General features: G+C 51.0%; 57 protein-coding genes and 1 pseudogene (2 of these 58 only partly in view). 33 read left to right on the top strand and 25 right to left on the bottom strand.

Annotated elements, in window-relative coordinates; all coding sequences use genetic code 11:
• The 5 genes from eno to LCH85_11435 all read right to left on the bottom strand — a co-directional run.
• Positions 1–628: the start of a phosphopyruvate hydratase gene (gene eno, locus LCH85_11455; GenBank protein ID MCA0352600.1), read on the bottom strand. The gene continues 659 nt to the left of window position 1, outside the view; only the first 628 of its 1287 coding nucleotides appear in the window; the start codon lies at positions 626–628; its stop codon lies beyond the left edge, outside the window.
• A gap of 270 nt (positions 629–898) precedes the next feature.
• Positions 899–1585 carry a hypothetical protein gene (locus tag LCH85_11450; protein MCA0352599.1) on the bottom strand — a complete coding sequence of 229 codons (687 nt, stop codon included), beginning with the start codon at positions 1583–1585 and terminating at the stop codon, positions 899–901.
• Between the two features lie 86 nt (positions 1586–1671).
• Positions 1672–2580 (bottom strand): carbohydrate kinase family protein, encoded by a 909-nt coding sequence (locus LCH85_11445; protein MCA0352598.1) that lies wholly within the window; start codon positions 2578–2580, stop codon positions 1672–1674.
• 41 nt (positions 2581–2621) lie between these two features.
• A complete protein-coding gene (locus tag LCH85_11440; GenBank protein MCA0352597.1) occupies positions 2622–3137 on the bottom strand; it encodes an NUDIX hydrolase in 516 nt (171 codons plus the stop codon).
• A 19-nt stretch (positions 3138–3156) separates the two neighbouring features.
• A complete protein-coding gene (locus LCH85_11435; protein ID MCA0352596.1) occupies positions 3157–3831 on the bottom strand; it encodes an HNH endonuclease in 675 nt (224 codons plus the stop codon).
• A gap of 215 nt (positions 3832–4046) precedes the next feature.
• On the opposite strand from LCH85_11435, the gene lexA reads away from it, so the two are divergent.
• Positions 4047–4691, top strand: a complete 645-nt coding sequence (gene lexA, locus LCH85_11430) for a transcriptional repressor LexA (GenBank protein MCA0352595.1) — start codon at positions 4047–4049, stop codon at positions 4689–4691.
• Between the two features lie 36 nt (positions 4692–4727).
• On the opposite strand, the gene LCH85_11425 is transcribed toward lexA, so the two are convergent.
• Both LCH85_11425 and LCH85_11420 read right to left on the bottom strand, forming a co-directional pair.
• Entirely contained in the window at positions 4728–5024 is a 297-nt protein-coding gene (locus LCH85_11425; protein ID MCA0352594.1) for a hypothetical protein, read from the bottom strand.
• 92 nt (positions 5025–5116) lie between these two features.
• Positions 5117–6463 carry an Hsp70 family protein gene (locus LCH85_11420; GenBank protein MCA0352593.1) on the bottom strand — a complete coding sequence of 449 codons (1347 nt, stop codon included), beginning with the start codon at positions 6461–6463 and terminating at the stop codon, positions 5117–5119.
• Between the two features lie 258 nt (positions 6464–6721).
• On the opposite strand from LCH85_11420, the gene LCH85_11415 reads away from it, so the two are divergent.
• The 12 genes from LCH85_11415 (at position 6722) to LCH85_11360 (ending at position 19731) form a co-directional block, all read left to right on the top strand.
• Positions 6722–7759, top strand: coding sequence for a histone deacetylase (locus LCH85_11415; GenBank protein ID MCA0352592.1), 1038 nt, complete (start codon positions 6722–6724; stop codon positions 7757–7759).
• A gap of 179 nt (positions 7760–7938) precedes the next feature.
• On the top strand, positions 7939–8562 hold the full coding sequence (gene hisH, locus LCH85_11410) for an imidazole glycerol phosphate synthase subunit HisH (GenBank protein ID MCA0352591.1): 624 nt from the start codon (positions 7939–7941) through the stop codon (positions 8560–8562).
• Positions 8563–8659: 97 nt separating this feature from the next.
• Entirely contained in the window at positions 8660–9382 is a 723-nt protein-coding gene (gene hisA / locus LCH85_11405; GenBank protein MCA0352590.1) for a 1-(5-phosphoribosyl)-5-[(5-phosphoribosylamino)methylideneamino]imidazole-4-carboxamide isomerase, read from the top strand.
• A 2-nt stretch (positions 9383–9384) separates the two neighbouring features.
• The gene (locus tag LCH85_11400; protein ID MCA0352589.1) at positions 9385–10482 is read left to right on the top strand and encodes a hypothetical protein; all 1098 of its coding nucleotides are present in this window, start codon (positions 9385–9387) and stop codon (positions 10480–10482) included.
• A 2-nt stretch (positions 10483–10484) separates the two neighbouring features.
• On the top strand, positions 10485–11276 hold the full coding sequence (hisF, locus tag LCH85_11395) for an imidazole glycerol phosphate synthase subunit HisF (GenBank protein ID MCA0352588.1): 792 nt from the start codon (positions 10485–10487) through the stop codon (positions 11274–11276).
• Positions 11273–11512 (top strand): MoaD/ThiS family protein, encoded by a 240-nt coding sequence (locus LCH85_11390; protein MCA0352587.1) that lies wholly within the window; start codon positions 11273–11275, stop codon positions 11510–11512. Before hisF ends, LCH85_11390 begins: the two co-directional genes overlap by 4 nt.
• 1 nt (position 11513) lies before the next feature.
• Entirely contained in the window at positions 11514–11930 is a 417-nt protein-coding gene (locus tag LCH85_11385) for a molybdenum cofactor biosynthesis protein MoaE (GenBank protein ID MCA0352586.1), read from the top strand.
• A 16-nt stretch (positions 11931–11946) separates the two neighbouring features.
• On the top strand, positions 11947–16722 hold the full coding sequence (locus LCH85_11380) for an Ig-like domain-containing protein (protein MCA0352585.1): 4776 nt from the start codon (positions 11947–11949) through the stop codon (positions 16720–16722).
• Positions 16723–16766: 44 nt separating this feature from the next.
• Positions 16767–17576: a terpene cyclase/mutase family protein gene (locus tag LCH85_11375; protein MCA0352584.1), complete on the top strand. Its 810-nt coding sequence runs from the start codon at positions 16767–16769 to the stop codon at positions 17574–17576.
• A gap of 223 nt (positions 17577–17799) precedes the next feature.
• Positions 17800–18465, top strand: a complete 666-nt coding sequence (locus tag LCH85_11370; protein ID MCA0352583.1) for a sigma-70 family RNA polymerase sigma factor — start codon at positions 17800–17802, stop codon at positions 18463–18465.
• An 8-nt stretch (positions 18466–18473) separates the two neighbouring features.
• Positions 18474–19010 carry a DUF3379 domain-containing protein gene (locus tag LCH85_11365; GenBank protein ID MCA0352582.1) on the top strand — a complete coding sequence of 179 codons (537 nt, stop codon included), beginning with the start codon at positions 18474–18476 and terminating at the stop codon, positions 19008–19010.
• Positions 19011–19059: 49 nt separating this feature from the next.
• Positions 19060–19731, top strand: coding sequence for a ComF family protein (locus LCH85_11360; protein MCA0352581.1), 672 nt, complete (start codon positions 19060–19062; stop codon positions 19729–19731).
• On the opposite strand, the gene LCH85_11355 is transcribed toward LCH85_11360, so the two are convergent.
• Entirely contained in the window at positions 19697–20134 is a 438-nt protein-coding gene (locus LCH85_11355) for a DUF5946 family protein (GenBank protein MCA0352580.1), read from the bottom strand. The genes LCH85_11360 and LCH85_11355 overlap by 35 nt on opposite strands.
• Before the next feature lie 98 nt (positions 20135–20232).
• Between LCH85_11355 and LCH85_11350 the strand changes: the two genes are divergently transcribed.
• From LCH85_11350 to LCH85_11335, 4 genes are read left to right on the top strand one after another with little or no spacing between them, the layout of a single operon-like run.
• Positions 20233–20802: a hypothetical protein gene (locus LCH85_11350; protein MCA0352579.1), complete on the top strand. Its 570-nt coding sequence runs from the start codon at positions 20233–20235 to the stop codon at positions 20800–20802.
• Positions 20803–20810: 8 nt separating this feature from the next.
• Entirely contained in the window at positions 20811–21353 is a 543-nt protein-coding gene (locus LCH85_11345; protein MCA0352578.1) for a GNAT family N-acetyltransferase, read from the top strand.
• Positions 21354–21401: 48 nt separating this feature from the next.
• Entirely contained in the window at positions 21402–21800 is a 399-nt protein-coding gene (locus LCH85_11340) for a DUF4406 domain-containing protein (protein ID MCA0352577.1), read from the top strand.
• 12 nt (positions 21801–21812) lie between these two features.
• A complete protein-coding gene (locus tag LCH85_11335) occupies positions 21813–22619 on the top strand; it encodes a class I SAM-dependent methyltransferase (protein MCA0352576.1) in 807 nt (268 codons plus the stop codon).
• Positions 22620–22642: 23 nt separating this feature from the next.
• Here LCH85_11335 and LCH85_11330 read toward each other — a convergent pair whose 3' ends face one another.
• Positions 22643–23344, bottom strand: a complete 702-nt coding sequence (locus LCH85_11330; protein MCA0352575.1) for an HAD-IA family hydrolase — start codon at positions 23342–23344, stop codon at positions 22643–22645.
• Between the two features lie 81 nt (positions 23345–23425).
• A pseudogene (locus LCH85_11325) lies at positions 23426–23653 on the bottom strand (ferredoxin family protein).
• Positions 23654–24096: 443 nt separating this feature from the next.
• Between LCH85_11325 and LCH85_11320 the strand changes: the two are divergent.
• Both LCH85_11320 and LCH85_11315 read left to right on the top strand, forming a co-directional pair.
• Positions 24097–25467 (top strand): alpha/beta fold hydrolase, encoded by a 1371-nt coding sequence (locus LCH85_11320; GenBank protein ID MCA0352574.1) that lies wholly within the window; start codon positions 24097–24099, stop codon positions 25465–25467.
• A gap of 101 nt (positions 25468–25568) precedes the next feature.
• Positions 25569–27467, top strand: coding sequence for a hypothetical protein (locus LCH85_11315; protein ID MCA0352573.1), 1899 nt, complete (start codon positions 25569–25571; stop codon positions 27465–27467).
• Positions 27468–27504: 37 nt separating this feature from the next.
• On the opposite strand, the gene LCH85_11310 is transcribed toward LCH85_11315, so the two are convergent.
• Both LCH85_11310 and LCH85_11305 read right to left on the bottom strand, forming a co-directional pair.
• A complete protein-coding gene (locus LCH85_11310) occupies positions 27505–27792 on the bottom strand; it encodes a hypothetical protein (protein ID MCA0352572.1) in 288 nt (95 codons plus the stop codon).
• Between the two features lie 280 nt (positions 27793–28072).
• Positions 28073–28807, bottom strand: coding sequence for an isoprenyl transferase (locus LCH85_11305; protein ID MCA0352571.1), 735 nt, complete (start codon positions 28805–28807; stop codon positions 28073–28075).
• 143 nt (positions 28808–28950) lie between these two features.
• On the opposite strand from LCH85_11305, the gene LCH85_11300 reads away from it, so the two are divergent.
• Positions 28951–29544 (top strand): LysE family transporter, encoded by a 594-nt coding sequence (locus tag LCH85_11300; protein ID MCA0352570.1) that lies wholly within the window; start codon positions 28951–28953, stop codon positions 29542–29544.
• Between the two features lie 52 nt (positions 29545–29596).
• Here LCH85_11300 and LCH85_11295 read toward each other — a convergent pair whose 3' ends face one another.
• The 5 genes from LCH85_11295 to lipA all read right to left on the bottom strand — a co-directional run bounded on the left by LCH85_11295 (position 29597) and on the right by lipA (position 33675).
• Entirely contained in the window at positions 29597–30259 is a 663-nt protein-coding gene (locus LCH85_11295) for a PspA/IM30 family protein (GenBank protein MCA0352569.1), read from the bottom strand.
• Positions 30260–30357: 98 nt separating this feature from the next.
• Entirely contained in the window at positions 30358–31068 is a 711-nt protein-coding gene (gene rsmG, locus LCH85_11290) for a 16S rRNA (guanine(527)-N(7))-methyltransferase RsmG (GenBank protein MCA0352568.1), read from the bottom strand.
• On the bottom strand, positions 31065–31949 hold the full coding sequence (locus LCH85_11285) for a hypothetical protein (GenBank protein ID MCA0352567.1): 885 nt from the start codon (positions 31947–31949) through the stop codon (positions 31065–31067). Before LCH85_11285 ends, rsmG begins: the two co-directional genes overlap by 4 nt.
• 102 nt (positions 31950–32051) lie before the next feature.
• Positions 32052–32732 (bottom strand): hypothetical protein, encoded by a 681-nt coding sequence (locus tag LCH85_11280; GenBank protein MCA0352566.1) that lies wholly within the window; start codon positions 32730–32732, stop codon positions 32052–32054.
• 22 nt (positions 32733–32754) lie between these two features.
• Positions 32755–33675, bottom strand: coding sequence for a lipoyl synthase (gene lipA / locus LCH85_11275; protein MCA0352565.1), 921 nt, complete (start codon positions 33673–33675; stop codon positions 32755–32757).
• 327 nt (positions 33676–34002) lie between these two features.
• Here lipA and radA point away from each other — a divergent pair, with 327 nt between their 5' ends.
• From radA to LCH85_11210, 13 genes are all read left to right on the top strand, one after another.
• Positions 34003–35430 carry a DNA repair protein RadA gene (gene radA / locus LCH85_11270; protein MCA0352564.1) on the top strand — a complete coding sequence of 476 codons (1428 nt, stop codon included), beginning with the start codon at positions 34003–34005 and terminating at the stop codon, positions 35428–35430.
• 33 nt (positions 35431–35463) lie between these two features.
• Positions 35464–36621, top strand: a complete 1158-nt coding sequence (locus tag LCH85_11265; protein MCA0352563.1) for a TRAM domain-containing protein — start codon at positions 35464–35466, stop codon at positions 36619–36621.
• Positions 36593–37054: a D-tyrosyl-tRNA(Tyr) deacylase gene (dtd, locus tag LCH85_11260; GenBank protein MCA0352562.1), complete on the top strand. Its 462-nt coding sequence runs from the start codon at positions 36593–36595 to the stop codon at positions 37052–37054. The genes LCH85_11265 and dtd overlap by 29 nt, the downstream gene beginning before the upstream one ends.
• Positions 37041–37298: a hypothetical protein gene (locus LCH85_11255; GenBank protein ID MCA0352561.1), complete on the top strand. Its 258-nt coding sequence runs from the start codon at positions 37041–37043 to the stop codon at positions 37296–37298. Before dtd ends, LCH85_11255 begins: the two co-directional genes overlap by 14 nt.
• A 110-nt stretch (positions 37299–37408) precedes the next feature.
• Complete coding sequence (locus LCH85_11250; GenBank protein ID MCA0352560.1) at positions 37409–38179, top strand: hypothetical protein; 771 nt, start codon at positions 37409–37411, stop codon at positions 38177–38179.
• 12 nt (positions 38180–38191) lie between these two features.
• Positions 38192–38857 carry a hypothetical protein gene (locus LCH85_11245; protein ID MCA0352559.1) on the top strand — a complete coding sequence of 222 codons (666 nt, stop codon included), beginning with the start codon at positions 38192–38194 and terminating at the stop codon, positions 38855–38857.
• Positions 38858–38869: 12 nt separating this feature from the next.
• Positions 38870–42733, top strand: a complete 3864-nt coding sequence (locus LCH85_11240) for a hypothetical protein (GenBank protein ID MCA0352558.1) — start codon at positions 38870–38872, stop codon at positions 42731–42733.
• Complete coding sequence (locus tag LCH85_11235; protein ID MCA0352557.1) at positions 42733–43398, top strand: hypothetical protein; 666 nt, start codon at positions 42733–42735, stop codon at positions 43396–43398. The genes LCH85_11240 and LCH85_11235 overlap by 1 nt, the downstream gene beginning before the upstream one ends.
• Before the next feature lie 19 nt (positions 43399–43417).
• A complete protein-coding gene (locus tag LCH85_11230) occupies positions 43418–45595 on the top strand; it encodes a glutamate mutase L (protein ID MCA0352556.1) in 2178 nt (725 codons plus the stop codon).
• 257 nt (positions 45596–45852) lie between these two features.
• Complete coding sequence (locus LCH85_11225; protein ID MCA0352555.1) at positions 45853–46896, top strand: DUF11 domain-containing protein; 1044 nt, start codon at positions 45853–45855, stop codon at positions 46894–46896.
• Positions 46897–46899: 3 nt separating this feature from the next.
• A complete protein-coding gene (locus LCH85_11220) occupies positions 46900–48627 on the top strand; it encodes a polysaccharide biosynthesis tyrosine autokinase (GenBank protein ID MCA0352554.1) in 1728 nt (575 codons plus the stop codon).
• On the top strand, positions 48611–51439 hold the full coding sequence (locus LCH85_11215) for a DUF4012 domain-containing protein (GenBank protein ID MCA0352553.1): 2829 nt from the start codon (positions 48611–48613) through the stop codon (positions 51437–51439). Before LCH85_11220 ends, LCH85_11215 begins: the two co-directional genes overlap by 17 nt.
• Positions 51436–52851 carry a lipopolysaccharide biosynthesis protein gene (locus LCH85_11210; protein MCA0352552.1) on the top strand — a complete coding sequence of 472 codons (1416 nt, stop codon included), beginning with the start codon at positions 51436–51438 and terminating at the stop codon, positions 52849–52851. Before LCH85_11215 ends, LCH85_11210 begins: the two co-directional genes overlap by 4 nt.
• A 1-nt stretch (position 52852) precedes the next feature.
• Here LCH85_11210 and LCH85_11205 read toward each other — a convergent pair whose 3' ends face one another.
• The 8 genes from LCH85_11205 to LCH85_11170 all read right to left on the bottom strand — a co-directional run.
• The gene (locus LCH85_11205) at positions 52853–53203 is read right to left on the bottom strand and encodes an ASCH domain-containing protein (GenBank protein MCA0352551.1); all 351 of its coding nucleotides are present in this window, start codon (positions 53201–53203) and stop codon (positions 52853–52855) included.
• A gap of 90 nt (positions 53204–53293) precedes the next feature.
• Positions 53294–53791, bottom strand: a complete 498-nt coding sequence (locus tag LCH85_11200) for a hypothetical protein (GenBank protein MCA0352550.1) — start codon at positions 53789–53791, stop codon at positions 53294–53296.
• A 123-nt stretch (positions 53792–53914) separates the two neighbouring features.
• The gene (locus LCH85_11195) at positions 53915–54076 is read right to left on the bottom strand and encodes a hypothetical protein (protein MCA0352549.1); all 162 of its coding nucleotides are present in this window, start codon (positions 54074–54076) and stop codon (positions 53915–53917) included.
• Between the two features lie 77 nt (positions 54077–54153).
• The gene (locus LCH85_11190; GenBank protein MCA0352548.1) at positions 54154–54630 is read right to left on the bottom strand and encodes a hypothetical protein; all 477 of its coding nucleotides are present in this window, start codon (positions 54628–54630) and stop codon (positions 54154–54156) included.
• 328 nt (positions 54631–54958) lie between these two features.
• Entirely contained in the window at positions 54959–55288 is a 330-nt protein-coding gene (locus LCH85_11185) for an HNH endonuclease (protein MCA0352547.1), read from the bottom strand.
• Positions 55289–55365: 77 nt separating this feature from the next.
• The gene (locus LCH85_11180; protein ID MCA0352546.1) at positions 55366–56100 is read right to left on the bottom strand and encodes a DUF4386 domain-containing protein; all 735 of its coding nucleotides are present in this window, start codon (positions 56098–56100) and stop codon (positions 55366–55368) included.
• 11 nt (positions 56101–56111) lie between these two features.
• On the bottom strand, positions 56112–56687 hold the full coding sequence (locus LCH85_11175; GenBank protein ID MCA0352545.1) for a TetR/AcrR family transcriptional regulator: 576 nt from the start codon (positions 56685–56687) through the stop codon (positions 56112–56114).
• Between the two features lie 76 nt (positions 56688–56763).
• Positions 56764–57177 carry the 3' portion of an RtcB family protein gene (locus LCH85_11170; GenBank protein ID MCA0352544.1) on the bottom strand. The gene runs 909 nt beyond the window's last position, so the window shows 414 of its 1323 coding nt (coding positions 910–1323); its start codon lies off the right edge, out of view; the stop codon is at positions 56764–56766.

Here is a 57177-nt window from a genome sequence, read left to right as displayed (position 1 = left end):
GCGCAAAACCACCTTCATCGCCAGTATTGGTGGCCAAGCCACGGTCGTGTAGCACGTTTTTGAGCGTGTGGTAAATTTCTGCACCCCAGCGTAGAGCTTCGCGGAACGATGGAGCGCCGACTGGCATCACCATAAATTCTTGGAAGTCGGTGCTATCTTGGGCATGCTTGCCACCATTCAAGATGTTCATCATTGGGACTGGCAAGGTATGACCGAAGACCCCGCCAAGGTAGCGATAGAGTGGCAAACCGACTGACAATGCGCCAGCTTTGGCGGTGGCCAATGAAACCCCTAAGATTGCATTAGCGCCAAGTTTGCCTTTATTTTTAGTGCCATCAAGCTCAATCAAGGTCTTGTCAAGGGTAATTTGATCAAGTGCCTCTAAGCCTTCGATGGCTTCAGCAATATCTTCATTGACATGCTTTACAGCTTTGAGCACGCCTTTACCGCCGTAGCGGCTTTTGTCGCCGTCGCGCAGTTCGACTGCTTCGTGTGCGCCAGTTGAAGCGCCCGAAGGAACAATTGCGCGGGCAAGCGTGCCATCTTCCAAACCGATTTCAACTTCAACGGTCGGGTTACCTCGACTATCGAGAACTTCGCGACCGCGAACGTGCGTAATGAGTGCCATATTGAGAAGCCTCCTCAAGGGACACGAATGTTTATGCCCCATCATACCACGCTCTGTCCATTCGCTGGGTAGCGATTTCGCGACCTATCGAGAAAATATGAGGGATGAGGGATGAGGGATGAAGGCACTGTGCTAGCGCAACGTTTTGTAGGCTTGCAATAATTTCGATAGCCAATAGCCAAATCTTCGTGCCCTTCGTGTCCTTCGTGGATCAAAAAGTAAGCCTCATGTTCTTCGCGGTTTCGGTTATTCTGGCCCCTACCCCTCGCCCTAGGCTACAACGACGGTTTCAACCCCATCCAAAAAGCCATTGAGATCGGTGATGCGCACCCTCCCAACATGCGGAGCGGCCAATGAGGCTGCTTTGACAACCGAGGTATAGGTGGCATCGAATGCACCTTGTTTGATGTAGCGCTCACATTGTCGCCCTGAAATGCCACTAATCCGCCGCCCACTGGCATAAACCCCTGGCGTTTGCACAATATAGGTTAATTGATCAGCTGAAAGTGCCGAAGCGATCATTTGAGCTGCCGTGTCGGCGTTGAGCAATTTCACCGCGCCTGTGGCACTTTCCATCGCCAGCGGAGCTAAAACTGGCAACCAAGCCTGCTCTAGCAGATAGTGCAACACTTCAAAGCGCACGATTGGCTCATCGCTTTTGGGCAGCAAATACATCAATTCTAAATCCGAGCCACATAAGCCGATTGCCTGCAAATGATGTTGGGTTAGCGCGGCAACCAAACGCGGATTGATCCCGCCACGCAACGCCATTGCCGCAATTTCAGCCGCCGCCGGATGATTCGTGCCACCAATAGCATTTAAGACGCGCGGCAAAATGCTGCCACCACCATGAATTAAAACCACTTGATCGTCGATGCTGCTTAAGGCGCTAATTAATGTTTGCAGTGAATCAGCGTGATCCACTTCGTAGCCGCTAATTTTGATTACGTGCGTCATTGCTGTTGTCCCCATCTGTGTTGTGCTTAATTGTAACGAGGGGGGCTAGCAAACAATAGGATTAAAGATGACGAAGCGGTGACAGTTTATGTTGACAATTGCGCTAATGCTTGCAACACATGGGTTCGCTCCGGAAAGCCATTGGTTGAGCCTTTGATTGCGATTTTGCTAGCAGCTACATATTGCCCAAAACTCAGAGCTTGGCGTGGAGTTAAATTGCTGGCCAAACCGGCAATAAAGCCAGCACAAAACGCATCGCCTGCCCCCGTCTTGTCCACTACTGACCCAAGCTCAAAGGCTGGTTGATACTCGATTGTGTTGGTTGCTCGCACGCCGAGGGTTGCGCCATGATTGCCATGGGTTGCTACCACGATGTCAATCTCAAATTGTTGCCATAGGCGGCGCATAAATTCATGGCTATGCATGGCCAGTTGCTCGGTGCTAAGGATAACAATCGAAGCAGCTTGCAAAAAATCACGATGATATTCATCAATATCAACCAATGCTTGTACATCGACAATGACTGTGCTGCCTGCGTCGCGAGCGGCTTGGGCAACGTAACGACACCAATTTTGAGTTGAGCAATAGACCCATTGGCTTTGTTCAAATAGCGCGGGTAATGCCGCTTCGGGGTAACGATAACGATGCACCGCTTTGGGGTCGTTGATGCACTGGCGATTCCCAGCAGCATCAATTAATACGACTGTGCGCGAGGTTGTTTGCCAATCGGGGCGAATGTGGGTGGTGGCTAAACCTTTGGCTTGTGTTAGTTGCAGCACTAGCTCGGCCATGCGATCTTGACCAACCACACTGCCAAAATGAACCTGATGCCCAAGCGCAGTTAAGCCAACCGCAACATTGGCTGCTGCTCCGCCAATCGCATCGCTAATGCCATCGAAGCTGAACAGCGTATCGCCTCCATGCAGTGGAAATTGCCCAATCGAAACACTGGTATCGAGATTAAGATCGCCAAAAACAACAATCGATTGCTCCATTCTATGCTCCTCAAGCTCAATAGTTTAGTGGCTGTCTGGGGCTAGCGCGGGTGGGCGATAATCCATGGAGCTTCGTACCAACCGACTTCGTGGTTGGGTTGGTCGCGCCATTGCTGCAAAATATGCTGATGGAATGGGGCTAAAGCTGGGTATTGATCAGGCGCAAACCAGCCCATTTGATCAACCTCACGCGAGGCTTGGAATGTGCCACCAACCAGCTTGCCACATACCACAAACTCAAATTTGGGGCGATCGCGAGTAACGCCAATTAATGCCAAGCGTTCAGCACGGACTTGCAATCCCGATTCTTCGTGTACTTCGCGTTCGAGGGTTTCGAGTGGTGATTCACCTTTGCTCATCCAGCCGCCAGGCATGCCCCACGGATGCGAGCGACGATAGGTGTGATGGAACAATAATAAATGCCCCTGCTCGTCGGTGATAATACCCGCCACACCCAGCAAAAAGTGCGGGTTGATCAGATTGGCAGCAAGCCAGTGCAAGCGTGGTGGTAAGCGAAAGCGTTTTAATAATGGGAAAATAAAGCTTGGTAATTCCATAATTGCCTTTACTATAAATTTACGTAATTTGAGTATTGAATAGATTATTGTTATGATAATCGATACTTTCAGGATCGATTAGATGATTTGGATGGGAGCGTAATGTAGAAAAATCGATTCTGATTGCTCCATAATCTAATAAAGCATGGTGATTAGGGCAAACACATAATACATTTTCTACAATATCTTCGCCTTGATGAACTCCACCTAATGGCCGAATATGATGACATTCAGCATAAAATTTATCTTGACCAATTTGGAGTCTAATGCCACAGATTTGGCAAGCATAGTTATAAACATATTTTACCCACGAACTAACCTTGGTATCTCGCTGAATACGATCAATAGTATTAATTGTTCTGCGCGTTAACCGATTTCCTGCTGGCTTATTGTTAACTTTAATGCGGCTAATAGTTTCAATTGGTAAATTTTTACTTAACTTAATATATTGAGGGATAGACAAAATACCTTGAGGTACTCTAACATCTTTGCGTATACGAAGAAATGGCGAATTAAAAAATTCCTCATTTGTTTCAAAGAGAATATACCCATGGGCATCAAAAAGCACACCAGGAAATTTCTTAAGTTGATGATACCAATTTCCATCTTTATGATAGAGCGCATGCTCAGCCCCAATCCCCCAAAAAGTATTTAAAAAGCTTCCTGTAATCATTGTAAGTTTGTCTTTACTCATAGCCATCCTTCGAAGTAGCACCATAGGATTTATGAATTCTATAAATATACATTAAGATTTAACCCTAAAATAGCGAATATCATCCCTTAATTTGTAAAAAGTAGAACATCCTAGTTGACAGAACATATGTATTTTTCTATAATAAAGACTAGAACGTCTATTCGTGTATGGCTGAATACCCACAGCCTCGTCGGCCCTGAAAGGAAGGCGCTTCAATGAGCGGATTATCGCAACGCCAACAACGGATCTATGATTACATCAAGCAATTTATTCGCACAAATGGCTATGCTCCGGCGATTCGCGATATTCAACGCGAGTTAAGTATTTCATCAACCTCAGTGGTTGCTTATAACTTACGCGCCCTCGAAAGCAAAGGCCATATCCGCCGCGAAGGTAATATCTCGCGAGCTATCGAATTGATCAATGCTGAGCAACCGTTGCCAACCGTGCTTGGTGGCCAACGTGTGCCAGTGCTCGGCGTAATTGCCGCTGGTCAGCCCATTCCAGTTCCCAACGATTCGGCCAACTCCGACGATTCGGTGTTAGTGCCCGAAGAAATTGTTGGTAGCGATAAACTGGGCGATGTTTATGCCTTGCGGGTCAAAGGCTATTCAATGGTCGATGCCTTGATTGCCGATGGCGATATTGTCTTGTTGCGCTATCAGGCAACCGCTGAAAATGGCGAGATGGTCGCAGCCCGTATTCGCGATGAAAACGAAGTTACCTTGAAACGCATCTATTGGGAAGGCGACCGCGTGCGATTGCAACCCGCCAACGTTACCATGGATGCAATGTTCTATCCATCAACCAATGTGGAAGTGCAAGGCCGCGTGGTTGGGGTGATTCGTAACCTCGGCTAAAATCTCAATTTCACTTGATAAACCCAAGGGACGGAATTATTTCCGTCCCTTTTTGTTGCTGCGTTGATTGATCTTCTCTTGGGTTTCGATCAATTTGGCTTGTTGTTCTTGCAGTTTGTGCTGTTCTTGAGCCTTTTGCAACGCCGCCTCGCCTAATTTGATGCCAACGTTTTTCATCTCTTGGTCATAGGCGCGTTTGCCCCGCCACAACAAAAACGGAATCAACACAGGCCACCATGGCCGCAAATCTTGAAATTTTTGGCGATAATCCTCGACTTGGGCGCGAACTCTGGTGATATTGCTGAAGGTGGATAAGATTTTTTGTTTGACCATCACGCATACTCCCGACTAAAGCTAGTTGCATTATAGCTGAGATTTCCAAGGCTTGGCAGTTTTGATCCCAAGCCTTGAGCAACCACCACCATTTAACTAGCTTCGCCCAAGCCTTCGTAGGCAGCGACGGCTAAGCCAGCCCCGACGCTGGTAAAGGGATCTTGTTCGCGCAGCCGATCCTCGGTAAAGCGATCAGCTAATAATTTGATAAAACGCGGAATCCGCGAGGAGCCGCCGGTGCGCAACACTACATCAATTTGCTCGTGACTCAGGCCAGCCGCACGAACCGTGCGATCAACACAATCGCCAATCGCACGAGCTTCGGGGCCAACGAGGCGCTCAAATTCAAAGCGGGGCAGCAAATGATCAAAATCAATATCTTTAACATGCATACTAATTTCAACTTGGCGTTCGCTGGAAAGCCGCCGTTTAGCCTCTTCGGCATGCTCATACAGCACCAACCCATAATTCTCGCGGACTAATGAGCGCAAGGCTTTGAGTTCTTTGGGCTTATCACTGGTTCGCACTGATTCTTCGATGATGTCGAGCATTTTGGGTGTGTGCATTTCGAGAATATTTTGCCAATTGTCGAGGTGCTCCATCAAGGCAGCGGGCAAGGGCAATTTGCGGGGGCCAAGCTTTGCGCCATCACCAAAATATTGGCGCAAGGCTCCCGTAACGATTTTGCTATCGAGCACATCGCCGCCAATTGGCACGCCATCGGTCGCTAGCACTTGGCGCTTGGCTCCATCGATTGACATCACGGTTACGTCGAGCGTCCCGCCGCCAAAGTCGAATACGATAATATTGCGGCGTTCGCGTTGGCTGGCTGCAAAGGCATGGGCTGCCGCAACAGGCTCCGGCATAAAACTCACATTCGGCAAATCGGCCAATTCGCATGCCTCACGCATCCGGCGAATCGCCAACGCATCGCCTTCGAGTGTGCTGGCATAGTGCACAGGCCGCCCAACTGTAATCGCGCTAATTTTCTCGCCAGTGAAGCGTTCGATCTCGCGGCGAATTGCCCGTAGGATTTTGGCGATTAATTCTTCGAGGGTGGTTTCTTGGCCAAATACATTGGTTTTGATGTAGGATGGATCGCGCAGCATGGTTTTGATCGATTGAAACAAACGGCCTGGTGGATTGCTATCGACCAAGCCTTCGACGGCCTGCGTGATCGTGCCAACCCCTGCATAGGTGTTGGTAACTGTGCCAAGATAGCGTCGCTCGTAGACAATTTCGCGGCCAACGTTGCCCTCAGTAAAGGCATTAATTGCCGCGCGGCCAATCCGTTGCTGACCTTCGGGCGTGATAAATAAGGCGGTGCGTAACACATTGGGATTTGCCGCTACGGAGTCTAGCGGAACCAAGCTTACGTTTGCGCCGTCGTAAATTGCTGCGGTCGTATTAGTTGTTCCGAAATCTAAGCCTACCCGCATTGCAATGCCTCCTAAATTAAGCTGGATGAGTCGCACGGCGAAATGCCGCCCAAACCCAAAACTGGGGGGCGGCTGGTGCAGAACATTAATTGTAACAAAGAATTTTGCTACCCATGATCGGTCTTAGGACGGATGTTGGTTGGGTAACGTTGTATTTTGGCTCAAGCGTCATTTGAAAATTCCATCGTTGGTTGGTTGCAGGCTTGCCAGCCCTCGATTAAGCTAGGCCTAGTATTGTTCGCTGAGGAGCTTTCGCGTATGAGCCTCGCTCTCATTTCACACGATCATTATCTTGACCACGATCAGCCTGAGCACCCCGAAAATGCCAATCGGCTACGGGCGATTCATGCCATGCTAGCGGCTGATTATGAATTGCAACAACATTTAACCTCGCTTGCACCACGCCATGCAACTGCTGCTGAAATCGAAGCGGTGCATGTGCCCAGTCATCTGCCAACGCTGCAACGGATGGCCCAATTTGGCGATTGGGCTGATGCTGAGACCTATATTTTGCCAGATTCGGTCGAGATTGCCCAACTAGCTGCTGGCGGCGCGATTGTCGCGACTGATGCAGTGCTCAGTGGTCGGCATGCCAATAGTTTTGCTTTGGTTCGCCCACCAGGCCATCATGCGACCGCCGACCAAGCTATGGGATTTTGCTTGTTCAATAATGCGGCAATTGCTGCAGCCTTTGCTCAACGTGAATATGGCCTCAAACGAGTGGCAATTTTGGATTGGGACGTACATCATGGCAACGGAACCCAAGATATTTTCTATCAAAACCCCGATGTGCTCTACATCTCGACCCATGGCTGGCCGCTTTGGCCTAACTCTGGCCATTGGAAGGAGATGGGCGCGAAAGCTGGCTTGGGCACGACCCTCAACCTACCATTACGCCCATTGACTGGCGATATGGGCTTTCATCTGGTGTTTGAACAAACGATTGCCCCAGCTATTCGGCGCTTCAAGCCTGAGTTATTGATTATCTCGGCGGGCTACGATGCGCATATTTACGACCCATTGGGGAATCTGGCGCTCTCAACTGGCGGTTATGCCCAGCTATCGTCGATCGTGTATAATTTAGCCGCCGAGTGCTGCGACGGACGCTTGGTGGGCTTGCTTGAGGGTGGTTACAACCTCGAAGCCCTCGCTCAAAGCCTCACTGCAACGCTGCAAACATGGGTTTCTGGTCAGCCTGCCCCGATTTTCAATCAAGAAGTCAGTCATACCCCAGAACCCGATGTTACCTGGCTGATCGAGCATCTCCGCCGCGAACATCCGCTTTTGAAGGGATGAAGGACGAAGAACATAGAGCATAGAGCATAGGGATCGGGGGCTAGTTGTCAGGGGTCAGGCTTGGAGTTTTCGGTATAGCAAACGCTCCATACAATATGGCGAGCATCCATTATTCAAGAGATTAAAAACTGACCCCTCGCCCCTGACTTCTGGCCCCTCGAATACATACAAGGACACTTATGATTGCAGTGATCAATTATGGAGCTGGCAACTTGCCCAATGCGGTGCGAGCCTTGGAATATGTTCAAGCCCCGATCGAAGTGGTGACTGATCCAGCGGCAGTGCGGGCGGCGCAGGCTGTCGTTTTGCCTGGAGTTGGCGCAACCGCCGATACCATGCGCTCGTTGCGTGAAATGGGCATGGATTCAGCAATTCGCGAGGTGATTGCTCGCGGAACGCCATTTTTGGGCATTTGTGTAGGTATGCAAGTGTTGGCCGAGCAAAGCGAAGAATTTGGCTTGCACGAATGCCTTGGTTTAGTGCCAGGCACGATTCGCCGCTTCGATCAAGGCTTGAAAGTGCCACAAATTGGCTGGAATGGTGTGCAGCATGATGGCAGTGCCTTGTGGAATGGGATTCCCAACGGAGCTGAATTTTATTTTGTGCATTCCTATTATTTAGCAACTGACGATGCAGCTTTGGTTACTGGCCGTACCGAGTATGGCCTGAATTTTCCGGCAGCGATTGCCCGCGATAATATTACTGCCGTCCAGTTTCACCCCGAAAAAAGCGGCCAATGGGGGCTAAAATTGCTGGGGAATTGGGTAAAGGGCGCAGTTGGTAGGGGTCAGGGATCAGAATAGCAGCTAAAATAACGATGATTAATTATTGAGAAAATACATATGGCAGGGGTAACTGATCCCTCGTCCCCGACCCCTAGCCCCTACTTTTAGGAGAACCATGCAACTTATACCAGCAATCGATTTGCGCGATGGCCGTTGTGTACGGCTGGTGCAAGGTGATTTTGAACAAACAACTGTCTATGGCGATGATCCGGTGGCGGTCGCCCAGCAGTGGGAAGCAGCAGGCGCTGCCCGTATTCACATTGTTGATCTTGATGGAGCCAAAGCTGGTCGCCCAACCCAAACCAGCACGATTGCCGCGATTACCAAAGCGGTCAGTGTTCCTGTGCAACTTGGTGGTGGCTTGCGCGATGCAGCCAGTGTTGCCGCCGCTTTTGAACTTGGCGTGAGCGATGTGATTTTGGGCACAGTGGCGGTGCGCAACCCTGAATTGGTAGCCGAATTGGTGCGCCAATATGGTAAGGCGATTACGATTGGCATTGATGCTCGCAATGGGGTCGTGGCGACCGAAGGCTGGTTGGCCAGCAGCCGCCAACGTGCAACCGAACTGGCTGAACAAATGGGCCAACTCGGAGTTGCGCGGATCATCTATACTGATATTAGCCGTGATGGCACCTTGAGCGAACCAAATTATGCTCAAACTGCCGCCTTGGTAACTCCCAATGGTCCAGCGATTATCGCTTCTGGCGGGATTGCCCGCGTTGAACATTTGGCGCGTTTGGCTGAACTGGGCATTAGTGGGGCAATTATCGGCACGGCACTTTATACAGGCCATATCGATCTGGCCTCGGCAATTCAAACGATTGAACACGGAGGCTAAACGTGTCGTCATCGAAACAAGATATTACTGCTCGTTATGAAGAGGAGCGTTTACGCGCCCAAGAGCAATCGCAATTGCTCTATCTACAGAATCAAATCGATGAATTGCGTCGTCAAATCAAAGACGTAAACGGCAAATACGCGTGGTCAACCGAGCAATCACGCAAATCTGAGGCGGTCGTGGCGCAACTACAAGGCATGATCGAGCGCCAAGCCCAAGAGCAAGCCCAAACCTTGGAAAGCTATCGTCGCGAATTAACTACCTTGCGCAAGGAAATTGCCAACAGCACCGTGCGCATGGACGATAGCGTCAAGCCAATTCGCGATATTCAGCTTTCGTTGGCGCAACAGCAAGAGCATCGCAAACAAGATTTACAAACATCACAAAGCTGGTTTGCCCGAATTGAATTGATGGAACAGCGCATGAGCGATTTTGAGGCGCGGATGCGTGAGCAAACCGAGCATTATCGTTCGCTAGGCGGTCAGATTGAACACCTTCGCGCCGCTGATGCTGAAACTGTGCAAGATATGCGCAAACTCAGCGAAGATGTGCAGATTGAAAAGCAACAAATGCGTCGCCAAGCCGTCGAAACTCAACAAATGGTGATCGACATTGGCGAAGGTATTCGCGAGTTGCGTTCGCGCTTCGAGCGGCTTGAGGATTTGCAAAAAGGCTTGGAAGTTCAAATCGAACCATTGCCCGAGCAAATTGAGGTTGTGCGGGCCCAACTGCCCGATATGATTGCCGAAATCAAGCGGATCGAGCGGGTCAGTACCGAGCGCTTCTTGATGAACCAAGAACGCTTGGAAGAATTACGCGGTCAACATAACGAGCAACTTGATGAGTTGCGCAGTGCTGATGAAAGCCATTTGCGCCAAATTATGGGTTCGTTGGAGCGGATTGATACCTGGTGTCATGAGTATGAATCGAAGCTCAGCCGCACCCAAAACCGCCTCGAAGATGCCCAAATCTCCAACTTGAGCCGTATGCAAGATTTTGAGCGGCGTGAAGTTCAGGCATTGAGCGATATGTTGGCGGCAATTCAAGGCCGTTTACAAATTGCCCAAAGCGAAATTTTGGAACGTGGAAGCGAGATCTAAGCATGCTGACACGGCGAATTATTCCTTGTTTGGATGTGAAGGCTGGGCGCGTGGTCAAGGGCATCAGCTTTCTCAACCATCGCGATGCTGGCGACCCTGTGCAATTAGCGGCCTTCTACAACGAATCGGGCGCTGATGAATTGGTGTTTTACGATATTACCGCTTCATCCGATGAGCGCAATATTATGGTCGAAGTGGTTGAGAATGTGGCGCGGCAGGTCTTTATTCCGCTAACGGTGGGCGGCGGCATTCGCACGGTCGATGATATGTATCGAATGTTGCGAGCTGGTGCGGATAAAGTTTCGATCAATACCGCTGCGGTGCTCAACCCGCAATTGATCGAGGATGGAGCCAAGCGTTTCGGCTCGCAGTGTATCGTGCTTTCGATGGATGCGCGTCGAATCAACGAGCCAGGCCAACCCAGCCAATGGAATGTTTTCACGCATACGGGGCGCGATCCACGACCAACCGGCTTGGATGCAATTGAATGGGCCAAACGCGTGGTCGATTTGGGCGCTGGCGAGTTGGTGATCAACAGCATGGATGCCGATGGCACTGGTGCTGGCTACGATAACGAATTATTATCGGCGATTAGCGAACAAGTTGGCGTGCCCGTGATTGCCTCTGGTGGTGCTGGCAAGCCCGAACATTTGCTCGCTGCATTGCACGAAGGCAAAGCCGATGCCGTGTTGGCCGCCTCGATCTTTCACTTTGGCACCTACACGGTCGAAGCCGTCAAAGAATATTTGGCAGATCAAGGCATTCCAATGCGCCGCACGCCGAGGACTGTATGATCATTAGCATTCGTTTATTTGCTGGCTTGCGCGAAGCACTCAATCAATCCAGCCTGAGCTTGGATGTGGCTGAGACCGCGACGGTCGGCACGGCGCTGGCGCAATTAGCTGAACTGCATCCCAAATTGCCTTTAACTGGCTTAGCGTATGCGATCAATCGCCAATATGTAACGCTTGAGGCGACGCTTCAGCCCAACGACGAACTGGCCTTGATTCCGCCAGTGAGTGGGGGCTAAGGTGCAAGCATTTTTGGTAACCGAGGCAGTTTTGCAGCCCGAGCCGTTGCGCCAGTTGGTCAGCGACCCTGGCCATGGGGCGATTGTGCTGTTTGAAGGCGTAGCTCGCAATAACTTTGGTGGGCGAGCTACGGCCTTTTTGGAATACGAAGCCTATCCCGAGATGGCTGAGCAGCAACTAGTCTTGTTGGCGCAGCAAGCCCAATCCCAATTTGGCATTGGCAAGGTGGCGATTCACCATCGGGTTGGCGTGTTGCAGATTGGCGAAACGGCTGTGCTGATTGCCATTGGCTCGGCTCATCGTGGCGCGGCATTTGCTGCGGTGGCCTGGCTGATGGATCAAATCAAGGTGGTTGTGCCAATTTGGAAATGTGAGCACTGGGCCGATGGTTCGCAAGAATGGGTGGGTCAGCGTTGAAGCACTAAGGTGAGCTATGCGATTGCTCGAAAAACTAGCACGATGGTGGTGGCGTTGGCTTCTAACAACAATTAGTTTGTTGGGCACGGCGCTGCTTGGCGTAATCGTGGCGAGTATCGCTGGCTGGGTTCCACAACCAAGCGTTTTGCGCTTAACGCCGTTGGCTGGTAGCCGCGAATTGCCGCCAGCCACGGCCTTGGAATTTAATTTCAATCTGCCGATGGATCGCTCGAGCGTCGAGGATGCTTTGGTGATTACGCCGCCGGTGCGTGGACGTTGGCATTGGGAAGGCCGTGCCCGTGCCCGTTGGCAGCCTGAATTTGGCTGGACACCAGGCACAACCGTGACGGTGCAATTACGCCCAACTGCTCAATCGATGTTGCGCCAAACCCTGGCAACGACCGTGACAACCCAATTTGCCGCCGCTCCTGCCCCGCTGTTAGTGTTTCGCTCACCGCTACCCAATGCGATTATTGCCCCCAATACCCCAATTTTGTTGCGTTTCAATCGGGCGATGATCGATTATGCCAGCCAAACCGAACGTGGCTTAGCCGAATTAAGCATCGAGCCAAATGCCACTAGCCAAGTGCGTTGGCTAGATGATCGCAGCGTTTTGGTGCAGGCGCAATGGCAAATTGGTCAGCAATATCAACTCAAGCTGCAAAATCTCAACGATCTGCTGGGCATTCCGGTTCAGACCACCGAATGGCAAGTGCAGGTGAGCGAGCCAAGCCTGATTGCTCCGCCAACGACCCAAATCCTTCAGGCTGATCAAGCCTTGGAATGGGCTTTTGAGGGTTTGATTGATCAAACCGCAACCCAACAATTGATCGAGCGGATTCAATTTACTCCCGCTGTGAGCGCAACCTGGCAGGTGCAATATCAGCCTGATCCACAACCACAAACCATCATTCAAGCCTTACCTGAGGCTGCTTGGCCAGCTCAAACGCTGACTACCAGCCTACAACTTAGCCAGCCGATCACCCACGTTTGGCAAATTCAGTCCAACTTGCAATTAATTGGCTCAGTGCCAGGCCGTGGCGGCAGTTTGGCCGTCGATGATCCGCTGCGCTTGCTGTTCAACCAAGCGCCTGAGCGCCAGCAACTTACCGAGCAATTGTTTATCGAGCCTGAAGTTGCGAACGTGGCGATTAACATCAATAATCAGCAGGCCTTGATTAGCGCTGCATGGCAACCAAGCACGGTTTACACACTGACCTTGGCTGGCTCTGCCCCACTGACCTTTCGCACCCAAACCCAAGTGCAGCCATTGCAAATTGAGGGTGCGGCTTATTCGTTGTTGTTGCCGGAAACTACCGTCGAGTTGCGGCTGAGCGGGCGCGAAAATAGCCGACTCACTGCGAGTTTGTATGCGGTTGATCGGGCGGTTTTGGCGGCGGCTTTGCAACAACCACAAACCCCGCTCAATCCTCAGCGCTACAATTTACAGCCGCAACAGCAATGGCAAATTGCCGCTGGCCCTGAACGAACGATTAGCATTACCCCAACTCAAGCGGCGTTATTGCTGCAAGTGCAAGCTCCCAATGCCGAGCTTGTGCAACATGTGTTGATTTGGACACCCTATCGAGCACAATTATTGGCGACCCCCGAACAAGCTCAAGCATGGATTGTTGATCTGGCTAATCGCCAACCAGTTGCCGCCACAAATTTGAGCATTTTGGCGGGTGCAAATCAACTTGCCACAGGCCAGAGCGATCAGCAAGGGCTTTGGCAAAGCTCAATTCAGGGCAGTAGCGGGCGTTTGGTGTTGCTTGGCGGCGAGCCGCAAGCGCCGATTGTCGCTGAAACGATTATTCGACCACAACGTCAAGCGCCAAGTTTGAGCAGCCAATTGCTGCTTGACCGCCAAAATTACCAAGCTACCCAACAACTGACGATTATCGGCAGTAGTGAGTTTGCTGCGGATGAGGTGACTACGCCAACCCTAACCTTGGCAGTGCTTGATCCCAGTGGCCAAGCGATTGCGCCCGAACAAACCTTGGTGCTAAGCCAAAGCCTCTGGACAACCAACGTGCAACTTGCCGCCGATGTTCAACCTGGTTTGTATCAAGTGCGGCTGCGCTATGCCAACCAAGTGATTGCTAGCCAAAATTTTGTAGTCAATCAGCCCGATTTGGCCTATCGCGTAGTTTTGCCCGAATTGCAAGTGACCAATACAATTGTGCCAGCCGAAATTAACACCAACCTACCGAACCAACATGGCCTGTGGCGCTTGCTCGATCAGCGTAATCGCCAAGTTACTGCTGGTAGTTGGCAAAGCAACGCCGCTGGAATTGCCCAGTTCGATTATCAACAAAGCCAAGTTTTGTTGGGCGATTATGTGCTCGAAATTCAGCTTGGTGAGCAAGTTAGCTACCATCCCAGCCAAATTCGCTATCCTGCGCTATTGGCTGCCAAGGCCGAGCAACAGTTGCTCAATTCCAATCAGCCTGCCACGATCAGCTTCCAACTGCGCGATCAACAGGGTATGGCGTTGGCCAATCGCGCTTTGCAAATCGAAGTTCAAGGCACAATTAGTAGCACCCAAAGTTTACGTACCAATGCTGCTGGCGAGGTCGTTTGGCGCACCAATGGTTTGCGGGCGGGCCTGTGGCTGATTCGCGCCAGTAGCCCAGATGCTGCCAGCGTGGAAGTGCCGTTGTGGGTGCTGGGGGCAAGGAGCGATCAATTAATTGGTCGGAGCCAAAGTAGCTTGGTCGAAACGACTGAACTTGCCCTTGCGCCGCTGACCAATCTAGCGGCCACCAGTGTTTTGGTCAGTTGGTTTGAAGGTAGCAGCATTCGCCAGCAAATTCAACCTTGGTCAGCTGGTCAGCGCATCGCAATTACGCCCAGTCTGAGCAGTACTCAGCAATTAGAGGTGGCTTTAGCTTGGCTTGATGCTGAACAATTAATCAGTAGCAGCAGCCAAATTCCCTTCCAAGCGGTTGCGCCGCTCGATTTGACGATGGTTGTCAGCGGCTCGCAATTGGTGCTGGCAACCCAACGCGCTGGTCGGCCTGTTGCCAGCATGGTTGGCTTGAGTTTTCAGTCAATCCAAACGTCAGCTAGCCAACAGCGGCTTGTCCGCACAGCCAGCAATGGCCAAGCAGTGCTCGATTTACAGGGATTTGGCGAGGGTTGGCGCATTCAGGCCTTAGCCAGCGATGGCTTGAATAGCGCCGAAGCCACGACGTTGTATGCAGCAAATCCCTTGATCGATGCCCAAATGCTGTTGCCTGAACGCTTGATTGTGGGCGATCAACTGAGCGTGACCGCTCGCTTGAATTTGCTAGCAACCCGTGGCGGTATTCCCAACATACGCTTAAATGTTGATTCGGCCTATCTTGCGGCCTTGGCCGAGCCAACCACTGGCAATAGTGGTCGAATTTATACTACAACTCAAGCCTTGGTTGCCACCAACCTTGGCACGACCACACTTACCGCAACCATTGAAGTTAATCAACAAACCCAAATTATCACCAAAGCCCTGACGATTCAGCCACCAAGCCAAGTGCGTTTGCAACAAAGCCGTTTGTTGACCGAAGCGACCGATATTACTTGGCAAGTGCCGACGGCCAACCAAGCGGCCTCGATTAATATTGCGATTGCCAGTTTAGCCCAAGCCAGCCAAGCCTTACCCAGCCAATTGCAGGGCGATGATCCCCTGACGTTGGCTGGGCGAATTGCGCTAGCCCGTTATGCAGCTCAGCCTGCTCAGGCCGAGATTGAATTATTGGCCAAGCAGCAACTTACCAATGGCAGCTGGAGTTGGGATGCGCAGGCGGGCGATTTGCAATTGACTGCCTTGATTGTGCAACTGATTGCGACCGAGCAACGTTCGCCCCAGCTGCGCCAACTCGAAGCTCAAGCCGCTCGTTGGTTAGCCTTGGTTAGTCCACTTGATCCCGATTTGCGCAGCGAAATGCTGTTGGCCTTGGCGCACAGCGGCAAAACAGTTGAGACTCAAATTACCAGCTTACTCAAAAATCGCCAATTAACCACGGCTCAACGCTTGCGCTTGATTTATGCCTTGGTGCTGCTCGATTCACCTCAGGCTGATCAATACTTGCCTGAAGTGCGCCAGCTGTTGGTTCAACCCCTAGAGCCAAGTGCTTGGATGAGCCGCACCCGCCAAGCGGCGCTGATCGGCTTGATTTTTGAGCGCAGCCAGCCAAGTTCAGCCTTACGTGCCCAAGTGCTCAAGCTGATCGCCGAGGGCTGGAATGGCACGGCATGGGAAGATTTGCCAAGTAGCGTAGCGGTATTTCAGCTAACCCAACAAGATTTTCCAACTCGTGGGGATTATCGTTTGGGCTTGAATGGCGCAGCCTTGAGTGATTATGATCAAGCCAGCAGCCTAACGTTGCCAATTACCAACCAACTTAACGTGCAGATCGAGCCGAATGGCCCAATCTTGTTGGCGAGTCAAGCTAGCTGGCAAAACCCAGCGGCACAAGCCCACTTGCTCCATTCCAGCAGCGCAGATCAATTGGGTTATGGTGAGCAATGGCTGTGGCAAGGCTATTTGGTGCTTGAACAAGATCTGTCATTATTACAACTACGCTTGGCTGCGCCGAGTGGTGTGGAGTGGCAGCTTGGTTCCGCCACAGGCTTGAATTGGCATGATGGTCAATTCAGTGCCGCCAATGTTCGGGCTGGCATTTACCCCATTCAACTATTGGGCGTAGCTCGCCACAAGGGCCAATTTGCTTGGCCAGCGCCCCAATTAACCAGTGGCGGCCAGATTGTTGAGCTTAAACAAACCGTGCCGCCAGTGCTAATTCGCTGATGGTACAATAGACATATCTTTATTTTCAGAATTAAGGCACATCAATGCGTATTCCAGAAGCAATTCAATGGATTGAACAATCGGGCAATGTTTTAGCCCAAGCCAAAATAACTCACATGCTTGAGGCAACTCCAGCAGATGACGAACTGCTTGATCAATTAGCCGCTTTGCAAAACGACGATGGTGGTTTTCCGCTGAATGGCGTGACTGGCCGTCCGAGCACCCTCAACGATAGCTGCAACATTATTCGCCATTTTGTCGAACTTGAGGCTAGCGATCATCCGGCAGTAGCTGTGGCCAGCCGCTTTATTCTCGATGCTCAATCGCCGCGTGGCTGGTGGCGCGAAAACAGCAATTTAGCGATCTATAGCCCGCCCTTGTGGATGGATAGCGAGTCGGATGCCGCGCTGATCTACACGACCGCTGTTTGTTCGGCCAGCCTAGCCTTGTTGGATAACCCCGAAGTCAATGTGGCGGCAGATAAAGCCAATACTTGGTTGCTGGGCCAAATTGCCAATAACGGCTTATTGCCAGGCTTTCGAGTTGAGGCAACTGGTTGGGCTATGTTGGCAGCGGTTTTGTTGGGTCACCGCGAAAGTCGGCCAGTCAAGCGCATGTTGGGCGGCTTAGGCGATTTGCTTTCGACTGATTGGGATGCGCCAAGCCTCGCAGTGATGCTAAATGCAGCGGGCATTGCACGGATTCCCCGGATGACCCGCGCCGTGACGCAGGCAATTAATTTGCTACGCAATTTGCAACAACCAAGTGGCGCGTGGCTGAACGAAGATGGTCTACCCGATCCTTTGCTAACAGCCTGGATTGTGCGGATTGTGCGGCGCTTCGGCTTACGCTAAATTTGATTGATTTAATCAACAACTGCCCTGCTCTGAAGGCTCAGAGTGGGGCAGTTTGGCTTGATCGTCCTAAAGGACTAGTGGCGACAGATCGAAAGATCATTTTGCAAATTGAGCAATTTTGGCATAATCGTGATTAATCGCTGCGAATTGCTGCAACTATTTTTTGCGGGTCAGCGTCTCAAGCAACAGAAGCCACGCTGATGGCAAGGAGTTGTATACTGTGGCCGAACCAACTACAGAAATTTTATATCGCGCTCAACGCAATGACCCCGAAGCAATGGGAGCATTGATTGTTAGCCAACAACATTATATTTACAACATCGCCATGAGCGTGATGCGCCAGCCCGAAGATGCCGCTGACCTAACCCAAGATGCTTGTATCAAGCTGTTACGGGTGATTGGCCAGTATAATGGCGAAAGTCGTTTTACCACGTGGCTCTATCGTTTGGTGATCAACCTTGGGCGTGATGAGCTGCGCAAACGTGGCCGCCGTGCTCCGGAGATGCCACCAATGACCGATGACGATGGTGAAACCGTTGATCCATTATCGAGCATTGCCGATGATAACCGTTGGGCCGACCCTCAAGAAGTGGCAACCAACCACGAGTTGCGGGCCGAAGTAACCCAAGCCTTGGATAAACTGGAAGATCATTATCGTTTAGCATTAACGCTCTACTATTTTGACGATTTGCGGTACAATGATATTGCTGAAATTTTGGAAGTACCGCTGAATACGGTCAAAAGCTATATTCGCCGTGGTAAAGAGCGGCTTGCCTTGCTCTTAGGTGCCAATCAATCGGAAGCAATTTTGCCCGCCAAACGTGAACCTGTTACCGATGAACGGCCAAACCGCGGTCGCTTTGCATTTGCCCTAGGCTGGCGCTGAGGTGTGTCATGAAGCGTTGTGAACATCGTACCAACTATGATCTGCGTGAAGAAGCGCTTGATCCACAACTTACAGACCATCTTGCTGAATGTGAAAGCTGTGCTCAACGTGCTCGCCGCGCTGAAGCCTTCGATACCGTCGTGCGCTCAGCGATGATTACTAGTGTTCCCGATGATCTGACTGCTAAACTTTTGGCCTTAGTGCCAGGTTTGATGCCACCAATGTTGGTGCGCAGCAAGCACTGGAAGTTGCAACGCCGCGCCTTCGTTGGCCTCAGTGGCTTTGCCAGCATCTTGGCGCTTGGTTTGGTGATCTACGGGGTGTATCTCTTGGCAAACACGGTTGGGGTTGGCGATTGGCTGGCGACTGCTAGCACGTGGCCTGGGGTTGCTATCGATTGGCTCTATCGGCATATTCCATCATCGCGCTCGTTTGTGGCGGCAATGATTGCCGTGCGCCAACCATTGCAATGGATGATTCTGTTGCTGCTGATTTGGCAAGTTTGGGAACGCATGCCTCTACCCAATAATCGACAAACCGCCTAAAAGCGTCACCCGCAAGTCAACTGGCTTGCGGGTTTGATTTGGGGCTACGATGATCAACCGTTTATGGAATAGCTTGCTTGATCTCGTTTACCCGCCACGCTGCTATAGCTGTGGCAAGGCTGGCACGCAATTTTGCCCCGCTTGCTTCGCCGAATGTATTCCGCTGACTCCACCCCAACGACCGCAACCTTTAGCCGCCGATTCACCACTTGAACGTGCTTTGGGTATTTATCCGTTTCAAGGCAGTCTACGCGCGGCAATCCATGCTTTTAAATATCAAAATGCCCATCCCTTAGCCCAAATTTTGGCTCCATTGTTGTTTGATTTTTGTGCTTGGAACGATGTTGTGTTGATGCCTGTGCCATTGCATGGCGTGCGCAAACGTGAACGTGGCTATAATCAAGCTGAATTATTGGCGCGTAATTTGGCCAAAGCTTGGCAATTGCCACTGAGCACCGATTTGCAACGGGTGCGTGCCACCGAGCATCAAGTTGGTCAGCAAGCGCAAGCTCGTGCCAGCAATGTCGCCGGAGCTTTTGAATGGCGTGGTCAACAGCCTGCCCCAAGCCATGTATTGCTGATCGACGATGTGCTTACCACTGGCTCAACCTTTGAAGCTTGTGCTAGTGCATTAATTGCTGCTGGTAGTACGGTGGTTGAAGGGCTAGCGCTAGCCAAAGCGATTATCAAGCCTGCGCCACCGCTTGATTCGCCTGAATAACTCTGGCCCAACGCAATAAGCGCTCGACGGCTCCTGCTGGTTGTTCAGGCAGATAGACATCAGCAATGGTCATCGTCCAGCGGCGTAATTGCGGTCGGCGTTCAGCTTCAGGCCGCAGCACCCGCGTCGCGCCTGCATAGGTTTTGGCAACTCGTTGCCGTAATGTTGCGGCACTAACCCCATGATCAAGATAATCGTTGAATGCGCTGCGCAGTTGTTCAATCGCTGCCTCGGTAAATTGAGCCGGGTGTTGCAAATTGTAGCTGGCGACAACCAAAAAGTGCTGGGCATGCAAGGCTGGGTCGTTATATTCCCAGGCGATTAACGCCCCTAATTGCTCCCAACAGTTGAAGCCTTCAACCGATGGAGCGCCGCATTCAAGGCAAAATTCAGTGGTTGGCATGGCTTACCTCATTCGGTATAATTAATCCTCAGCATACTTGCGTTGAGTTACAATAAGATCTGCCGAACGAATGATTTTAGCGAGAGAGGATCAATCGTATGCGCCGCTGGTTTAATCGATCGATTTATAATGTGAAAGCGATGAGTCAGCAATTTGCTGCTGATCATCCTGAATTGCAACCACAAATAACGTTAATTGCCAAAATAATTAAAAAACCACTTGATCAACCAACAGAATTAGTACGTGGAACAAACTGGGTCGAGTCGTTACGAGCGGTTGTGTTTGTTACGGCTACAGGCCTATGGATCTATCCAATCAAGAAATTTGCAGCTATGCATGGTGCCGCTAGTGGAATTGAGCAAACTGAGCCATTTTTGATTGAGGGTCAGTCAATTAATGCTGCTCAATTAATCAATGTTCGGGTAGGTTTAATTCGTGGGAGTGTATTGCAATTTACCTATGAACAGCAGGCGCTCTATCAGTTTGGGTTAGAGTATTATTCCAACTTGGCTCGTTTATTGCCATTTGAGGTTACTGTGACCAAGGGCAACATCAAACATACTGCGGCGAGTATTAAAGCACGAATTTACCTCTATGCCACGGTAATTTTTTTGGGTTGGTTTTTTCTATGGTTTGCTTCGATAATCCTTCAAGCACTAGTTCGATGAGGAAGTCCATGCAGCGCGAAGTGACAACAACCTACCTTGAGATGTTATCAGCCAGCGAGCTTAAGCCAAGTTTACGCCATGAGCCAGCTTTTGGTTTTGCCCAAGTTCAGCGGATTAGCCCTGAACTCAATCGCTTTTTATATACGGCGGTGGGTGCTCAGTGGTATTGGCTTGATCGGCTCGGCTGGTCGTATCAACAATGGCTCGATTACTTGAGCCAGCCTACAATTCAAACATGGCTCGGCACATATCAAGGTATTCCGATTGGCTATTGCGAGTTGGTGCAAGCGGCCGACGGCTCAGCCCAAATTGGCTATTTTGGCTTGTTGCCGCAATGGTATGGCCAAGGCTTGGGCGGGCTTTTACTTACCAAGGTTATTCAGCAGGCTTGGCAATTAACCAGCTCGCGGGTTTGGCTGCATACTTGCACGCTCGATGGCCCAACTGCCTTAGCCAACTACCAAGCCCGTGGTTTTAAGCTCTATGATCAAAAAACCGAAGTAGTTGAGTTACCAAGCCAAGCAGCTGGGCCATGGCCAAATGCCCTGTAGTTGACAGCTATGCTAGAGTAACGAGGATTTTGTTTGGAGGTTGCTCTAATGGCTGATCACGCTGCGTTGATGATTTTAATTGCTGGGCCCTATCGTTCTGGCACTGGCGACGATCCAGCTAAAATTGCGGCCAATGTTCATTTGATGGAATCATATGTGTTACCGTTGTTCAACGCTGGACATTTGCCAGTGCTTGGCGAGTGGCTGGCGCTACCAATGGTTGATTTGGCTGGCTCTAAACGGATTGGTGATGAGATCTTTAATGCGATTTTTCACCCAATTGCTGAGCGCTTGGTGATTCGTTGCGATGCGGTGTTGCGGGTTGGTGGCCCTTCAGCAGGCGCTGATCAGATGCTTGAACTGGCCAAAGCCCATGGTCGCCAATGCTTCGAGCGTTTGCAAGATATCCCTGGCTGTAGCGAGTTGATCGATCCTCAAGAATATTAGGAATACTGCTCAATGAGTGCAAATAGCGAATGGCCTGAATTAAATGCTCAATCCAATGCTGTTTGGGAAACGAACGCTGAGCATTGGGATAACTCAATGGGTCAGGATGGTAACCGTTTTCATTTGCAATTGGTGCGGCCTGCCATGCTGAGTTTGTTAGAGTTGCAAGCGGCGCAACGTGTGCTTGACATTGGTTGTGGGAACGGTCTCTTCGCACGACATTTGGCTGAATTGGGAGCAACGGTGCTGGCAGTTGATGCTAGCACCAGCTTAATCGAACGTGCCAAGCAGTATCCAAGCTCTACAACCCTCGAATATCAAGTTGTCGATGCAACTAATTTCGATCAATTATTGGCCTTAGGTGCTAGCAGTTTTGATGCTTTAGTTTCGACGATGGTGCTGATGGATTTGCCCTCGATTGAGCCGTTATTTCAAGCAGCAGCCAAATTGCTCAAGCCACAAGGCCATTTTGTGCTGGCGACAGTCCATCCATGTTTTCAAACCCCGCACAGTCGCAAAATTGTCGAGCAATTTGAGAATGCGCAAGGCGAGGTCGAAACTCACTCGCGGCTACAAATTGGCAGTTATCTCACGCCAGCTGTGCACCAAGGGGTTGGGGTAGTTGGTCAGCCAAGCGCCCAATTCAATTTTCATCGGTCGCTCACAAGCTTACTGGGCATAGCATTTGCGGCAGGATTTGTGCTTGATGGATTGCTTGAGCCGCGCTATCCGACAGGTACAACCAGCACCCACCCATTTTCATGGGCCAATTTTAGCGAAATTCCGCCAGTTTTGGTACTGCGTTTGCGCCTATGCTAGCCATAAAACCTTATTCTTCATCATTAAACCAACGGCAATAAATCGCGTAAATCGTGCAGAATTGGACAATCGGCTTTGGGAATGCGCTTGTGACGGTCGATTAACGCCGCTTGCATGCCAACTGCGCGTGCGCCCAACACATCAGCATAATAACTATCGCCAATATGAATAATCTGATCAGCGGCAACGCCGGAGCGCTTGATCGCCAGTTGATAGAGGTCGGTCATGGGTTTGGCATAGCCAGCATCCGCCGAAATAACCGCAAAATCGAAGTAGGGCAACAGTTTGTTGTAGGTCAGAATTGGCCGTAAACTGCTGGCCCAATCCGAGACAATCCCAATTCGAATGCCTTTGGCATGCAAACTATCGAGGGTTTCGCGCACATCGTTGAAGGGAACCCAATTTTCGGGCTGCTCGTAGTGCGCAATCAAGCGATCTCCAAGCATTGCGTGATCCAGCGAGGGATCGATTTGATCGAATAGATGTTGATAGAATTCGAGCCAAAGCGTGCGAATTGTGGCATCGGAACTCCAATCGTTATTATCGAGCGAATGATAGCGCTGATGATACCAACGATTGGTCGCTTTGCGGGCATCGCGAATCAAATTGGGTTCAACCTGCAAGCCCAATTCTTGCAGCACCTCGCCAATTAAATCGTGGGCATCAACCCGCTCATCGAGCAAGGTAAAGCCAACATCAAAACAAACTACCGGAAAACGCAGCATCGCAACCTCAATTTAATAAATAACAGGGACACGGAAATTTCCGTGTCCCTGAGAGTCAATTGGCTTGGTTCAGAACTAACCGAAGAAATCGACGTTCTTTTGGGTGTATGAGGCCCATTGTTCGGGCACGCTGTCGCTTGAGAAAATTGCGCTGACTGGGCATTCTGGTTCGCAAGCGCCACAATCAATACATTCGTCGGGGTTGATATAGTATTGGTCTTCACCTTCATAGATACAGTCAACTGGGCAAACTTTGACACAGGCTGAATCTTTGGTGCCGACACATGGTTCTGCAATTACGTAGGCCATTGTTGATACTCCTTCGCGCTGAGGCGTAAACTTCATACTTGTTTTCTAAGATTAGTGTAGCAAGCTCCTCGCCATGCTTCTGTAACTTTAGTCACATAATGAGAATGATTCTAATAAAGACGGTAAAATCAGGCTTTTTAGTCTATATTCAAGCTATTCTGATCTTTATCTTCCCCTTCGTGCTCTTCGCGTTCTTCGTGGTTGCGTGCTCACGAAACCCTTGACCCTTCATCATCTCTGTGATTGCTCGTCGCCCGATCCCCGACCCCCAATAACCGATCCCTTGCTCCTTCGTATTCTTCATAGTTGTGTGATTACTGGCCCCTGATAACTGATAACTGCTCCCTCGCTCCTACTAACTAGCCTCGTATCTAGGGAAGCCACTTGCCCCAATATGCTACAATAGCCCAATTATGTAATTGTTCCTGCAATGAGGGTAGTGCATGTCAACCTATGTCATCGACGGACAGGAACTGCATATCCGCGATAATCGCCGTAATGCCCCCGTCGCCTTATTAATTCATGGCTGGTCGAGTTCGTGGTTTACCTGGACTCCGCTGCTGCAAGCTTTGGGCACGCGCTATTCGTATATGGCGGTCGATTTGCCTGGCTATGGGCGGTCGCCTGCACCGAAACACCCAATTACGATCGATTGGTATGCCGATTTGATGGCCAAATTGATCGAGGAAGCGAGCGATCGACCAGTGGTTGTGCTTGGTCACTCGATGGGCGGCCAAATTGCCATGACTTTAGCCCTGCGCCACCCAATGCTGGTCGAACGTTTGATTTTGCTCAATCCAGTGGTCAGCGGGCGACTATCAACCTTTATCAATTTGTTTGTGGCTCCGCATATTTTGCTCGAACGCACGCGATTGGGCGGCAAAATTTTGAGTTATCTCGAAAATACGCCTTTAAGCTATATCAATCAATTGATGAAGCCGATCCTCTTCGCTGAACGGGCCGCAATCTCGCAGCAAGATTATGATCGAATTCGCGCCGATGCACGGCGACCAGGCCAAGGCAGAGTTCGCGCTGCCTGCTACGAAGCCATGAAAATGGGCGATTTGCGTGGCAAACTCAAGCAAATTCAGCCGCCAGCTCAAGTGATTTGGGGCGCTGAGGATAATACTGTGCCGTTGCGTGATGCTGGCGCGGTAGCTGACGAATGGCCGCAAGCTGATTTGCGCTTGATTCCAAATGCTGGGCATTGGCCGCATTTTGAGCAATATGAAACTACGATGCGCTATATTGCCTCATTTTTGGGCTTGCCAATTTTGCCGAGCCTGCCAAATGATCAAGTACAACAGCAGCGTGATCTTGATGTTGGCGAAATTGCCCAGTTCCTCTCGAATACTGAGTTAGGCCAAGATTTAAGTGAATCGCAACGCTTGCGGGTGGCAGGTTTGTGCCATCAACATCATTTTGCCCCGCAAGATGTGCTGGCGCTGGAAGATTCAAGCGGCGATGAATTATTTATTGTGCAAGATGGCCAAGTTGATGTTTTGGTGCGAATCAGCAATGAGCTTGGGATTGAAGAATCGCGGCGGGTTAATGTGCTGATGGCGGGCCAAATTGCTGGCGAAATGGCCTTGATTCAGGGCAAAGGTGGCCGACGCACCGCCGATTTACGCGCTGGCAAGTCGGGAGCGACCGTGCTTTCGATCGATAGCCGTTATCTGTTTGCCTTGTTTGAAGATGATGCCTCGCTGGGCCTGAAGCTGATGCAAAATCTGGCTCGCTCGTTGGTGCAACGGTTGCGCGTACAAAATTGGCAATTGCAATTAGCTGAACAACGCGCCGAAGTCCATCGCTAAACAACCGTAAAATCATGACTTTTGGCTTGAACGCTACTGTTTTACCAGTGGCGTTTTTCGTGTACCATTTGCCATGAACCACAAATTGTAGGGTGCTGTCTATGAATCGTCAACGAATGATTGGGCTGGGTGGCCTGCTTGGGCTAGCAATATTAATCTTAATTCTGCCAAACAGCCGTTTTTGGTTTGCAGCGCTAGTTTGTGCGCTAGCTCCAGGCTACTTGCTCGAGCGCTGGCTGGATTTGAATTTAGCGCCATTGGTGCGACCCAGCCTGTGGATTGGACTGAGCTTGGCAGTTTGGCCGTTGGGCTACTTATGGCTGACCACGCTTGGTTTAGCCCTGAGCACTGGCATGATCTCCTTGATTGCCTTTGGCTTGGTTGGCGGGGTTGTTTGGCGTTTATGGCGTGAGGGCGAACGGCCTTGGACCTTGCCAGCGCCAGTGCCAATTCTTGGGTTGGCGTTATTAATTGTGACCTTCGCGATTAGCACCAGAATGAGCCATATTCGCAACGTGGCTTTTCCACCGTGGGTCGATTCGCTGCACCATGCCACGATTATGCGAGTGATTGCTGAAAGCGGCCAAGTGCCCTACTCGTTGCGCCCCTACATGCCAGTTGATAATTTTGGCTATCACTGGGGCTTTCACGCCACGGCAGCCACGATCTACAATCTGAGTGGCATGAGCATTCCCCAATTTATGCTGTGGTATGGTCAATTCTTGGGGGTGTTGGTGGTGATTTCGGTTGGCAGCGCCACGATTGGTCTAACCAAAAGCCCGATTGCTGGCCTAGCCGCCGCCACCATGACGGGCTTTATCTCGATTATGCCCGCTTATTACCTGAGTTGGGGCCGTTACACCTTGCTTTCGGGCTTGGCGATGGTTCCGGTGGTGCTGCTGTTGGCGTGGGTTGCGCTTGATCGACCTGATCGCAAAGGCCTGATTTTGCTAACGCTCGTGGTTGGTGGGCTACTGCCAACTCACTTTGTGGCGGCTGGCTTTGCGTTGTTATGGTGTGTCGCGGTTTGGTTGGGCCGCGATGTTTGGACTGAGCAACGCTGGCAAATCTTGGGCAAGCAAGCGGCAGCAGTTGGCATGGCGATTTTGTTGATGTCGCCCTGGCTGGCCTTATTGATTCGTGAAATTCAGCCTGCTGGCAGTGGCACACCCAAACAATTGGTTGGTGGTGGCTACAATACCTACGAAGCTGCGAAAGGCTTATATTGGACGTGGAATAACCTTGTGCTCTTTTTAGTAGGTTTGTTGGCTGCTTGGTTTGGCTTCTTTCAACACTGGCGTTTGGTGCTGATCAGCTTTTTATGGGCTGGCCTGGTGATGTTATTTGCCAATCCGGTGGTGATTGGCTTGCCCTATCTTTCGTTTTTCAACAACAACATTGTGGCTTTGGCAATTTTTCTGCCGATTAGTTTGTGGTTTGGCTTTGGGGTTGCTTCATTGGACCAAGGCTTGAGCAAACATCTCAAACAGGGAGTAGCCCGAGGTTGGCGGGCGATTCGCACCGCAATTTTGGCAATAACCGTGCTGATTTCGGCTACCAAAATGCATAGCGTGATTAATGATGGTACGATTATCGCCAAAGCTGATGATTTAACTGCCCTGAATTGGATTGTGCAACGGATTCCCAAAAATGCGCGGTTTGCGATTAATACCGAAGGTTGGTTGTATAACGTGGCCCGTGGCAGCGATGGTGGCTGGTGGATTTTGCCCTATGCTGGCTTGCAAGTGAGCACACCGCCAGTTGTCTACAACCAAGGCACAGCTGAGTATATTGCGGCGGTTGAGGCTGAAACCAGTTGGTTGCGCAATGCCAACGAAAAAACTGCTGCTGAATTGGCTCAGTGGATGCGTGAACATAACTATGATTACGCCTATGCCACCACCAATGGCAAAATCTTCAATCAAGCCAAATTAGCTAATTCAGCTGAATTTGAGCTGGTCTATGAAAATGCGAGCGTGGCGATTTATTTGCGGAGATAGTTGGGGCTAGCGCCAAGCCTAGCCCCATCGATGAGGCTCAGGCAGCGGGAATCGCTGAGTAGGGCAAAAGGTCATAGCGTTCTTGTAAGCGGTCGATATACATCATTTGATAGAGCACCGCATCCTCGATGTGATCGTGGCGTTGGCGAAGTTGCTCCAACTCCTGATGCTTGCTCGGATCGGGCGTATCGCATACGTGTTGTTCTAAATCGGCGACAGCATGTTCAAGATCATCGAGTTCCCACACAAGATCTTGCAGTTTGCTGCGCTCATCCTTGAGTTGACGCAAAAGTTGGGTATGGGCAGCAGGCAATCGCATATGCATCGGAAAAACCTCTTGGGATAGTGAAATAGCCAGTGCGTAAAGCTAAGAAAGTGCAATAGGTTACTTAACAACCATGCTACTGCTATCATATCATGTTCCGACAAGAGACTTTGGTATGATTCGCGGGCCGACAATGGGGGATGCCGCTGCAAAGTGATGGGGGATATAGCTCTAGGCAAGCCTAAACTAACCCCAAGCCAACCAGCAAGCCGCTTGGGGTGTTCACAAATGTTGATTGACGTTGCTGAATGGCTTGAGCCAAACTCTTCTCTCAAGGGTTTTATTTAGCCATTTCGCCTTCGCCGATGCGTCCACCGTAACGGCGTTCGCGATTGCCAAAATTGCTGACAGCCTCGCGAAACTGGTCGGGGCCAAAATCGGGCCACAACAGCGGGGTCATATAATATTCGCTATAGGCAGCCTGCCAAATCAAAAAGTTGCTGAGGCGTTGCTCGCCGCTGGTGCGCACAATCAAATCGGGGTCGGGAATGCCTGATGTATACAAGTGCCCAGCGATCATCTCATCGCTAATCTCCTCAGGATTGATCCCCTTGGCCACGATTTCGCGCACTGCATTGACGATATCGGCGCGACCACCATAGTTGAAGGCTACCGAGAGCGTCAAGGCGGTATTATTGGCAGTCATGGTAATGGCATTTTGAATCTTCTTGGCGAGTGCCGAATCGACCCCATCGAGCGTGCCCAGCAAGTGCAAGCGCACCCCTTCAGCGTGCAACTCGCGCAACTCGCGATCAAGGTATTCGGCCATAATGCGCATTAATCCGCGCACTTCCCACGATGGGCGTTTCCAATTCTCGGTTGAAAAGGCATAAATCGTGAGATAGGGAATGCCCAGTGCGATAGCCTCACGCACGATTCGTTTGATATTACCAGTTCCAGCATGATGCCCTGCCAGACGGGGGAGTCCACGGCCTTGTGCCCAACGGCCATTGCCATCCATTATTATTGCGACATGTCGAGGTGCGACAGTAGTTTCAAGTTGTTGTACGGTCATAGATCTAAAGACCTCATCAATTTAAGCGTTTGTCTAGCATTCGTTGTAGGGTAGCGAATATACTACCATTGTTGCAAGCACTCGCGTGCAATTTATGCGAAACTAGTCTTGATCGACGATTTTAGGCAAGCGAGGGCATTGCGATGTTGCTGAAAGGGCTTATTTTGGGGTTTTCGATTGCCGCACCAGTCGGGCCGATTGGTGTGTTGTGCATTCGACGCAGCTTAATTCATGGACGGTTGGCGGGTTTTTTATCAGGTTTGGGAGCGGCAACTGCCGATGGGTTGTATGGCATGTTGGCGGCGTTTGGTTTGGCGGCAGCCCTCAACAAGCTTGACCAAGATTCGGGCTGGTTGCTGGGATTGCGGATTATTAGCGGCCTATTTCTCGGGTATTTGGCGATCAAGACCATACTGAGTCGTCCGGCGACCGAAGCAGCAAATGCCAAAGCTGATAATTTATGGGCGATGTATGCCTCGACGCTCTTCTTGACCTTGACCAATCCCTTGACGATTTTATCGTTTGCGACGGTCTTTGCTGGTTTGGGAATTACGGCCTATGGCTGGGATAGTGTGTGGTTGGTGGTAGGCGTGACCACGGGTTCGGCTTTATGGTGGTTGCTGTTGAGTGGTAGCGTGAGCTTATTGCGGGAGCGAGTACAAGCCTATAGCGTTTGGATCAATCGAATTTCTGGCTTAATTATTTTAGGCTTTGCGCTTGCAGTCTTGTTGGGATGAGGCTTAAATCAAAAGCGGGTGTTGGCGCAAACCAACACCCGCAATTTCAAAACTATTGTTTACCCATTTTTGCTTTCAGAGCGGCCAATTCATCTTCGACAGCGGTATCGCGTTCGAGGTCAGCAAAGCGAGCTTCGAGCGAACCACCTTCAAGCTTCGACATAGCATCGGCTTGAGCCAAGCGATCATCGACCCGTTCTTCCATTTGGGATAATTTATCCATCGCATTGAGGTTGCCCAAGCCTTGAACCGTGCGTTGAATCGCTTCTTGGGTTTCGGCGCGATTCTTCTTAGCGATAATCAATTCTTTCTTGGCTTTGGCTTCCGACAAGCGTGATTCAAGACTGACCAAGGCTTTTTGCAGCTGCTCAACTTGTTCGTCTTGTTGTTCGTATTGTTGGCGATAGGTATCAGCCATTTTTTGAGCATTGGCTTTGCGGCCTAAGGCAGCTTTGGCCAATTCATCGTCACTTGCGCGAACCGCAGCTTCAGCCTTGGATTGCCATTGATCAGCTTCGGTTTGGAATGTCACCATTTTGTTGTGCAATTTGGTTTCATCGGCCATGGCGGATGCAACAGCGGTTTTGGCTTCGTACAGTTGTTCTTGCAATTGCCGCATGTACTCGTTGACCATTTTTTCAGGGTCTTCGGCCTTATCCAACATCGCATTGAGATTAGCGCTAACCAGGTCGCGAACACGGCTCAACAACGACATAGGAATTCCTCCTTAGCTAAACACAAAGACTGTGTGAACTTCATTCTAGCACACCGCGCTGGCGGTTCTCAAGTGGTACGAAGCGCTTATCCAAAAAGTTACAAAGGCTTTTTGGATGGTGTGCCAACCGTGCGTGGATAGGTCAATGGGGTTGAAGCTACTTTGTCTACGACAACAAGTGAACGGACAGGTTCAGCTGGAATGGTGACGTTATAGACCGCCCGTAATTGACCTCCAAGAATGGTTATGGCCTGCTCAGCATCTTGCACTTCTGGCTCAATTTCAAAACCTTTGGGTGCAAGCCACATGCCACCAACTTGGCACAAGGGTAAACAATACTCGGCGAGGGTTGCCAAATTGGCAACAGCCCGAGCGGTAACCAGCGCAAAATGTTCACGCCAGCGCCGTTCGCGGCCCACAACCTCAGCCCGTTCGACCTCAACCAAGACCCGCTCAAGCTGTAATTCTTGGGCCACATGGCGCAAAAATTCGGCCTTCTTGCCAATCGATTCGATCAGCAAAACTTCGGTTTCGGGCCATAAAATCGCTAAAGGAATACCTGGCAAGCCCGCACCTGAGCCAATATCGGCCAAACTGGCGGGAGCTTGCTCGCAGGTCGTCGCTAGCGAAAGCGAATCTAACAGGTGGCGGCGGGTTGCTTCGGGCAAGGTCGAGGGCGCAACCAAATTCATGCGCTCACTCCATTGCGTCAGCAACGCCACGTAGTGCTCCAAGCGGTCGATTTGGCTGGTGCTAAGGGTTAGTTGCCACTCAGCCAAGGTGGTTTGTAATAGTTCACGATCGATCATTTTTGTTTTGATAACCTATAGTGCATTTCAGCTTGCTCATATAAGCCTAGATTATCATAAACCCGCCCAATTGCTGCATGTAATTGTTGCGGGCGACGGCTGGTTGGTAAGGCTGCCTTCCATTGTTTAACCGCAGCAGCTGGAAAATCGCGGTCGCTATACATCTGAGCAAGCCGTTCGCGATCAAGCTTGCGTTCAGGTGTAAGAAAATTCTCGAAGGAATGGCCACACTCGCAGATCCAGTTTTCGCGCACATCGAGCACATGCCCACAATTGGGGCAATCGAAGGTTTGCTCAGTGCCACAAGTGCTACATTCACCAGTGCTTTGGGTGGGTGTGCCACAAAATGCGCAGGGCGCTTCGAGATTTTGCGGCGGCTTGGGCACATTCGTTGGCATATTACCAAGCACTGGAGCTGGCTCAGACACTACTTCAGCGACCATTGGGGCAAAACCAAAACCAGCCATTGGCTGATCAAGCTCGATTGGTACTGGCTCAAACATGGCTGCAGGTGGCTCTTCGAAACTAGCCATGCTGCTGGCAGGTGCTGCTGGCGCTGGGGTTGGAGCGACTGGTGGCGGCGCTGGTGGTGCTAGTGGCGGTTTATGTGGCTCAAACGTCGAGAGAAAATCGGCAGCCTCGCTTTGGGCTAATTCTTCCAGCCCGCGTCGCGCCGCAGTATTATCGGGATTGATCGAAAGCACAAGTTGCAAGCAGTCGCGCTTTTGGGTGCGAGTTTCGACGACTCCACTGAGCCAAAGCCAAGCGGACTCGTTTTTTGAATCGGTAAGGAGTACTTTTTGGAGATGCTGGCGAGCTAGCTCACGCTGGCCTGCTCGCACAGCGGCGATGCCCTTGGCAAGTTCATCATCGATTGTCATAACGGTAATCCATCGCTAATAAAGACATTCATTGGCTATTTTTAAGGATACACCGATTGTGACATAGATTTGGCTTGATGCAAATAAAGATTGGCTAAGGAATTAGGATTGAGCCACCTGGCGGTGAAACTCGGCCTCTTGGTTGCGACCAATCTTATCGTAGGCTTGAGCCAATTTTCGGTGCAACATCACCACATGCGAGCCATCTTTGAGCGCTCGATCCCATTGGCGAGCGGCAGGCTCCCAGCGCTCCATCAAGGCATAGCGCTGGCCCAGCCCTTCGTGATCGATGCCATCAGGAAAGAAAATGTAGTGACGTAACCCTTCGCCGCATGGGCAGCGAGTGGTTTCCCATAAGTTTATTGTACTATCACATGAGGGGCAGGTGAGGATGATATTTTCGCCACAAACTTGGCAATCGAGCTTGCTACTATCGGTATTCGCTTGGCAAAATGGACATTGAATTAGGTTGCTGCTGGCAGCGGCGATCGCCACAATTGGGGTTGGCTCAGGCATTGACGGGGCTGGTTTGTTTTGCACTTCAAGGGCCGCGATGCCGCGTTGCGCGGCTTCGTTGCTTGGGTTGATCAACAAAACCCGTACAAGGCAATCGCGGCGTTGTTCAGGCGTATCGACAATCGCACTCATCCAGAGCCACGCCAGTTCGTTCCGTGCATTCAGCGCAATCACTTGGGTCAGGAAATCACGGGCTGCTGCACGTTGGCCTGCTTTGGCGGCAGTAATACCTTCAGCCAATAAATGCGTTTCATGCACGGACGACATAGGAACTCCTTCTATCTATAATCTAACGTGGTTCGAGTGCGATCCATTCTTGCACTGGGCTAGCCACGTCGCTGCTTGGTTGATGGTGCTGTAACTCCCCAGCGTGGAATGATGATCGAATAAATGGTCCAGCAAAGGTCGCTCGAAAGCCCAATTGCTGGCCATGGTCGCGATACAAGCCATAACGCTCGGGTGGAATATATTCGCTCACTGCTACATGGTTCAGTGATGGTTGTAAATATTGACCAATCGTGACCAGTTCAACCCCAACCTGCTTGAGATCATCCATGGTTTGGTAGATTTCGTCGGTTGTTTCGCCTAAACCCACCATAAACCCCGATTTGGTTGTGATCTGCGGGGCAAACTCACGACTACGAGCTAATAATTCGAGCGAGCGATCATAATCGCCTTGGGGCCGCACACTCTTAAACACGCTACGAACAGTTTCGATATTGTGATTGAGCACATGTGGTTCGGCATCCAATACCGTTTTGAGCGCTTCGGCCTCGCCTTTGAAATCGGGAATCAAGACCTCAACTTCGGCCTCGGGTAAACGTTGCCGAATTGCGCTGATGGTGCGGGCAAAGTGGCGAGCGCCGCCATCCTTGACATCATCGCGAGCCACCGCCGTAACTACCACATACTTTAAGCCCAAGCGAGCAGCGGCTTCCGCCACATTGCTTGGCTCGCGTGGGTCAAGCGGGAAAGGCTTGCCAGTCGTGACATCGCAATAATGGCAACGCCGGGTACAACGATCGCCGCCGATCATAAATGTAGCAGTGCCATGGCCAAAGCATTCGGCAATGTTGGGGCACGATGCTTCTTCACACACAGTATTCAGATTTAGATCACGCAGTAATTGACGGACATTACGCAACTCTGGTGAAAGCACGGGTTTGCGTAACCACTCTGGTTTACGCTGACGATGCGGTGTTGATGGCATACCAACCTCACGTTAAGCAGCACATGCAGCATTGCAAGTGACGGCAGACGAATGTGGCACCAGCTTGCCTTTAAGCCAGCGATAACCCTCACTCGCTATTGTAAAAAATTATTTAAGCCATTGCGATAACCCAAAAGCACCACTTTAGGCCATCGATGATCCTGCCCATATGGGGGACATTGCAATGCATTCTAGGGCAGACTAAGGCCAAAAAGGGTAAGATTAAGCTTGGCAATTTGCGCCAAGTATAGCACGAAGTTGGTGCATTCAACCAAGCGGCTGTGCTATAATTTAACGAGATGCGGCAAGCAAGGAATATGGAACTTCATGGCCAAACAACGTACAATTTTCGTCTGCCAACAATGTGATGCGCAGTTTCCCCGTTGGATGGGTCGTTGTACCGAATGTGGTTCGTGGGATAGCTTGGTTGAACAGGTTATCGCAAAATCAGTAGGTACGACAGGCGGTAGTACTCGTTCACCTATAGGAGTGAGCGAGCCATTGCGCTTGCCCGATATTCAACTTGGCGATGTTCAACGCTTGCCAGTTCGTGGCAGCGAATTTGCTCGCGTGCTTGGTGGCGGAATTGTGCCAGGCTCGTTGGTGCTGATTGGCGGCGATCCTGGGATTGGTAAATCGACGCTCTTGCTCGAACAAAGTGCTGCTTTGGCGGAAACTGCTGGCGATGTGTTGTATATCTCAGCGGAAGAATCGCAGCAGCAGATTAAGCTCCGCGCCACCCGTTTGGGCTTATCGGCGCAGCGTTTATATATTTTGGCCGAAACCAGCCTTGATACGGCGATTGCGACGATTGAACGCATGAAGCCAGTTTTGGTGATCGTCGATTCAATTCAGACCGTGTATAGTGAGAGTGTGACCTCGGCGGCAGGCAGCGTTTCGCAGGTGCGCGAGGGGGCGTTGCGGCTGCAACGGGTCGCGAAACAACACAATATCTCAATTATGCTGGTTGGCCATGTGACCAAAGAAGGCGCGATTGCTGGGCCACGGGTGCTTGAGCATATTGTTGATGTGGTGTTGTACCTTGAGGGCGAACGGTTTCATCAATATCGCTTGTTGCGCAGCGTCAAAAATCGCTTTGGCTCAACCAATGAAGTTGGGGTTTTCGAGATGAATCAAGGTGGGATGGTCGAAGTGACCAATCCATCGCAGATTTTCTTGGCCGAGCGTAGCACCAATTCGCCTGGCTCAGCGGTAGCCGTGATGCTAGAAGGCACACGTCCTTTGCTATTGGAAGTGCAAGCCCTGACTAGCCATACTGCCAATGCTCAACCACGCCGAACCGCTAATGGCTTTGATCAAAACCGCTTGGCGATGATCATTGCAGTGCTCTCAAAACGGGTTGGTGTGCCATTGTTCAATCAGGATATTTATGTTAATGTGGTAGGCGGTTTGAAAGTGACCGAGCCAGCGATCGATTTAGCGGTGGCCACGGCAATTACTTCATCATTTCGTAACCAGCGAGTTGAACCAAATACCGTTTTAATTGGCGAAATTGGGCTTTCGGGCGAGTTACGTTCGGTAAGCCAGCTTGATCGGCGTTTGAACGAAGCCGCCAAGTTGGGTTTCCATAACGCAATTGTGCCGCAGATCGATGCCTTACCGCAGATCGATGCGTTTCAGGTTACTGGCATTCGTTCATTGATTGAAGCAGTGCGAGCTGCTTTAATTGGTGCGCCGCGACCATCACCTGGTGAGCCGCCAACGGCCAAGCCAACAAACGACCATGATGATTAAGCGTGAATTGTGGATGTGCTCACGAGGAGATTTATGACGATTTCGGAAAAAAAGGCTGTACCTGTAAACAGAAATCGCTTACTTAGCATTGATTTTTGGGTTCGTATTCTGGGGATGGTTGTGCTTGGCTATGTTGGCTGGTATTTTAGTTCAAGCTCAGCGAGTAATCCCGCTACCGAAGACGATATCTTGGCAATGCAATTGTTAACGCTTTCAGGGGCTGGCTTGGGTTTATTAATTACCCATCGCGTAACGCTATACCCGATTCGCGATATTAATCAGCGCTTGCGCCGCAGTACTGCCCAAGAAATGCTTGCTTTAGGTTTAGGTGCGTTGTTGGGAGTTGTGATTGGGGCTTTATTAGCGATCCCGCTGAGCCATTTACCTGGTCTTTTAGGGAGTTATTTGCCTGCAATTGCTAGCTTTTTTACGATCTATTTTAGTATTGTGGCTTTCGAGTATCACAAGAAAAATTTAGTCAATTTTGGCATTTCACTCCAAACATCGAAAGCACGTCCAGTTAAAGAAGCTGTCCCGATGCGCCGAACATGTTTGGTTGATACGAGTGCAATTATCGATGGTCGGGTTCTGGCCGTGGTACGCAGCGGTTTTCTCGATGGCATTTTGGTTGTACCGCGTTTTGTGCTCAACGAACTGCAATTATTGGCCGATTCGAGCGATGATATGAAGCGAATGCGTGGTCGTCGTGGCCTCGATATGCTCGAAGAAATTCGCAAAGATGATCAACTGCGGCTTGAAATGCCCAATGAAGATATCGCGAATGCACGTGGTGTTGATCAAAAGTTGGTGACTTTGGCACTGCAAGATGGCCATGCCTTGATCACCAATGATAAGAATTTGAGCCAAGTTGCTGAATTGCAAGGTGTGCAGGTACTCAATTTAAATGTGCTTTCCGATGCGGTGCGCCCACCAGTTGGCGCTGGCGAAATGCTGGTTGTGAAAGTGCGTGAAGAAGGCCGCGAACGCGAACAAGGCATTGGCTACCTTGAAGATGGCACCATGGTGGTGGTCGAAGATGCCCGCGAACGGATTGGCGATGAAGTTCGGGTGATTGTCAGCCGGGTTTGGACGAACGACCGTGGCCGCATGGTCTTTGGGCGAATTATGGGCAGCGCTGGGGCATTTTACGGGGGCAAAAACGATGCGAGCAATTATCCAGCGCGTAGCTAGTGCCAGCGTCACGGTTGCCGAGCAGATTGTCGGCCAGATTAACGCTGGCTTGTTGGTGTTGCTGGCGGTTAGCCCCGGTGATACCAGCGACGATTTGCAAAAACTCGCCGATAAAATCCTCAATTTGCGCATCTTCCCTGATGCTCAAGATCGTTTTGATCGCTCGTTGATCGATTGCCAAGGCCAATTGCTGGTCGTTTCGCAATTCACACTTTATGCTGATACCCGTAAAGGCCGTCGGCCATCGTTTACTGGGGCAGCTGCTCCGGCCTTGGCTGAGCCAATGGTTGAACAATTTATTGACTATTGTCGGGGCCAAGGAATTACGACCGCTAGTGGTCAGTTTGGCGCGGCGATGCAAGTGCAACTCATTAATGATGGCCCAGTCACGATTATTTTGGATACTGCGGAGTGGCAGCATGGCCGAGGTTGATGATTCTGAGCAGGTGTTGGCGCAATTAGCCCAAAGCCTGCATCGGCATCGGCTGAATGGTGTCGCTCAATTGTTTCTACGATCGGGCCAGGTTGCCAGCATTGTTTTGAGTCAGCTGTGTTTATTTGGCCAAGCGTTTGTGCCAATTCAGCTACGACAACGCCTCGCAAGCTATGCGAATGCCTTAGAAACCGAGGCCAGTTGGCAACGCTTAATTGAGCATCTGAATGCCCTAGAAAGTTGACAAAGCATTAACGATGGGCTACACTCAGCGCAATTACGCCTATCCGCCTACTTGCTGCAAGCTATGTCAGTTGTGAGGGCCAACCCGTGTCTCCTTTTGAGATTCTTGTCGTGTCACTCATCTTAACCCTAGCAATTGCCTTGCCCTTTGTCTATGCACGGCTAGTTACTGGTGGACGTAAGATTAATCGCCGCCCTCTTCCCCCAATTGATCTGATTAATAGTGCTTTGGCACGCTCTGCTGAAACTGGCCAACCGATCCATGTTTCGCCTGGTAGTGGCTCGCTTGATGGCTCGACGATTAACCCAGAAACTTTAGCTGGGTTGGTTTTAGCCCAACGCATTACCGATATTGCAGCGCGACGTGGGGCAGGCATTGCGGCCTCAAGTGGCGATCCAATTGCCCATTTGGCCTTGCGGGGCACGGTTCGCCGCGCCTATCGCGATGCTGGCTACAGCGAAGATTATCGTCCTGAGTTGATTCAGCTGTTGGCTGCTAATGATCCAATTGCTTTTTCGGCTGGGCTGAGTAATCGAATTACCAGCGAACCAATGGAGGCAAGTATTACCGTTGGCTCATTTGAGCAAGGCTATTTATTGTTTGCTGAGCCTGGACGTGCCCATAACATTTTGCAAATTGCTGGAACCACCGATCAACAAGCCTTGACAGCAGCACTGCTGACGGCCAATGGTACCTTGTTGGGTGAGGAGATCTATGCGGCTGAGGCCTATATTGCCCCAACACCCTTGGGATTTGCCCGCATCTTAACCCATGATGTCCTACGTTCGGTCATTATTGGGGTCATTATTCTTGGGATTATTTTGGTTTCTTTAGGCCAATTAGCAATCTTGCCACAAGATTTTCCATTGCTGCCTAGATAAAGGATGGGTGGGATGCGTCGAATTGACCTGCTCCGCAATCCAAAGCGCTTAATTCCTATTTTGATCGGCAGCGTTGCCGGTATTTTCGTTTTAATTGATCGCCTTTTTCCTGGGATTGGCAGTATTAATAATGGCAGCCAAGTTTTGCTCAGTTGGGCAACCGTTATTGCTGCATTTGCGCTGATTGCTGGTTCAATCAATGTTATTATTCATCATATTAAACGTTTAACCTCAACCGATCCCAAACGCTGGTATAGTATCGCACTGCTGTTGGGGGTGATTATCCCGCCTGCGTTGGCAGTCTATGGCTATACGACCCAAGGTCGGGCCAATGTCTTGGAATTAGGTTTATTCCAAGACGTTATTCGCTGGGTTTATGCTCCAATTAGCATTAGCCTCTTGGCCCTGCTGACATTTTTTGCTTTAACTGCGGCGATTCATGCCTTTGGTGCTGGCCAGCGTGAAGCAGTGATTGTGGTCAGTGTTGCCTTGGTATTTTTGGTGTTGCAATTGCCGTTGCTCGCAGGCCTGCCCTATTTGGGCGAGACCTTGGGCTGGATTCAACGCTACATTGTGATGGCTGGCCTACGCGGTCTGATCTTTGGAGCGGCAATTGGTGCTATTGTTGCAAGTATTCGCATCTTACTCGGGATTGATCTCCCGTATTTGGATCGCTAGGAGGCGGCCTCAATGAATTGTCCTCGCTGTGGCACGCCCAATACTCCTGATCGCCAATTTTGTGGGCAATGTCAAGCGCCTTTGGCTGCAACCTCAAGCGCTAGCAATGATCTCCCACCATGGCTGCAAGATCTTGATCAGCAACAAACGGTTGTGCCTGCCAAACGCGGCACATCGAGCCTACCCCCATGGCTGCAAGAAGAAAGCCCGCCGCCGCCAGTTGCTGCAAGTGCTGAGGCTATCCCATCATGGTTGCAAGAATCGGCAGCGCCAACCCCAGCATCGAATATTCCATCAGCACCCGCCAATAGTGAGGAGCTGCCGCCATGGCTGCGTGATTTGCAAGCAACTGCTCCTGCCTTGCCTGCTGACGAACCATTGCCAACTGCTCCACGCTCCGAACAACCCTTACCTAATTGGTTATCCGATTTGCAATCAGGTTCAGCAACCCCGCCAGCAACACCAGCAGCGCAAAATGCCAATGCTGATGTACCGTCATGGTTGCAAGGCTCGGTCGAAGCATCCCCACCAGCAGCACCCAAGCCAAGTGCCAATGCTGATGTGCCGTCGTGGTTGCAAGAGCCAGCGTTGCCAGCAACCCCAGCACCACCGCCAGTAGCGCCAAGTGCTGATGTGCCGTCGTGGTTGCAAGGCTCGGCTGACGCAGCTCCACCAGCACCCAAGCCAAGCGCTAATGCTGATGATGAGCCAATGCCAGCTTGGTTGCAGCAGTTGCGACCAAGCGAACCTGCTCCACCACCAGGCATTGCCTCATTCGTTGAAGATAATGATGAGCCAGTGATTGCCCGCCGTGGTGGGACTGGTAACTTGCCCGATTGGCTCAAAGATTTTGATACCGAGCCGCCAGTGGTGCAGTTATCTGAGGTCGATTTAGATGCCGCTGGCCCAAGCGATGACGTTCCGCCGTGGCTCAAGCCTGCAACTGCTCCATTAAATCCACCAGCGCCAGCGGCTCCGGCAGCGAGTGGCGATGTGCCGTCATGGTTGCAATCCGAATCAGCGCCACCAGCGGCTCCGGCAGCAAGTAACGATGTGCCGTCGTGGCTGCAAGCCGAAGCATCTCCGCCAGTACCACCAGCTGCGAGTGCCGGCGATGATGTCCCAGCGTGGTTGCGTGGGGATTTAGATGTCGCGCCGCCAGCGGCTCTAGCTGCGAGTGGTGATGTGCCGTCGTGGCTGCAAGCCGAATCAGCACCGCCAGCGACTCCAGCAGCGAGTGCGGGTGATGATGTGCCAGCGTGGTTACGGGGCGATTTCGATGTCGCTCCACCAGCGGCTCCGGCAGCGAGTGGCGATGTGCCATCGTGGCTGCAAGCCGAAGCAGCTCCGGCGGCCCCACCAGTAGCAAGCGCAGGCGATGATGTCCCAGCGTGGTTACGCGGGGATTTAGATGTCGCCCCACCAGCGGCTCCGGCAGCGAGTGGCGATGTACCGTCGTGGCTGCAAGCCGAATCAGCATCACCCGCGTCGCCAGTAGTAAGCGCAGGCGATGATGTTCCAGCATGGTTACGGGGCGATTTAGATGTCGCTCCACCAGCGGCTCCGGCAGCGAGTGGCGATGTACCGTCGTGGTTGCAAGCCGAATCAGCGCCGCCAGTTCCACCAGCAGCAAGCGCAGGCGATGATGTGCCAGCGTGGTTGCGTGGGGATTTAGATGTCGCTCCACCAGCGGCTCCGGCAGCGAGTGGCGATATTCCGACGTGGCTGCAAGCGGATGCAGGTGCATTGCCCCAAGTTAGCCCAACCGTGCAGCTTGATCCAGAGGATTCCGACGATAATGTTCCGGCATGGCTCAAAGCCGATTTGGATGTTGCGTCGCCAGCGGCTTCGGCAGCGAGTGGTGATATTCCGACGTGGCTGCAAGCGGATGCAAGCGAGTTGCCCCAAGCCAGCCCAACCGTGCGGCTTGATCCAGAGGATTCCGACGATAATGTTCCGGCATGGCTCAAAGCCGATTTGGATGTTGCGCCGCCAGCGGCTCCGGCAGCGAGTGGTGATATTCCGACGTGGCTGCAAGCGGATGCAGCACCGCCAGCGCCACCAGCTGCGAGTGCCGGCGATGATGTTCCGGCATGGCTCAAAGCCGATTTAGATGTCGCGCCGCCAGCAGCTCCAGCGGCGAGTGGCGATATTCCGGCGTGGCTGCAAGCGGATGCAAGCGAGTTGCCCCAAGCCAGCCCAACCGTGCGGCTTGATCCTGAGGATGTCAGCGATAATGTTCCGGCATGGCTCAAAGCCGATTTAGATGCAGCGCCGCCAGCGGCTCCTGCGCCTATTGATACTCCCAATTGGTTGCATGAAGATGCGCCAACGGTTAAGCTCGATAATCAAGCTGCTGGAATACCTTCGTGGTTGCAAGAAGATCTGCCAACTACCAAATTGGATAGTCCTGCGGGTAATGTGCCAGCTTGGCTGCAAGATGATGTAACGCCGATTGCGCCAGCTCCAAGCAAACCTGAACCTATTGCACCTGCAACCCCAAGTTATGATCCAGAAGGGGCCAATGTTCCGGCATGGTTGCGCGATGATTTAGATATTGAAATTCCGGCAAAAACGGCCAGTGCTGCTCCGGTTATTCCAAGTAGCTCGCCTTCATGGCTGTTGGACGACGAGCCAGCCCAAGCAACTCAAGATGATACCTTGTTGGGTAGCGTTGATTTGCCTGCGTGGTTACGCCAAACAGTTAAGTTAGAAGAACCTAGCCCAGTTGTTGAGCAAGAAGCTGCTTCGGCTGTGGCTGAATCAGCCGATTGGTTGCGGGTGTTGGGTGAACCAGAAGCTGCGATTGCCGCAACCAGCCCAACCACTCGCCGCTTGATTGATGCTGATCCGCCGGCATTGCTTAACCGAACACCTGAGCGGGTTTCGGCCATGCATTTGTTGCAAGAACTGGTGACAAAGCCACTGCCAGAGCCTGCTGAGGCTCCTGTTGTGGTGCTAGCGCCATGGTGGCAACGCATTGGCACACAGCGCATTGTGGCCAGCTTGATGATGATAAGTTTGCTAGTTGGCTTACTCGTACCAAATCTTTTGGCGATCAATACCCAAGCTTTAACGATTGGTGGCAATACCAGCGATCTCTACAATTATGTTGAAACGCTCAATCCCGAAAGCCGGGTGTTGATTGCCTATGAAGGCGATTTGCGCCATAACGCCGAGTTGGGGCCGTTAGAACAAGCAATTTCCCAACATCTAATCGAGCGTAAAGTGCCAATGTTGTTGCTTTCGACTGATACGGAAGGTAGTTTGCTGGCAAGCCAACGGGCGGCCCAGTTTCCGATTATTGATCCAACTACAGGCTACACTGGTGAAGGTGCCGAATACTTGAACCTTGGTTGGGTCAAAGGCAATGAACTGGGAATTGCCCAACTTGGCAGTAATTTGCGTGGCGCAATTGCCAATCTTCTGCTCAATCGTGAGGGCGCTGATGTCAATCTGTTGCGGATTATGTCAAAGCTGAATTCGAATAATCAGCTTGATCGCCCACGAATTACCACGACCAAAGATCTTGATTTATTGATTGTGGTTGCTGATGAGCCAGGCGATGTCCAACGCTGGATGGAGCAGTTCTGGTCACGCGAACCAGCTCTACCAGTCGCAATTTTAACCACCAATGAAGTCTTACCCCAAATCCAACCGTATGTTGATGTGAATGTCAATGGCACGCCAGCGGCGATTTATACGGCGGCTGGTTTGGTTGGCGAACAACAATATATGGCCTTACGTTCGAGTGCCACAAATACCAATGGCGCGATCACCGCCCTCAGTTTGGGCATGATCACGACGATTGTGGTGGTGTTGGTTGGTGGGGCGCTTCAGTTGCAACGGCGTATCCGTGGAAAGAGGAATAGCTAGTGACAACGCTTGGCCCTTGGATCGCCTTTGGTTTGAGCTTAATTGTGCTCAGCCGTGCTTTTGGCGAAAATCCACTATTTCGATTCAGCCAATATTTGTTTGTTGGTTTGGCGCTTGGCTATACCTTAACCGTGGTGGTCACAACCATTTTTATTGTGCCAAGCGGTGATATGCTCGATAATCCTGATAGCGTTGGCACAGCGTTATTTATTGTTCCAGTGCTGATTGGGTTGCTCTTGTTGACCCGTTTGCGCACCCAACAACTCTCGTGGCTAGCGAATATTCCGTTGGCGCTGTTGTTTGGGGTGGCTGCTGCCGTGGCGATTGCTGGCACCCTGCTAGGCACGCTCCTGCCACAATTACAAGCATCGTTCTTTTCAGTCACAAGTTTTACCGATGGCAGCGATTTAGGGGCAGCAATTGGCAAACTCGTACTGGTCATTGGGGTTGTGCTGGTGCTGATGTCGTTTCGCTTTAGCAAGGCCGCTACGCCTGATGCTGCCGATCATAGCGAAACCTTAAAACCCACTTTGGTGGCAAAAGTTGGCCGGATGTGGCTCTTGCTCAGTTTGGGGGCGGTCTTTGCCGCTACACTGATTACCTATCAATCAGCCTTGATTGATCGAATCCAGTTTTTGCTGCGGCAAATAGGCGTGATCTCTTAGGGGTTGCGAAAGGATTGATATGACGACCGCTGATCCTGCTGCACTGCTTGTCGTTGATATTGGCACGTTGTTTACCCACGTGGCGCTGCTCGAACTGGTTGCAGGCGAGTACCGTTTGTTGGGTCGTGCCCAAGCGCTCTCAACCCTAGAGCCACCAATTGCTGATGCATGGCAAGGTATTTTGACGGCAATTCGCGAAATTGAGCAATTGACCTTTCGGGCAATTGCCCATGTCGATGGCTTGATGACCCCCCATCGCGCCGATGGTTCGGGTGTTGATGGCATGGTCGTAACCACCAGCGCTGCTGGCACGTTGCCAATTGTCTTGGCCGCAATCTCGAATGATACGACTGGTGCTAGTTTGCGGCGGGTGGCCCGTTCGAGCTATACGACTGTGCTCGATATGGTAACCCTCGATGAATATGGTGACCCCGATTTGGCCGAGGGCGAAAGCTGGATCGATTATCAATTGGCCAATTTAGTGCGCTTGCCCGCTGCAACGGTGTTGATGGCTGGTGGCATCGATGGTGGTAATGCCGCGCCGCTTGAGCGTTTGGCCCACATGCTGGGCTTTACGGTTTTGCGCCGTGAACAAATTAACTCGCGTGAGTTTGCTCATGTGATTTTTGCGGGCAATACGGCGGCCTTCGTTGGCATCGAGGATGCCCTTTCAACGATTGCCCCAATTACCTCAACCGCCAATGTGCGTCCAGCAATTGGGATTGAGCAATTAATGCCGGCACGTTTGGAGTTAATTCGTTCCTATAACGATCGCGTATTGCCAAAATTGCCAAGCTTCAACCGGATGCGGGCGATGAGCAGCGATATGATTCGTTGTACAAGCGATGGGTTTGGTCCATTGGTGCGCTTTATCGCCAAACATCATGGCCGCAATACCTTGATTGTTGATATTGGCGCGATGACCAGCGCTGGCTATACCTCCGATGGCACGCAATTGCATCTTACGGTCGAAACTAATTGTGGCACGGCCTATGGGATTGCCGGCTTAGTTGATCGGGCTGGGGCTGGCAATATCACGCGCTGGCTGCCGTTTGAAATGAGCGATTCAGCTTTACGTGAACATATGCTCAATCGACTGGTTCGCCCGCAAATTGTGCCAATCGACCGCGAAAGTTTGTTGATTGAACAAGCCTTGGTGCGCGAAGCCCTGCGCGTTGTCTCGAAAGATTTGTTTGATGAACAGCCGCAATTAGCGAGCGATTTGATTATTGCAACTGGCGGTGCACTGACCCACACCATGCATCCGGCTCAAACTTTGTTGAGCATCGTGGATGGGCTGGATTTTGGGCGCTTGCAACAATATCGTGATCGTAGCTTGCTGATTAGCGATATTTACCTTGATCGTGATGGCTTGCTGGCCTTGTGTGGCGCGACTGCTTGGAAATATCCTGATGCAAGTTTTTGTTTGCTCGAACAAGATGTATTGCGCAATGGCGCTTTAGCCAGCTATTTGGCAATCAATAGTTCATTGCGTTTGGGCGATTTGGTGGCGGAAGTCGAACTTGTGCCCGTTAGCGGCGCTCCGATTATCATGCAAATTCATCATGGCGAGATTCGACGCTTGCCGTTAGCCTTAGGCAAACGCGCTACCCTGCGTTTACGCCCAACCAAACAAGTGCAAATTGGGGCAAATTTACCAGGCGAAGTCGTCGAAACTGGCTTGGCTGCGATTACCGGCAGCGCATTGGGCTTGGTGATTGATGCCCGCCCACGGCCTTTAGCTCAGCGCAATAGCGATATCCCAAGCCGCAATCAACAATGGCAATGGCTCAATCAATTGGGCGTGGTTGATGGACTTAATCCCTATGCGCCGCAGTATGATGATCAACCGCTGCCGTTTGAAATGGCTCCTGCGCTTACGCGAATTCCCGATCCAGCGCCAGCGCCAGCCCAAATGCTGCCCGAACGCGAAGAACCTAATGCGATTCCCGATTGGTTGCGCGAAGAAGGCGAGAATGCTACCGATTTGACCATGCCGCCACCAAGTGATTTTGGGGTTGAAGAACCCTTACCCGATTGGCTGGGCGGAATGGATGTGCCTGTCAGCAGTGATCCGGTGCTCGATTTGGGTGAACGCCGACCATCACAACCAATCGCTCCCGCCGACTTTAGTGCATTGCGCAATGAGTTGGAAGAACAAAATAAGCCCAAACGTGGCTTCTTCCGCCGCAAATAAATCAATGCTAATCCGACCAACCACAGGCAGGCTGGTCGGATTGGCTTAATCCCGCTAAAAATCCCCCACAGAATTGGCACTTTTCCCACAAAAGGGTTTGACAGCGTTTGATGGCGCGTGGTATGCTCATCGATAGTTCAGAGTTTGGCGATCAAACGGATATTGGGCTTTAAGCTCATTCTAAAGCGCTATGATCGCTTTCATCAAAACCTTTTTTGTAGCCATTTTTCCTCGATATAGCTTAGAAGGAGCAAGCCATGCACAAACGCCTTACGCGGGTACTGGGAACCATTTTCTGTGTACTTGGCTTGGGTTTGGCGCTATTTGGCTTTGATGGCGCATGGCGTGCCTATGGTCAAACCGCAGGGCCAACCCCAACCCCCGATTTTGACCTGCCGATTACCAAAGCTGTTAGCCCAAGCAATGCCTTGCCCGGCGATACGGTGACGTTTTCAATTAATGTTACCAATGATCAGCCGCAAACCCAAACCAATGTCGTGATTACCGATAGTGTGGTTAATTTCTTGGAAGTAGTTGGAGCGAGCAGCAGCAAAGGTACTGCCAGCTTTAGCGGCCAAGAAGTTCGCGCCGATGTTGGTACATTGGCCAGTGGCGAATCGGTAAGTTTGACGATTACCACGCGGGTACGGGCTGGCACAGTGCCTGGCACCATCGGCCAAAATGTGGCGTTTGTCAATACGGCCAGTGGTTCAAGCTCCTCAAGTAATGTGGTTACGGTGACAATTGGTGGCGAAGGTACACCTACGCCTAGCCCAACACCAGTGCCAGCAGGCTCAAAATTGGTGGTTGAAAAGTCGGCTAGCCCAGCTAGTGGCAAAGTTGGCGATTTAATTACTTTCAAAATTGTGGTGCGCAATACTGGTGGCTCAACTGCACCAAATGTCGTAGTCAACGACCGCATTCTCGATTTCTTGGAAGTTGTTAGCGTGCAAACTAGCAAGGGTAGCGCTACAACCACAGGCCAAGCTGTGAAGGTGACGGTTGGCGATTTGGCAGCTGGCGAAAGCGTTACGATTGCCATCACCACCAAGATTCGGGCGGGCACGGTCAGCGGTCAACAAGGTATCAACATTGCTGAAGCAGTTGCCAGCGATGGCAGTGGTGGTTCATCAAGCACCACCAGTAATCCTGTGGCAATCGCGGTTGATCGTAATCCACCAGCAGGTTTGCCTGATACCAGTGCTCCAAATCAAGCTTCGTGGATTTTCTGGCTTGGCTTGGGCATGGCGATTACTGGCGGTTTATTGTTGATGGTTAGTCGCCGCCGGAGCGTTGCTTAATCGATGAATATCATCCGTCGTTATATAACTGGTCTCCGACGCTGGCTCTGGCTTTTAGTGCTAGGGCCAGTTGTCGCTGCTGGCGCGGCGTATGCCATTAGCAGCCAACAAACGCCGCGCTATGCTAGTAGTACTCGCGTGATTGTCGGCCAAACCCTCAAAAATAGTAATCCCGATTATGGTAGTTTGGTGGCAAGTGAGCGCTTGGTAGCAACCTATGCCCAAATCGCCCAAAGCCGCACAACCATGCAGGCGGTCGAGCAGCGCTTAAATTTGAGCGATATGGCAAGTTCAGCGATCATCACTACCCGTCCAGTCCAAGAAACTGAGTTTTTGGATATTGCGGTTGAGGCCAATGATCCGCAACAGGCTGCCGATATTGCCAATGCAATTGCTGAACAATTGATTTTGACTAGTCCGGCAGGGCCACAGAGCGCTGAAGCCAAATTGCTTGATGAAGTTAATCGCCAAATTGCTACGCTCAACGAGGAAATTACCCGTACCGATGAGGAAATTAAAACCCTCAAGGCCGAAATTGAGCAAATTGGGGCCGATAAACCTGCTGCTGAATCGTTGATTGCGAACTTGCAACTCAAACAACAGAGCCAAAATCAAAATCGCCAAACCCTCAGCACGCTCTACAGCACCGCGCTGGGCAATCGCGCCAACTCGATCAGCGTGGTTGAGGCTGCCACGGTCAATCCAACTCCGATTGCGCCACGGCCTATTCGTAGCGCAATTTTGGCAGGGATTTTGGGCTTTGCCTTGGTATTTGGTTTGGCCTTGTTGCTCGAATATTTCGATGATAGTGTGCAAACTCCCGATGAAGGTGTGGATTTAGTCAACGCACCGTTGTTGGCCGCGATTGTTAAGCAAGAAACCAAGGTAACCAAAGCTTCGCAACGCTTGGTTTCGCGGCTTGATCCGCGTTCGCCAACCGCTGAAACATTTCGCACCTTACGCACAAACTTGCAGTTTTCGAATGTCGATACTAAAACCCGCACCCTGATTGTCACCAGTAGCCAGCCTGAAGAAGGCAAAAGCACAGTCGCCGCCAACTTGGCATGGGTGCTGGCGCAGGCAGGCCAAAAAGTCGTGTTGATTGATGCCGATTTGCGTAAACCAATGATGCACCGTGTGTTTGAGGTGAGCAGCGAATATGGCCTGACCAATTTGCTGACCAACAACGAAGATCCGACGATCCGTGAGCGCACAGTTTTGCCTGTTGCCGATAATTTGTGGCTGATTCCAAGTGGGCCATTGCCGCCTAATCCCTCGGAATTGCTCAGCAGCAAGCGCATGGAAATGCTGATTTGGTTGTTGCAGCAAGAATACGATTGGATTTTGTTCGATACGCCGCCAATTTTGACCGTAACCGACCCAATCGCGCTGATTCCACGGGTTGATGGCGTAGTGTTGGTGGCCGAGGCCAAGCGCACCCGCCGTGATATGCTGGCCAAATGTCGGGCTGCGGTGCAAACCGTCGGCGGGCGAGTGATTGGACTGGTTTTCAACAAGCTTGATCCACGCTCCGAGGGCTATGGCGTTTACTATACCTACTACTACGATCAGCACCATAATTCCAATCGTGGTCGGCGCTTTTGGAATCGCAAAGATGATCATCAGCCAGTACCGAGTATGAGCGAGCCAGCCCCGTTGGATCTGCATGATCCTGCGCTTGATCGTTCGGAAGCCGCCTATGAGATGGCCAGCCATGAGCGCAGCAAGTAAGCCACCAACAACCAATCGAAGTTTGGGGAAACGCCGCTTGCGGCGTTTTTTCCTGTTTGGCTTGGCTTTGCTGGGGTTGTGGCTTGGGCTGATGGCTTGGTTTAGTTACCAGCTCGCTGATCAAAGCCAAAGCCTACGCAAACTCTTGCAAACCCGACCATTGCAAAGCAGCCAAGCCCAAGCGTTTTGCAGTGAACTTGATTCAACTCACAGCAATATCGTGTGGCTGCGCCGATTGAGTTTGCCGTTACACCCCATTTTGCGCCAGAACGATACCTGGCTGGGTGCGCTGCCCGCCGCCAGTGATGCTGGGCAACAAGGGGCAGATTTGGCCCAAGGTTATTGTCAACAATTTAATCCGCTGATGGCTATGCTTGATCTGCCAGCCAACCATCGAACCAAGGCGCTGCTTGACTGGCTGAGTGCCAACCCACCAAATTGGCTTGAGTTACAAACTGAGCTGAGTCAATTGCAGCAAACTTGGCAAACTGTGCCCAGCACCATCCAAACAGCACCATTTTTGCGCAACTATCAAGCCCAATTAGCCCAGCTTGATCAGCAATTAACTTCAGCCCAAACCACGCTTGGCTTGGTTGAACAAGCTTGGCCCTTGATCGAGGCTGGTTGGGGCTGGCAAAAACCGCTACGCTTGCTGATTGCTGGCCAAAATCCTTTGGAGTTGCGGCCAAGCGGCGGTTTTATTGGCAGTATTGCGACGATCACAATCGAGCAAGGCCAAATTCGCACTATGGCCTACTTCAATAGTGCCGATTTCGCGGCGGTTGCGCCGGCTGGCTCGGCCATGCCCAAGCCCTACAACGATTATTTACGGGCTTCGATTTGGACGCTGCGTGATGCCAACTGGTGGCCCGATTGGCCGACCTCGGCGCAAAGTTTGCAAACATTTTGGCAATTAAACCAACAGCCTGAGATTGATGCGGTAATCGCGCTCGATCTGTATGCCTTACAGGGCTTGATTCAGGTTTTAGCACCATTGGAGATCGCAGGTTACGGCCAAATCAGCCAAGCCGAGAGCCTTGAACAAATTTTTGGGCTGTACGATGGGCGCAGCGTCACTGGCGATAAGCAATTTTTAGCAGCCTTATTCAACAGCACGTTGGAAACTGCCCGTCATGCCAGTTTTAGCCAATGGCTAGGCATTGGCGCAAGTTTGCAGCAAGCCTTACAGCAACGCCATCTCAGCATCTATTTCAACGATCAACCAAGTCAATCCTTGATGCTGACGAATGGTTGGGCTGGCGCGATGCCAGAGCTTGAACATGATGTGCTGGCCTTAGTTGATGCTGATCTATCTTACAGCGACGGCCAGAATTTTATTGAACAACGGATGCATCTTGAGGTGCAACTTGATGCCCAAGCCCGCCCGTTGACCAATACCCTCACGATTACCTATACCAACCGCTACGATGATTGGCGGGCCGATTTGAGCAAACACGCGGTTTATGGCTATTGCTACAACGTTAAATTGGCGCTGCAACAGCGCATTCCAGGCTGTTATGGCGATTATGCTCGCGCTTACTTGCCAATTAATGCAATTCCCTTGAGCTTGGATGGCGCAGATACGCCGCCAGATCTCAGTCAGGAAGGCCAATTTACCAGCGTTGGTTGGTATATGTTGCTCTACCCTGGCCAAACTCGCACAATTCGTTTGCACTATTTGCCAAATATTCAAAGCCAGTCTTATCAATTAAGCTGGCTCAAACAAGCTGGAACCTTGGACCATCCGATCAGCTTAATCGTCAACCAAGCCAATCAGCAAGCGCAATGGAAGGGCTCGTTGCGCCAAGATCGCCAGTTGCGATTTGAGGCTGGTACGATTCAAGCGTCAAGCGATTTACCAGCAATCGAGCCGCAACAATCAGCTGAACAGGCTTGGCAACTGTGGCAACAAGGCCAAACTAGTGCCGCGCTCGACCTCTGGCAAAGCAGCAACACACTTGATCGGGCTTTGGATTGGGTGGTGGCGCTGCGTTGGACAGACGATCCAGAAACTGCTAACCAATTCTTGAGCCAACTCCAGCCATTGTTGCCTAATTCTGGTCGGGCGGCGTTTTTGGTGGGCTGGCTCGCCGAATTGAATAATGATCAGCCCACAGCCCTGCAAGCCTATCAAATGGCCTTGGAGCATGAGCCAACTAGTCAAGCGGCGCGTTTGGCCTTGGCCTTGCTCCAACTCCAGCTTGGCGATGCTGATGCCGCTCAAACCACTTTGCAACAGCTGGAAAATCCACGCTTGGCCTTGCAGCGCTTGGCTTTTGATCAACGTATGGCAGGGGATTTGGCGCAGGCTGAGCGTTATTATCAACTGCTTTTGACCCTCGACCCGCGTGATCGCGAAGTGTGGGAAGAGCGATATTGGCTGCGGCGTTATGCTAACGATCAGCCCGATTGGCAAGCTGTCGAACAATTGGCAAATGCAGCAATTGGCATATTTGCCAATGATGAGCAATGGCTCAGCCGCCGCGCCGAAAGCTATGAGCGCCAAAATCTGCCCCAACAGGCGATTGCCGATTGGCAGCAAGTCACCACGATTTCGCCGACCAATAGTTTGGCTTGGTATTATTTGGGCTTGCAACAACGGGCGCTTGGCGATTGGTCGGCTGCTCAATCCTCGCTTGAAACGCTGATCGTGCTTGATCCACAGGCTGATTATTATTTGGTGCTGGGCGATACGTTGCGCGAATTGCAATTATTCGATGCTGCGCGTGAAGCCTATGCCAATGCGGCTAAGCTTGAGCCTGAACACCCTGGTTTGGTCGAGCGCTTACGTTTGCTGGAAGCTAGCCCGTGAGCCGTCGCCTACTCAAAGATACTGCGCTGTATGCCCTAACTGGGGTGGCAACCAAGATGATCGGGGCATTATTGCTGCCCTTGATCACGCGCTTGCTCAGCCCTGAACTCTATGGCAGCGTCGATTTGATTAGCCTTGTTGGTTTGTTTGCGATTGAGTTGGTGACGCTCGGCAGCGATTTTGCCTTAGCCCTCTATTTTCATGAAGCCACGATTGAGCGGCGGCGTTTGGTTGGCTCGCTCTGGGTAGCACGGCTGCTTTTGGGCTTGCTGATCGCAGGGATTGGCCATATGCTTGCGCCATATTTGGCCTTGCAATTGCTGCAACGCAGCGATGCCCAAACAATTTTGGCCTTGCGGCTTGGTTTGTGGGGGCAACTCGCCAACGGCATCATCAGTTTGTGGTTCACAACCCTGCGTCAAGAGAGCAAAGCACTGCGTTTATTTGGCCTGACGGTGCTGCGAGTAGCCGCGACCGCGTTACTGACAATTGGCTGGATGGTGCAGAGTAGCCAGCGGTTGAGTGCCTATTTTGGGGCGATGCTGCTGGTCGATAGTTTGCTAGCGCTAAGTTTGACCCTGCAAATGCGTCGGCAACTGGGCTGGCCCGATTGGCACTTGCTACAAACGTTGCTGGGCAAAGGCTTAGGCTTTTTGCCACGCTCGATCTATTTTGTAGCGATGACCTTGATCAATCGCCAGATTTTGCTACATTTTGGCTCGTTGGAGCAAATTGGTCAGTATGCAGCGGCCACCAAAATTAGCTTTATCGTATGGATTGTGATTAGCGCCGCCAATCAGGCTTGGTTGCCCTATAGCCTGTCGATTGCTAGCACGCCGACCGCCAACGCCAATTATCGCCAATATCTCACCAGCTATACGATGTTGATGGGCGCTGCTACGACTGGCTTAGGCTTATTTGCCCCTGAATTGTTGCGGCTGTTGACCACAGGCGATTATCTGCCCGCAGCGCCAGCGGTTGGCTGGTATGCGCTGAATTTAATGGCGATTGGCTTGTTGACGGTGGCGGCAACCGGCCTGACGATCACCAAAGCGACCGCTGTTTTAGGCCAAACCAGTTTATTGACCGCCGGGTTAAATGTTGGCTTAGCGATTGTGCTTGTGCCATGGTTGGGCTTGGTTGGGGCGGCAATCGCGGCGGCTGGCGATCAACTGATCGCGGCGTGGTTGGTGTATCGTGCGGCACAAAAGCGTTATCCGATTGATTTTGATGTTAAGGCGGTGCTCGGTTGGCTGGGCCTGACGATTGCCTGCGTGGCCTTGGCGAGTTGGTTGCCATTGACCTTGAGCTGGCCATTAATTGGGCTGAAATTGCTGATTGTTGGCGTGTGGTTGGGCTGCGTTTGGCGTTGGGGCCAGCCCAAAATGCTGCTGAATTTGCTGAGAAGGTAAATCACCACTCAATTAAGTCCATTTCGGCGGTTGGTAGGCCATAGTGCTGGCGAAAGAAATCGAAAAATTCAGCGACGCGGCTAAAGCCATCACCTTGGGCAAGTTGGCGGATTTGCTCGGCAGAAAGTTGCTCACCATCAAGCCAGACCTGATTGCTGCCAATGATGATTGGTCGTACTTGGCGGCAGGTAGCGGTAGTTAGTTTGCGACAAGCACGAGTGCGCATGCCCGTGTACATATACAACGGATCGCCTGGTCGCGATGGATTGCGCCGCCGTGGCCGAATGGTTGAGCGCTTGATGCCTTGCTCGACTGCCGTTGCAAAGCGTTCTTTAAAATTGTAGGCAGGCATGTAGCACTCCTTAGAGCATAATACTAGCTCGTATATTCTAAACTATAGCGAGCTAGTATTTCAATCTTGGGCAAAAGTGAGCAGTAATTATTAGCTGCTTCGGTTGCGGCCTCGCCCAGTTTCATGGGCATAAGCCCATGGCTGAAGATCGGGCGGCTCGATTCCCAACGATGTGAGGATTGCACAAATTTGCTCGCGATGGATGTTGCTATGGTGCAGCGCTTGAGCAATCAAGGCTCCGCCATGAATTTCATAATCATCTGTTACGAGGGTGACCATTTGCTCAGCGTCGAATGGAAGCGCCAGAAATTGTGCCCAATTGGTGGCAGCCTCTTCAGCCCGCGCTGCAAGGACAGCTAAATCATTGGTGCGATCACGATTGAGCAGCCAATCGGGGGCTTTGCCAGAGAGATGTTGCAGATAGCGAGCATCCGAGAGAATAATATGATTGAAAGTAGCGATGATATCGCCGTAGCTGCCAACCACGGTTGTAGCGAGTTGCTCCTCGGAAAGCTGGCTACATGTTTGCAATAACAACGCGGTTGCCCAGCGATTGTGCTCAAACGAATCGAACAGAACTCCGTGCATATGATCTCCTCTGATCAAAAGATCGATTAGCACGAATGTACTGTAAATAGCGGTTTGTGTCAACGCCAATGCTTGAGAATGATTTAATTGGAAGCGTGAGCTGTGGAGCTGTGCCGAGTGAGATTATTGAAGTTTGGAGCGTTGGGCGAGGAGTTGTTGGCGCACGACGTGTTGTTTGAGGCTGGTCGCTGAGCGTGGTTTGGCATGGCGTGTCAGTTTAACACTGCCGATCAGCAGGCCAGCACCAAGCACGAGTTGCAAACACCCAAAAATTAGATCAACCATCGCTGCCTCAATAAAAACAATTTAGTCGGAATAAACTGTAGAATCAAGTATAGCCGATGGCTGATCTGCTTGTCAAATTATTCGATATGTTTAAAGCTGAGGTCAATCGATTGCGCATGCAGGTGTTTGACGGCGAGCGTAGCTGGATGGGTGCGCAACAACTGCTCAAACTGCTCAAGCTCTTCAGGATGCAAACACCACTGATTGCCCTGATTTAAACTATTTAATTTCAGATTCGAAATATAGCGAAAGGTCAGCGAAAGCTGCTTGACCGAATCGTCGATCCATTCGCCGTCATCATCGACATAGGTTTTCTCAACCACCAAATGGCGGGTCAAATTATAGCGAAAGCTTGGGTTCAAGCCGTTTGGTTCAAGCCCCCATTGAAACAGCAACATATCACCATCATTGGCCAGATCACAATCGTCAATCCGAATTTCGCGATAGAATCCAAGCATAAGGTTGATCGCATCTTCAATGGCAAGGTATTCAAGCACTTTATCCGATTGTTCTAGCCACAAGTTAAAGCGGTCTAGCACATGTTTTGCTTGCATTCCACGTTCCTATTCTAGCTCTATGATTACGATCCTTGCATGATAGTGTATTGTAAACTATTTATTGTCGTAGTTGGCAGTGTAAGAACTCAACCTTAGAGGATTGCTGCACCCCTCGCCCGCCGCAGTGGGAGAGGGGTTGGGGGTGAGGGAACGCAGGGTGTTTTCATCCCCCTGCACCCCCTCAATGGCAATTAGTGATGTTCAGACGTTCGCCGATGAAATTGAAAATGAAATTGAGAATAAGTGATGCGAGAGGGAAAGATCAGGTCTAAAATACGAAAACCCCTGACGTGAACCGTCAGAGGTTGGGAGTCGGCCAACGATGCTATTCAAAGTAGCGAACAGCCTGTTGTGCGCCAGTAAACTCTACCCAATTTTGGGCTATTTCCATAACATATTGGCAATGTTCAAAATAAACGCAGTAGCGACCATCTTCAACTTTTTCAGCATGGTTGTATGTGGCAATATATAAAGTATTCTTATTTGCATCATCACGAAGATAAATTAATACGCGATCAATGGTATTTATCCGATGATCATCCATAATCCAATTACCGCTTTTACCAGTGCTATCATTATTGAAGGTTAATAAATGACCATTAGTAAATAGTGCTAGTAAGCGTTTGCCTGGTTGAACAAAGTCTCGGGCATGCATAAGTCTACCTCATTGCATCACTACCACCATTTTAACGATAGTGTTACGATTTACTATAGATAACTCGAAGGCTTTGGTCAAGGATTAATTGGCATTGAGTTGTTGGGCATTTTCTGGCGTAAAATCATAATTCCTAAGCTGGCCATCCACCCCAACCACAGCAAACTCCCCACCAATCCGGCCCAATCGATCACGGGAATCGTGGGCAGAACTGTTGCAAAAAGCTCTGTTTGGGCAAGGCTGTAAATGAGCGCTGCTAACCAGCCCAACCATGCCAGCCACTTGGGAAATTGCTCCAAGCGATAGATGATTGTACTCAGCAGCAGCATCCAAATGATCATAAAGAGCTGGCCGATGTGCTCGCCCAACACTACGCCGCCATATTGATGCACAACTTGAAACAGCGTTACAAGGCTAGCTTTGGTCTCGGTCGAGGTCAGTGGATCAAGATAGGCTTGGGCGATGATTGGCACAACAAAGACCCAGCGCAACAATCCAACCACCTGCACCAAAAAACCGATTACGCCAATCGTGCTGGCGGTTTCGATCAACGGCACGGCGCTAAATTCGGGCAAGCGTTTGAGCATAATGCTGGCGAATAGTAAGGGCAAGCCAACCCACGCAAATGCCAGCCAGGTATAAATCAGGCCGCTCCCACCAGCCGCAAATTGAGTTAATATCTGCTCAACTGGCGCACGCAAAATATCAGGATAATCGAAATTGCTGATTAACAACGTATAAGGAATGTTGACCAAAATTGCCCCAAGAATAAAGCCCCAGCCCGTAAGTTGACGTAAGCGTTGCATCGACATGGCTCGCTCCTTTAAATGATGTAGGGTTGCAATACGCGCAGCATCAAGCTCACGCCAGTATTAATTGTGTTTGGCTCGATTGATTGTTGTTGGATTTCGAGATTGTTAAGCCAAAATTCGCTGATTAACCAACAAATTTGCATCAGTTGATCAAGCGTATTGGCCTCGATTGGCCACATAATCCCCGCCGCAATGAATTGCTCGACCAACTGTTGAAAGCCGCTAAAACCACGTTGACGCGTGCTTAGAAAGCTGGCATGCAAGGCCGAATCTTGGCGCAGCAGGGCCACCAATTCGCGGTAAGCAAAACGGTAGCGCCAAATAATGTGGTAGTTGGTTGCAACAATGCTGGTTAAATCGCTTAATTGAGGGGTATGATCGCTGGGTAAGCTTAGTTCTATATCCCATGCAGCATACAGTTGTTCGAATAAAGCCTGAATAATCGCGGCTTTGTTGCGAAAATGGTAGTACAAGTTGCCTGGGCTGATGCTGCACGCCTCGGCAATATGGTTGGTGCTGATTTCCGCCGTGCCTTTTTGGTTGAACAGCTCAAGCGCTGTGCTCAGAATTAAATCGCGTTTGCTCATTGGCTTAACCTAAAATAGAGTAAATACTCTAATGAATTTAGAGTATTTACTCTATTTTGTCAAGCATGAATATGGTTTAGTTTTCGCCCGCTTCGCCTGCCATAATCACGGCGATAGGTTTCATGCGGGCGAGGGGTTTGATCAGATCGGCCTCAATTTGCAATTCCATCACTCGTTCGATGTCTTTGTAGGCCAATGGTGATTCATCGACGCTCCAGCCTTCGACATGCACGCCGTGAGCTTTGATGACTTTTTTGGCTTCACTTGGGCTGATGGTGGCCCGCGCTTTGGAGCGGCTGAACAAGCGGCCAGCTCCATGCGAGGCACTATTCAACGCTTCTGGATTGCCTAAACCTTCAACTACATATGAAGCCGAAGCCATGCTGCCTGGAATTACTCCACGCACGCCAACCCCCGCAGGCGTTGCACCCTTGCGATGGACAATCAAATCGCCTTCGCGCCAAGCAAAATTATGGTGATTTTGGATGGT

It is taken from the genome of Chloroflexota bacterium (assembly GCA_020161265.1).
In the GTDB taxonomy this organism is placed as follows: Bacteria; Chloroflexota; Chloroflexia; order Chloroflexales; family Herpetosiphonaceae; genus Herpetosiphon.
Note: the sequence above shows the minus strand (reverse complement) of the source record. Positions and strands in the feature narration are given on the sequence as shown.

What these genes read in the sequence shown, in the direction of transcription:
- LCH85_11450 (MCA0352599.1), bottom strand. Translation starts at nt 1,585, where the DNA reads ATGACGCACGTAATCAAAATTAGCGGCTACGAAGTGGATCACGCTGAT.
- LCH85_11445 (MCA0352598.1), bottom strand. Translation starts at nt 2,580, where the DNA reads ATGGAGCAATCGATTGTTGTTTTTGGCGATCTTAATCTCGATACCAGT.
- LCH85_11440 (MCA0352597.1), bottom strand. Translation starts at nt 3,137, where the DNA reads ATGGAATTACCAAGCTTTATTTTCCCATTATTAAAACGCTTTCGCTTA.
- LCH85_11435 (MCA0352596.1), bottom strand. Translation starts at nt 3,831, where the DNA reads ATGAGTAAAGACAAACTTACAATGATTACAGGAAGCTTTTTAAATACT.
- lexA (MCA0352595.1), top strand. Translation starts at nt 4,047, where the DNA reads ATGAGCGGATTATCGCAACGCCAACAACGGATCTATGATTACATCAAG.
- LCH85_11425 (MCA0352594.1), bottom strand. Translation starts at nt 5,024, where the DNA reads ATGGTCAAACAAAAAATCTTATCCACCTTCAGCAATATCACCAGAGTT.
- LCH85_11420 (MCA0352593.1), bottom strand. Translation starts at nt 6,463, where the DNA reads ATGCGGGTAGGCTTAGATTTCGGAACAACTAATACGACCGCAGCAATT.
- LCH85_11415 (MCA0352592.1), top strand. Translation starts at nt 6,722, where the DNA reads ATGAGCCTCGCTCTCATTTCACACGATCATTATCTTGACCACGATCAG.
- hisH (MCA0352591.1), top strand. Translation starts at nt 7,939, where the DNA reads ATGATTGCAGTGATCAATTATGGAGCTGGCAACTTGCCCAATGCGGTG.
- hisA (MCA0352590.1), top strand. Translation starts at nt 8,660, where the DNA reads ATGCAACTTATACCAGCAATCGATTTGCGCGATGGCCGTTGTGTACGG.
- hisF (MCA0352588.1), top strand. Translation starts at nt 10,485, where the DNA reads ATGCTGACACGGCGAATTATTCCTTGTTTGGATGTGAAGGCTGGGCGC.
- LCH85_11390 (MCA0352587.1), top strand. Translation starts at nt 11,273, where the DNA reads ATGATCATTAGCATTCGTTTATTTGCTGGCTTGCGCGAAGCACTCAAT.
- LCH85_11380 (MCA0352585.1), top strand. Translation starts at nt 11,947, where the DNA reads ATGCGATTGCTCGAAAAACTAGCACGATGGTGGTGGCGTTGGCTTCTA.
- LCH85_11375 (MCA0352584.1), top strand. Translation starts at nt 16,767, where the DNA reads ATGCGTATTCCAGAAGCAATTCAATGGATTGAACAATCGGGCAATGTT.
- LCH85_11365 (MCA0352582.1), top strand. Translation starts at nt 18,474, where the DNA reads ATGAAGCGTTGTGAACATCGTACCAACTATGATCTGCGTGAAGAAGCG.
- LCH85_11360 (MCA0352581.1), top strand. Translation starts at nt 19,060, where the DNA reads ATGATCAACCGTTTATGGAATAGCTTGCTTGATCTCGTTTACCCGCCA.
- LCH85_11355 (MCA0352580.1), bottom strand. Translation starts at nt 20,134, where the DNA reads ATGCCAACCACTGAATTTTGCCTTGAATGCGGCGCTCCATCGGTTGAA.
- LCH85_11350 (MCA0352579.1), top strand. Translation starts at nt 20,233, where the DNA reads ATGCGCCGCTGGTTTAATCGATCGATTTATAATGTGAAAGCGATGAGT.
- LCH85_11345 (MCA0352578.1), top strand. Translation starts at nt 20,811, where the DNA reads ATGCAGCGCGAAGTGACAACAACCTACCTTGAGATGTTATCAGCCAGC.
- LCH85_11340 (MCA0352577.1), top strand. Translation starts at nt 21,402, where the DNA reads ATGGCTGATCACGCTGCGTTGATGATTTTAATTGCTGGGCCCTATCGT.
- LCH85_11335 (MCA0352576.1), top strand. Translation starts at nt 21,813, where the DNA reads ATGAGTGCAAATAGCGAATGGCCTGAATTAAATGCTCAATCCAATGCT.
- LCH85_11330 (MCA0352575.1), bottom strand. Translation starts at nt 23,344, where the DNA reads ATGCTGCGTTTTCCGGTAGTTTGTTTTGATGTTGGCTTTACCTTGCTC.
- LCH85_11320 (MCA0352574.1), top strand. Translation starts at nt 24,097, where the DNA reads ATGTCAACCTATGTCATCGACGGACAGGAACTGCATATCCGCGATAAT.
- LCH85_11315 (MCA0352573.1), top strand. Translation starts at nt 25,569, where the DNA reads ATGAATCGTCAACGAATGATTGGGCTGGGTGGCCTGCTTGGGCTAGCA.
- LCH85_11310 (MCA0352572.1), bottom strand. Translation starts at nt 27,792, where the DNA reads ATGCATATGCGATTGCCTGCTGCCCATACCCAACTTTTGCGTCAACTC.
- LCH85_11305 (MCA0352571.1), bottom strand. Translation starts at nt 28,807, where the DNA reads ATGACCGTACAACAACTTGAAACTACTGTCGCACCTCGACATGTCGCA.
- LCH85_11300 (MCA0352570.1), top strand. Translation starts at nt 28,951, where the DNA reads ATGTTGCTGAAAGGGCTTATTTTGGGGTTTTCGATTGCCGCACCAGTC.
- LCH85_11295 (MCA0352569.1), bottom strand. Translation starts at nt 30,259, where the DNA reads ATGTCGTTGTTGAGCCGTGTTCGCGACCTGGTTAGCGCTAATCTCAAT.
- rsmG (MCA0352568.1), bottom strand. Translation starts at nt 31,068, where the DNA reads ATGATCGATCGTGAACTATTACAAACCACCTTGGCTGAGTGGCAACTA.
- LCH85_11285 (MCA0352567.1), bottom strand. Translation starts at nt 31,949, where the DNA reads ATGACAATCGATGATGAACTTGCCAAGGGCATCGCCGCTGTGCGAGCA.
- LCH85_11280 (MCA0352566.1), bottom strand. Translation starts at nt 32,732, where the DNA reads ATGTCGTCCGTGCATGAAACGCATTTATTGGCTGAAGGTATTACTGCC.
- lipA (MCA0352565.1), bottom strand. Translation starts at nt 33,675, where the DNA reads ATGCCATCAACACCGCATCGTCAGCGTAAACCAGAGTGGTTACGCAAA.
- radA (MCA0352564.1), top strand. Translation starts at nt 34,003, where the DNA reads ATGGCCAAACAACGTACAATTTTCGTCTGCCAACAATGTGATGCGCAG.
- LCH85_11265 (MCA0352563.1), top strand. Translation starts at nt 35,464, where the DNA reads ATGACGATTTCGGAAAAAAAGGCTGTACCTGTAAACAGAAATCGCTTA.
- dtd (MCA0352562.1), top strand. Translation starts at nt 36,593, where the DNA reads ATGCGAGCAATTATCCAGCGCGTAGCTAGTGCCAGCGTCACGGTTGCC.
- LCH85_11255 (MCA0352561.1), top strand. Translation starts at nt 37,041, where the DNA reads ATGGCCGAGGTTGATGATTCTGAGCAGGTGTTGGCGCAATTAGCCCAA.
- LCH85_11245 (MCA0352559.1), top strand. Translation starts at nt 38,192, where the DNA reads ATGCGTCGAATTGACCTGCTCCGCAATCCAAAGCGCTTAATTCCTATT.
- LCH85_11240 (MCA0352558.1), top strand. Translation starts at nt 38,870, where the DNA reads ATGAATTGTCCTCGCTGTGGCACGCCCAATACTCCTGATCGCCAATTT.
- LCH85_11230 (MCA0352556.1), top strand. Translation starts at nt 43,418, where the DNA reads ATGACGACCGCTGATCCTGCTGCACTGCTTGTCGTTGATATTGGCACG.
- LCH85_11225 (MCA0352555.1), top strand. Translation starts at nt 45,853, where the DNA reads ATGCACAAACGCCTTACGCGGGTACTGGGAACCATTTTCTGTGTACTT.
- LCH85_11220 (MCA0352554.1), top strand. Translation starts at nt 46,900, where the DNA reads ATGAATATCATCCGTCGTTATATAACTGGTCTCCGACGCTGGCTCTGG.
- LCH85_11215 (MCA0352553.1), top strand. Translation starts at nt 48,611, where the DNA reads ATGAGCGCAGCAAGTAAGCCACCAACAACCAATCGAAGTTTGGGGAAA.
- LCH85_11205 (MCA0352551.1), bottom strand. Translation starts at nt 53,203, where the DNA reads ATGCCTGCCTACAATTTTAAAGAACGCTTTGCAACGGCAGTCGAGCAA.
- LCH85_11200 (MCA0352550.1), bottom strand. Translation starts at nt 53,791, where the DNA reads ATGCACGGAGTTCTGTTCGATTCGTTTGAGCACAATCGCTGGGCAACC.
- LCH85_11195 (MCA0352549.1), bottom strand. Translation starts at nt 54,076, where the DNA reads ATGGTTGATCTAATTTTTGGGTGTTTGCAACTCGTGCTTGGTGCTGGC.
- LCH85_11190 (MCA0352548.1), bottom strand. Translation starts at nt 54,630, where the DNA reads ATGCAAGCAAAACATGTGCTAGACCGCTTTAACTTGTGGCTAGAACAA.
- LCH85_11185 (MCA0352547.1), bottom strand. Translation starts at nt 55,288, where the DNA reads ATGCATGCCCGAGACTTTGTTCAACCAGGCAAACGCTTACTAGCACTA.
- LCH85_11180 (MCA0352546.1), bottom strand. Translation starts at nt 56,100, where the DNA reads ATGTCGATGCAACGCTTACGTCAACTTACGGGCTGGGGCTTTATTCTT.
- LCH85_11175 (MCA0352545.1), bottom strand. Translation starts at nt 56,687, where the DNA reads ATGAGCAAACGCGATTTAATTCTGAGCACAGCGCTTGAGCTGTTCAAC.